Origin of the sequence: Halomicrococcus pelagicus (assembly GCF_051917725.1) — an archaeon.
In the GTDB taxonomy this organism is placed as follows: domain Archaea; phylum Halobacteriota; class Halobacteria; order Halobacteriales; family Haladaptataceae; genus Halomicrococcus.
In genome coordinates this window covers 230,687-288,357 of record NZ_JBQBLX010000007.1, presented here as the reverse complement: position 1 = coordinate 288,357, position 57,671 = coordinate 230,687, and the positions used below count along the sequence as shown (strand labels likewise).

The following is a 57,671-nucleotide window of genomic DNA, read 5'->3' as shown; positions in this document are numbered from 1 at the left end:
GTCGAGGGTGGGGACGACGCCTCGGCGTCGATGCCGGAGCACTCGAGAAACCCCGAACAGTCCTGAGGTCGTCCACCTCGGCAGTCGCTGGCACTCCGGATGTATTACGCCAACGCCGGATGGGTTGTGTTCTGTGGGAGTGGGTCAGGCTCCAATCGCATGAGCGTTCGTTCGGACCCGGCGAACGTTCGGTCAGTTCCCGCCTGCGTTCGACGCATTGTCGTGTCGAAGCCGGTCGTGATACTCGTTCGGACGGAGGAGCCGCACTACCGAGAATCGCTGATAACAGGGACGGTGAGGAATCGGACAAACATGATGAACTAAGTAATCAGAATAGCGAAGGTGAGGCAGGCACGATTCATGACGAACGAAAAATCGTCTCTATCATCTAGTATGATTGCCGAAAATACGGGGTCGAATCTGGCGAACAAGATCGAGTCGCTACTCGCAGAGATGACGCTAGAAGAGAAGGTCGGGCAGTTGAATCAGCTTAACGGCTCGGACCAGACCGGACCAGCAGTCGACGACGTCGATCTTGAAGCTGAAATCAAGTCAGGACGGGTTGGGTCGGTGTTGAACGTTGACGGACTCGAAAATCGTCGCCAGTATCAACGAATCGCTATCGAGGAGTCGAGACTTGGCATACCTCTCCTCTTTGGATTCGACGTCGTCCACGGCTTTCGAACTATCTTCCCGATACCACTCGGGGAAGCTGCCACCTGGAGCCCAGACCTGGTCGAAGATGCGGCCCAAGTCGCCGGTACTGAGACGGCAGCGGCAGGTATCCACTGGACCTTCGCCCCGACAGTCGACGTCACGCGCGATGCACGGTGGGGTCGAGCGATGGAGAGCAGTGGCGAAGACCCCTATCTGGCGAGCGAACTCGCCCGAGCACGAGTGCGTGGACTGCAGGGTGAAGACGTGTCCGCAGAGGATACGGTTCTCTCTTGTGCCAAACACTTCGCCGGATACGGCGGGGTGAAGGCCGGCCGCGAGTACAACACGGTCGACATCTCCGAGAGTACGCTTCGAGACGTACATCTTCCGCCATTCGAGGCAGCGGTCGACGAAGGCGTTGCGACGGTAATGAACGCGTTCACGGCATACGATCGAATACCTGCTGGTGTAGACGAGTCCCTCATTTCTGGGACGCTCAAAGACGACTGGAACTTCGAAGGGTTCGTCGTCTCAGACTGGAACTCCATCCGAGAGCTCATTTATCACGGAGTGGCGGCAGACGAGTCCGAAGCTGCGGAGAAAGCGGTTAAAGCCGGCTCGGACGTGGACATGGTCGGTCACGTCTTCTCGAACTCGCTGACTCGTCTCGTCGAGGATGGTATCGTCGACGAATCGACGGTCGACGACGCGGTGCGGCGCGTCCTCCGCTACAAGTTCAAACTCGGACTCTTCGAGGATCCGTTCCGATACTTTGACGAAGAGCGGAAGGCAGCGACGATGCGGCAAGATTCGCATCGGAGCGTAGCACGGGAGGTGGCGCGCGACTCGCTGGTTCTATTGAAAAATGAACAGGATATCCTGCCGCTCACGGACGACTACGACGAGATTGCGGTCGTTGGCGCACTCGCCGACAGTCCGGACGATATGCTCGGCAACTGGCGTGCCCGTGGTCGGTCCCAGGACGCAGTAACGGTCCTCGACGGAGTGAAGGAGGCAGTCGGCGACGAGACTGAGGTCCGGTACGTTAAGGGGTGTGATCGCTCCGGAGCCGTCTCCGAGGAATCTCAGCAGAAAGCCGTTGACGCCGTTCGTGATGCCGACGTGGCGCTAGTCGCAGTCGGCGAGAACTGGGAACTCTCTGGCGAGTGTCGTAGTCGAACCGCTATTGACCTTCCCGGCGAGCAACAGACACTTCTCGAAGCGCTTGACTCGACAGCGACCAGCGTCGTGAGCATTCTCTTCAATGGTCGTCCACTCGCTATCCCGTGGATGGACGAGCACCTTTCTTCGATTCTCGAGGCGTGGTTCCCTGGGACGCAGGCGGGTCACGCTGTTGCAGACGTCCTGTTCGGTGGTCACGACCCGTCGGGTCGGCTGCCGATGAGTTTTCCGCGGAACGTCGGTCAGTGTCCAGTACATTACGATCATCTGCCGACTGGTCGTCCGGCGGAAACGGCCGAACCTGGTTGGGCGACCTCGTACATGGAAACGCAAAACGATCCCCTGTTTCCGTTCGGTCACGGTCTCAGCTACGCCGAATTCGAGTACGACCAGCTCACGCTCTCGAACGACGTGATCGAGCGGGAGGAATCGCTCGCGGTGGACGTGCGAGTCACGAACACTGGCGACCAGGAAGGGAACGAGGTCGTCCAGCTCTACACGCACGATTTGGTGGGTAGTCGCTCGCGTCCCGTGAAGGAGCTCGCTGGTTTCGAGAGTGTGTCATTGAGCCCGGGCGAGAGCGAGACGGTCACGTTCCGGCTGACTGAAGACGACCTCGCCTTTTGGACTGCAGACGACGAGGTAGCGGCTGAACCTGGCGAGTTCGAGGTGATGGTCGCACGGTCAGCAGCGGATGTCAGAGCAACTGAGAGGTTCGAATTGTGTGAGTGAGCAACAATCGGCCACCGTGGATTGTGCTTTCTGTTCAAAGCAGACGATTCGTTTCCCGGTGATCGGAAAGTGGTTCTTTACGTGATTCGGCTATAATCCCATAAGACGGAACGAGCGCTTTCGAAACACTACTGTCACAGCTGGTACATTTGAATGTATTTTGTAGTACTATCTCAACATAACTCTTTAGTAGGTGGGATAGAGTCCCATAGTCATGCGCGACAAAACAAACGATGATGGAGAATGGAAGTGGAGCCGCCGTCGAACACTAGAAGCAGCAGGCACCGTCGGAATCGCGAGTCTCGCCGGTTGCGCTGGAACGTCGTCCAACGACTCCCAGAATTCGAACGGCAACGGACAGCCGACCGACCCGGAGCTAACCCTCTCGGAGTGGCTCGTGCCGAAAGACGCCCAGTACAACTCGTTCAACTCGAAAAACTGGCCAGGCGACGCATCACGAATGCTCTACGACGCCTTCGTCAGATACAACGCCAAGAAAAATGAGTTCGAGCCGAATCTTCTCACCGACTGGTCGATCGACGGCAAGACCGTCACGCTGAAAACCCGGAAACAGCAGTGGCACGACGGTGATTCCGTGACGGCGGACGATCTGGTGGCACAGCTCCGCCTAGAGAAGTTCATGGGAATGACGAAGTTTCTGGAGTCCGCGGAGGTAACGGGCGACCAGTCCGCGAAGCTCACACTGACGAGTGAAATCAACCCGGACGTCTTCCTCGAAACGTTCCGGAACAAGCGACTCACTGTCAAGAAGAGTCTATTCGAGAAGCATCTTCAGGAGTTCGAGTCTGCATCGAGCGACTCCGAGAAGAGCACAGCGCAATCGAACTTGAGCAGTCGGACGATAGAAGAGCCAATCGGCAACGGACCCTTCGAGTTGAAGACGGCGACGAGCCAGCAGTTCACGCTCACGAAGTTCGAGAAACACCCACAGGCCGGCAACATCAACTTCCCCCGAGTCGTCTACAAGTACTTCCCGTCGAACCAGAAGCGCTGGCAGGCGCTGATGAACAACGAGCTAGACGGACAGGCTCAGATGTTCGTCCCGAAGAACGTCCGCGAGAAGTTCCCGAAAAGCGTCGTTCGGGCGAAGATTCCGACAAACAGCGGTTTCGGAGTGACGTTCCAGCACGACCACAAGCACTTCGGCCAGCGGAACGTCCGGCAGGCCGTCGCTCACGTCATCGACCGCGAGCAGGTCGCACAGAACTCCGGTGGCGACACGAAAGTCCCAGTCGACCTACCCAGTGCTGTCCCCGCAAATACCGACGAGTGGCTCGGCAACAGCGCCGGCAAGTTCAATAAATACCAGACGAGCACACAGAAGGCGGCGTCGTTGCTCAAAGACGCCGGGTTCGAGAGACAGTCTGGAACGTGGGTCGACAGTAACGGTAACACGCTGAAAGCTCCGTTCAAGGTTCCCTCGGGGTACACCGACTGGGTAACGGCATCCGAGACGATCGTGAGTCAGCTCCAGAGCTTCGGTATCGACGCGAAACTGGTCTCTCGAAGCACGTCGACGTTCTGGGGCAAGGACTTTGCCAAGGGTAACTTCGTGCTCGCCGCCGGTGGTTGGTCGGCGCGACTACACTCGCATCCGTACTTCCATCTCAAGTTCCAGTTGGACAGCTCGGCTGCTGACAACGTGTACAACTATCCCGATACGGTCTCCGTGCCCTCGCTCAACGGTTCCGGTGGAGGATCGCAGGAGGTCGACGTCGCGAAGGAAGTCGAAAGCCTCCTCACGGCGAAGCCCGGAAAGAAAACGAAACAACGGGTACAGAAGCTCGCCTGGGTCGTCAACCAGACGCTCCCCGTTCTCCCCATTCAGGAGAAACTCGCGCAGAGCTTCGTCACGAAAGACGACTGGAACGTACCGAGTCAGAACAGCAAGAGCATGTCCGTCTACTGGCCGACGTCGTGGCTGCCCCGGACTGGCGAACTGACTGCCAAGACGAAGTGAGGAAACCTTCCGTCTAGCAATGTCAACTTCGTATATCATCAAGCGTTTCGGCCGGGCCCTGTTTACCGTCTTCGCAGTGACTTCGCTCTCGTTCGGGTTGACGCGGCTCATGCCCGGTGGACCGGTCGACGCGCTACGAGCACAACTCATCAAACGCAACGCGGACATGTCGATGGCCGAAATCAACCAGCGGCTCGCTACTTACACGAACATCCAACCCGACGACCCGCTGTACGTACAGTACCTCAACTACCTCAGTTCGATACTCCAGGGCGACTTCGGTAGATCGATCTGGAGAGACGTTCCCGTCATGGCCATCCTCGGGGACGCGCTCCCATGGACGATTCTCATCATGACACTAGCCCTGCTGCTCATGTTCGGAGTCGGCGTCTCACTCGGCGCCGTTTTAGCGTACCGTGAAGGGTCTACCTTCGACATCAGCGGATCGATCGTCTCGCTGGTGTTGAGTTCGACACCATACTACGTCGCCGCAATCCTGTTCGTCTACACCCTGGGCTACCAACTCGGCTGGTTTCCGACCGGCGGCCGCTACGGGTCGGGAGTCCAGCCCGGGTTTTCCCTCACCTTTCTGAGTAGTGTCCTGTATCACGCCGCATTACCGGTGCTTTCGCTCGCCATCACGGGATTTGGTGGCTGGGCACTCACGATGCGCGGCAACAGCATCAGCATCCTCGGGAAGGACTATCTCCGTGTCGCTCGGTTGCGGGGACTCTCCGAACGGCGGATCGCCTTCCGGTACGTCGGCTGGAATGCACTTCTTCCCATGTACACCGGTTTGATGATCTCGATCGGGATGGCGTTTGGCGGTTCAGTCATCCTCGAACAGATTTTCTCCTATCCCGGTGTCGGCTACTATCTGGTTCGGGCGATCGATCACCGCGACTATCCAGTGATGATGGGTGGATTCTTGCTCATTACGCTTGCAGTTGTCGTCGGGATTTTCATCGCCGACCTGACGTACAGTAAACTAGACCCCCGTATCGAAAGTGGTGGTTCAGATGGAATCTGAGACGAGCACATCCCAGTTCGACGTTACCGAAGCGTCGACCGAGACGAGAGTAGAACGGTTGCACCAGCGGGTCGAACAGTACCTTCTGGTTCCACTCAGAATCGTCTGGACGGACAAGCGTGCTCGTTTCGGCTCGTTTATCATCTTCTTGTACTTCCTGATGGGGACCGTCGGCGTTGCGGTTGTGAGACAACCGAAAGCAAATCAAGGTGAGCGACTCCTTGCCCCGTTCGAGACGATGGCGTTCCCGCTGGGAACCGATGGCCTCGGACGCGGCATCCTGGCTCAGATCGTTCACGCGACGCCGTACATGTTAAAAATGGTGTTCGCAGGCGCTGTATTCACGGTCACCGTAGCGACGATCGTCGGGACGCTCGCCGGCTACAAAGGCGGGACTGTGGACAGTGCTCTCATGACCATCACCGACATCGCGATGACGATTCCAGGGTTACCGCTCGTCATCGTTCTCGCAGTTATTATCGATCCGAAGAGTCCGTTCGTGATCGGTATCGTACTCAGCATCAATGCGTGGGCTGGACTCGCCCGTGCAATTCGTTCAGAGGTGCTCTCGTTACGTCACGAGTCCTACGTAGAAGCTTCCCGCGTACTGGGCCTCTCGACGAGCAACATCCTCAGGCAGGACGTGGTTCCAAACCTCATGCCCTACATCACGATGAACTTCGTTCAGGCGGCCAGGACGGTCATCTTCGGGTCGGTCGGCCTCTACTTCCTCGGAATCCTCACGACGAACGCTCCAAACTGGGGGAAGATGATGAATCTCGCATACCGGACGGCAGGGGCTCTTTACACCTTAGAGACTGCCCACTGGCTCATCATGCCGATGTTGACCATCGTCCTGTTCTCGCTCGGTCTGACGCTGTTTGCACAGGGCGCAGACCGCCTGTTCAATCCCCGTATTCGGGCCCGTCATTCCGACGACACGCCCGACGATTCCTCCGGGGACGGAACCGCGGACGAGACCACTGTCAGTACCAATTCTGGAGGTGCACTCTAAATGTCACAACGATCGACACGACAGCAGTCACAGCGCAGGGACGAAGACGTCGCTATCCGCATCCGCGATGCGTCGGTGACGTTCGAGATGGATCGAGGGGCAGCGACCGTTCTGAACGGCGTCGATCTCGACGTCAAGCGAAACGAGATACTTGGCGTCGTCGGCGAGTCGGGGTCGGGAAAGTCGATGCTAGCGTCGTCGATGCTCAACGCCGTCGAAGAACCGGGACAGCTCGAGGGTGAAATCACCTATTATCCCGAAGAGGGAGAGCCAGTCGACGTTCTCGATCTGAGTGACGACGAACTGAAGCGCCTCCGATGGGAGGAAATCTCGATGGTCTTCCAGGGTGCACTCTCGTCATTTAACCCGACTATGAAGGTCGGGAAACACTTCGAGGAGACGCTCGACGCCCACGACGAGGACCTGAGCACCGGCATGGACCGTGCTCGTGAACTCCTCTCGGACCTCTACCTCGACCCGGATCGAGTGCTGGATTCCTATCCTCACGAACTCTCGGGAGGCATGAGTCAGCGTGCGCTCATCGCATTGTCCCTCGTACTCGACCCAGAAATCCTCGTCATGGACGAACCGACGGCTGCACTGGATCTACTGATGCAGCGGTCGATTCTCTCTCTACTCGACGATCTGCAGACGAAACACGATTTGACTGTCGTCTTCATCACGCACGACCTCCCACTCGTAGCCGGACTCGCAGACCGACTCTGCGTTCTCTACGCGTTCGAGGTCGCAGAACAGGGACCGACAGACGCGGTCGTCGAGGAGGCTCGCCACCCGTACACGCGGTCATTGCTGAAGGCGGTGCCGAATCTCGATGCTCCACTGGAAACGATGAAGCCCATAGAGGGAACTGCTCCAGATCCCGTCAACATCCCCAGTGGATGTACCTACGCACCACGGTGCCCACTTGCCGACGAAACGTGCCACAAAAACGATCCGGAGTTACAGTCCGTCGACCATCCCGACCACGACGCCGCCTGTCACTACTGGGAGGACATAGCCGACGCTACAGCGTTCGATGCAGACGAACTGGAGGGTGAGCTATGAGCTCTGACCCCGTCGTCGAACTTCGAGATCTCGAAGTCCATTTCGAGAAAGACCAGGGGCTACTCGAATCAGTTCTGAACGATCCGGACGTCGTGGGTGCCGTCGACGGCGTCGACCTCACTATCGGCGAGGAGGACGTCGTGGTGCTCGTCGGCGAGTCTGGATGTGGCAAGACGACGCTGGGAAAAACGGCTATCGGCGTCCAGAAACCGACCGGCGGTTCGGTACGCTATCGCGGGCAGGATATCTGGGATGCGAAACGCGGTGACGGCGACGTTCCCTTCGAAGAGATCCGGAAGTCGCTTCAGATCATCCACCAAGACCCCGGGAGTTCGCTCAACCCGAACCAGACGGTAATGAAAACGCTCGAAGCACCGCTCAAGAAGTGGCAGTCCGACCTCACTCAGGCCGACCGGCGGGACCATATCTACGGAATGGTCGAGCGCGTCGGCATGGAACCGGCGACCGATTACGCGCATCGCTATCCCCACCAGCTGTCCGGCGGTGAGAAACAACGAATCGCGCTCGTCAGGGCGTTGCTCATGAATCCGGACCTCATTCTCGCCGACGAGGCAGTGAGCGCGCTCGACGTCTCGCTCCGCATCGAGATGATGGACTTGATGCTCGAATTACAGGCGGAGTTCGGCACCTCCTATCTCTTTATCTCCCACAATCTCTCGAACGCCCGCTATCTCGCCCAGAAGGCCGGCGGCCGAATCGGAATCATGTATCTCGGCGAGGTGGTGGAGATCGGTTCTGCCGAGGAGGTTCTGCAGAATCCGCAGCATCCGTACACGAAGGTTCTCCGATGGGCGACCGCGGATATCGACCCCGAGGACGAGGTCGAAGACCCGCCCGTACGGGCGATCGACATCCCTGACCCCGTCGACCCGCCGAGTGGTTGTCGCTTCCACACCCGCTGTCCAGAGGCGCGTGAAGTCTGTACGTCCTCCTGTCCGAGTCTGGAGATGAGCGAGGGCGACGGACATCACGCTGCGTGCTTCCGGCAGAATCCAGATCACGAATACTGGGAGAGCAAGGAACTCGCATCTGAGGCACCGTCGCTCGCGGACTCCGACTGAGCATGTCCGACCAAGACGGCCTGTCTGAGTCGACGGTCCAGCCCACGGTTGGCAGGAGACCATCATTTCTCGACCGGTGCCAAGCACCTAAGATGCGTGGAAACCGTAGGGACCCGTAACAGATGTGGCTCTGGCGTCTCGTCTTCAGTACGTTCACCATCCTCCTGGTGTTGCTCCTCTTCAGCGCCCCGTACGTCACACCCGGAACTGCCAGTTACTACGTCTCCATCCTCTCGCTCGTCTTGATTCTCGTCGGGTTAGTCGCGAGTGGCTTTCTAGCAGCGATCGACTGGGATCCGTTCTGAACTGGCTGACTGTCACCGCTCGAGGGTCACTCGCTTCGCCTCGAAGTCCTCCATCAGGGATCCCTGACCGCCGACGCTGTAGCGACCGTCGTCAGTATCGAGCGTCAGACTCGCCTCGAGTGGAAATGTGTTCGTCGATGGATTGACTAATCCTTGCCGTATCTCGACGATCTCGCCCGAGATAGTCCGAACGTCGGTCGAGGACTCTCGCGTAAGTGGGGTTACTTCAGCCGTCGCCGATAATTCGTGGCCGCGTCGCTGGTGCAGCGTTGCTTCGAGGACAGCCGAACGGAAGTGACCGTACGTCTCAGGAAGTGGCCCTGGCTTGGCGACGTACACCTCTTCGCCGACCGGCCAGTAGTTGCTCAAGCACGACCCGACGATAGTCCCGACCAGCTGAGGCTGTCTGACCGTTACGATATCCCGGCCACCATCTGCTCCGGTGAACGACCCGGTCGGACCGAGCATGCCCACTTCGACGTCAGCTCCGACCATCAGCGGAAGTGGCGTGTCGAGAACTCGAACGACCGTATGCGGAATATCGAGCTCGTCCAGCGGTGGTGTCGCTCGGTTTTTCTCGACTAGTAGTAAGACGGAGACACCGCGGTTGGCAGCGTTCTCGATCTCGTCGGCGAATCCCGAATATCTGGAACCGGGAATCGAGAGTACGATCTCGTCGGTCGTCTCGTCGATGATTTTCTTGATCTGTCTTCGAGCTGTTTGATCTGACCGGATGACGTCGAACTCGATGTCCGACGGTTCCGGTGCTGTGAACAGCTGTTCGAGCTCGGATTCGACAGTCTCTAACTCGTCCATCAGGTTTCCGATGGCTTTCTCGGGGTCGATCGCACGAATCGTCGTCGGATTCTCGTAGTCGTTGAGGACGACAATGTCTCGGTCCGCCAACTGTTCGGTGATGTCATACACGTACCGCGTCGAGATGTCGACGGCCTCCGTAATTTCCGTGACGGTCGCTTCGCCGTGCTCTAGCACGACGAAGTACACGTCGATCTCTTTGTCCGAAAGTCCCATCTGCGAGAGTAACTCGCGAGCCCGCTGTAACGACATTGTATTGGTGAAAACGTTCCACGAAGATTTGTCTTTCGAGAGGTTTGCTCAATCAGATCGAGAACGTCTCAGTCGAGAGCAGTTCTTCGGGCCTCGAACCGACACTCGTGCCGTGGAAATGGTCACGCAGTACACCGTCCATGAGATAGTTCGCGATGGGCGCCAGAACCATCGCTTGATCGAGTATCAGATACGATTTCGTGACGGCCCCCGAGACGACGTCTACAGAATCGTAAAACCCGAACTGGCTCTCGGCCCCGTACCGTCGGAGGGTCCTGATATTTTCGAGGACGTCACGGTCGTCCGCGTATTCGAGTGCCAGGAACGTTGCGTGCGGCGTGACGATGCCCTCCTCCTCGTACCCACTGATCCCTAATTCATCGACGCCGTACACTCCGTACCCGTCGGGCGTCGCACACGGTGAAAAGCCCCAGGCGTCGTACCCTTGCTCACTCGCGTACTCGACCTGCAGTTGTGCCTGACGATGATTGTTCAACCCGAGCGCAGCGGTTCCCAGTTCCTTTTCCTTGAGAACAAGCGATGGCATCAGCGATTCGAACATACTCCCGCCCCAGCTCGGAACGTACGCTTCGCCCAGGTACTCGTAGTGTCCCTCGTAGACGGACATCTCGCCGAACGATTCCGAACTGTATGTCCGAGTCGTACCAGACGGGTTCTGATTCGTCCAACTGAAATCGTCTCCCGGCGGGAACGTTCGATACATCTGCCACCAGCTTCCAAAGTCGATATCGTCCTTGCCGATGGCGAGATAGTACGCAATACGTGGTTCAGTATTGAAGGAACCATAGTGACCAACGAGTCCATCGTCCGAGTCGTACTTCGCGTGCATGTGCCCCGGTTTCGTCACCGCGCCCTCGAAGAGGTCGTAGATTGTCGGATCGTACAGGGCGGTATAATCGGCGGCTTCGACCAGACGGTATGCGCGGTCACGGAGCGCAGGGAACGCATGGCTGACGACCAGTAATCCGGCAGAGAGCCATCCGTTATCGATCGTCGAAACGTTTCTCGCGCTCGGTGAGGACTCATGTACTTCGCCGGTCTCCACGTCATACCAGCGATAAAACAATCCGTTCCAGGATTCTGCGTGCTCAAGCGTCGAGAGGACGTTCGCTAATCGCTTTCGCGCGCGTCGGTCGTCGAGAAATCCGAGTTCGTTCGCGCTAACGGTGGTTAGGAGTTGCACCCCGATGTTCGCCGGCGATGTCCGTCCCGAACCCTCGTAGCCGCCCGCTGTTTCGTCGACGCGGTCCGGAACGAACCCAGTCCGGCCATGTGTAAACTTCTGTACAAATCTGTACGTTTTCCGTGCGATGTCTCGGAGTTGCCCCGCTAGACGCCTTCCACTCGATTTGCTTTTTCCACCGGCGTCAGAAGCGGCCGAAGCCGTACCCACCGTCGTTCCGGCACCGATTGTAGCAATCGTTCCGAGAACGTTTCGTCGCGGGACTGTCTGTTCATCCTCCTTCGAGCCATGGCCAGGCATACCATGCGTTCCTCGGCTACCACTACTTTAAACTGTTGAACTAGCACAACAATGTTGTTCGCGGAATCGGATCGGTAGCTACGGAAGCCGCGAACACCAGACCGACAGTCACCAGACGGTGATATCCTCCCCGCCGTTCACGGCGGAATTCTCTCCTCGCAGAGAGCTAGGCACGGGGTGAATCGTCCGATACGGGAACAAAGTTCCGGAGGGGATTACCGTTCGCCGGGGTCGTCCTCGACGTTTCGCCAAGACCGGGAGTGGCCCTCCTCCGAAACGATCGGAATCCATCCCAGATCAGCGGAGTCACGTCGTTCCCTCGTCGCGTTCGCTCTCGCATCGTCGCAGGAGTCTGTTCGTCATAACGAACGTGGCCAGTACGTGCAGCGGAGAATCATCAATCGTAGAACAGTAGTTCACTTGGCGGACTCGCGATGATTTTGCGAAGCGGCCGAAGAACGAGACGAAGAGAACGAAAGAATCACTGGATTGTGTGAACAGACGACAGGGTGAAGCGTCTGGCGGGAGTATACCGAGCAGGGGAACGTGGGGGGGGGAAGTCAGTGAGTAGAATCGATACGCCATACCCTGTATCGATTTCGGGCGAACTCACCGACGGCAGTTTCGGTACTATCTCACGAGCGTTCGAGCCCGATACGTTACAACCAACTACAATGAGTAAAGAAAACCCAAAGCAGACGCTAGAAGTTCGAACCATCGACGGAGTCGATACGCTGGTCAACACGGACGCAGGAGAGATTTTTATCGACCTTCCGGCGTCGAATCCTCGTTACATCCGCGTTCAGGAGGGTGACCGTATTCAAGAAGGCGACGTCAGCACGAAGACGACAGCCGAGATGGCCGCGTCAGGGCTCACGAATTGGACCATCGAGTCCATCACGCCCGAGACCGTAACGGGGACAGATATCGACAGTGGTGAAACGCGGGAATGGGATCGAGAACAACTGGTTCAACGACTCGGTGGGGGCGGATTCAGCGCCGAATTGACGACGTTCGATAGGGTAAGCGTAACTGAAATCGAAGAGTGGCGCGGAAGACACTCTGCCGGCGACACCGACGAAGTAAAACCGTACGTGGTCGCAATTGCATACGGAAACAACGGAGAGAAGTTCACCCAACTTTACGCTGCAACTGAGACTGGTAACTGGGATTCGTTGGAGATGGTACAACAGGATGGACACATTCAGAACTTCGGCGACGAGTTACGGCAACGCTTCGACGATGCTGTGCAAAAGACTCTCGAAGTCGAACAGCAGTATCATTAAGATACCGCGCCCCGCTCACCGCCTGCGCCATTCGCTCGAACGAGGTGCGGATTCCACTAACGGAGACTTGCTCGACTATCGCCGTTCGCTTCGAACCGTGGATTTCCGACGACGAATAAGCCTCTCGCGAGTCACGTGTTTCGGGCTTCCCAGAGAGCGGTGACTAGGCGGCCCCCACTTCCATCCGAACTGGAGACGTCCTCCTGGTGCGTCTTTCGCCACTTCCATTAGCATTGACAGAAACGATGCCGTATGGGGCTTGTCGCTGAATTCGAGATCGACTGCGAGGCTCTACCGCTCGCTGGAGTGGCGACGACCGTGCCCGAGCCGACGCTGACTCTTGAATTGCAGTTCAACCACGGTGACCGGCCCCTTTTTCTCGTCACCGTGACCGGCGGCTCACAGACAGCGGTCGAGAACGCCTTCACTGACGCTTACGATGTCGGGGAGTGGACCCTAATCGGCCAGGCCGGCGACACCCGTCGCTATCAGGTGGTACCGGCGCTCAGCCTCGAAGGACAACTCGGTGACCACCTCGACGACCTCGCGGGGCTCGAGGCCCTTGCCACAGCTGACGCTATCATCGAGCGGATCGAGGTCATTCCAGACGGGTGGCGACAGACGGGCTGGTTCGCCGACCGAGATGCGTTCGGCAAGTTTTCGTCGTTCTGGCAGCGTAACGCCGGGTTCCGACTGTACCGTCTCACTCGTGGGGGCGAGCCCGAACCACCGGGTGATGGGCTAACCGACCGCCAGCAAGAGGCGCTTCGGACGGCCTACGAACTGGGCTACTTCGACATCCCGCGTCAGGCCTCTCTAGAAGGGGTCGCCACAGAGCTGGATATCTCTGCATCCTCGGTCTCCGAGCGGCTGCGTCGCGCTCAAACCCAGGTCATCCAGGAGACGGTAGCGACGACGTGGCCGCCGCTCCCCGATTGAGACGCCTCGCTGCGAGCGACCCCGCTTAAATGACAAGCACCTCTTCTTGCCGGTCGGTCAGAGCTGTTACTTGCGACTCTCGGTATGCGTCGTACTCACCGAGGTAGGTAACTGAGACAGTGAGGCCAGACGCGGTCGGAATCGAGTGACGTCCTCTGGAGCCTACCACGGGAGACTGCTTTCGGCGCTGTCAATCGACGATATCGTGGTGAGTCGGCTTCGATTGTAGGATACTACTCGGCAATCATAAGAGTACTTATGAAATAAATATAATTATTATCTAGTAGATTTATGAGGTAGTAACATTTATTATACTATGTATGCCAGACAATCAATCACATGAAGGCAGAGAAGAAACCGGGCAGACGGTAGATCGCCGGCAACTGCTGCAAGCTGTTGGAGCAGGGATCAGCGGCCTCTCACTGGTCGGCATCACTAGCGACACCGTGACCGCCGCAGAATCCGGCTGTGCCAGAGGGCCGTTCACGGCGACCCACGAGGTCGGATCCGTCGATGTCGGCCAGATTCGTGCCGACCAAGCCCGAGGGAAGACCCCGCCAACGATGGGAGCGGCTTCACCGCGAACGACAGCCCGCGACGACTCGGGCCATCCACCGAAACAGAACGCGCACGACCCGCACGCCGAGCAGGCTGGGTCGCTGAGCATTTTGACCGAATACGACGGGGTAAACTCGCTGGAGACACGCGGCGGTGTGCCATCAGACTCTCAGATCGCAGTTGGAAACGGGAAAATCATCCATGCGTTGAATCAGCAGATCGCAATCTACAACAAACAGGCAGGCCAACGTCAGCGACTGTTCCGACTCGAACGGCTCTGGGAACCGGTGATTCCCGAGCCTTCGGGTGGGTTCGCGTACGGGTATCCGTTCGTGTTCGACCCGCGGGCCCGCTACGACCGGAACGCCGACCGGTTCATCCTCTGTGCGACACAGTACGAACCCGGACTCACGACGAGCGGCGAGCTAATCGAGCGCGAAGATCTCGAGAAAGCCGCAATGGAAGGCGAACCGCTGGCCGAGGCAGAAATCAGTCGTCCACCGAGAGGGTGGTTCGTCGTCGCTGCCTCCGCCACCAGTAACCCCAACGGCGAGTGGTACGTGTACCGAATTCCGCCTGTAGACGCCAGTGGTGTCGACAACGCGGGTCTCGTCGACTACCCGACGCTCGGGTTCGATCGGGACGCCGTCTACCTCTCGCAGAACTTCTTCGGCCAGACCAAGTTCGAAGTGACGATGGCGACGCTGGACAAGTCGGCGATGTACGCTGGCGAGGACGTGACCACTCACCACTTCGACGAGATGAACGACCCAGACGGACCGTTCACGTTCACCGTCCAGCCGGCACAACAAGCGTACTCCGGCGGTAGGGACGGTACGTTCTACATGGTCAACGCCGGGTTCGACAGCGACGAACTAACGCTCTGGGAGGTAACGAACCCGACGGACGTTCCCTCGCTGGACTGTTTCACTATCGACGCGAGTCCCTATGCGTCACCGCCGCCGGCTCGCCAGCCTGAATCCTCGTCGCTCATCGACACGCTCGGCACACGGCTCATGAACGCCGACTACAGCGACGGCTCGCTGTGGACCGCCCACTCGACAGCCGTAGACTGGAACGGCAACGGCCGTCCGGTTGCAGCTATCCAGTGGTTCGAGATCGACGCCGCATCTCGGACGGTCGTCCAGAGCGGGCTCTACGGCGAACCCGGGAAGTCGTACTTCATCCCGACGATTCGTACGAACGGCGAAGCCACGGTTATCGCTCACAACGTGAGCGGTCCCGACACGTTCCCGCGGATGGACGTTGCCGGTCGAACAGCTGACTACACGGCCGGTGAACTCGAAGACTCCGTTGTCGTCGAGGAAGGGAAGTCCAAGTACGATGCGCTACCTGGAGACGTTGAACGCTGGGGTGACTACAACGGCGTCTCCATCGACCCGTCGTCCGGCCGTTTCTGGACCGTGAGCCAGTACTCACCAGACATCGACATACCCGTGGACCAGCCGGAGCGAGACCCCTACTTCACCAGAATCGCCGAAGTCTCGTTCGAAGACGTCTCTGGCCACGAGTAGGCCCCGCGTACGTCCTTCCTCGAACCTGCGACAGCTCCACAGCCATTCACCGTCCCCCTTCGACCATGGACGTTACGAGGGAGGTGTTCCCGAACATGCTCGAGCGGTAGTGGGGTCGCATCGTCAGGACGTCGCCAATCTGGTCGCGTCCCTCTGCTCCGAGCAGGCGAACTACGTAACGGGGCAAGTTATTGGCGTCACCGGGGGAGTCGACCTGTTCAGCTTCTGAACCGGCAAGGCCTTCACGTTGGTGCTGGCGGTCACCGCCAGTCAACTGCATTCGGTGAACGCTCGCAGTTTCGCCTCTTCGTAGATGCGGCCGCGTTCGTCGGCCTGAATTAAACCGGGTGAGAGTTGTACACTCATCTAGGATAATAATTTTTATGTGTTGTGGACGAACCGTTCTAAGAGATGGTACGGGGCGACGCTCGAGACGAGCAATCGCAGGGGGAGAAGCGACGGTTCCCCGAAGTTCTCTCGCAACTGAAATCAACTGGCGCAGCATTGCTCGTCGTCGGCGACCTCCCGCATCACTTGCATGCACGAGCATGCCGACAGATGCTCGGCAGTTCTGCACACGCAACGCGTCGCCGTCTGTTCGTTTCGACGACAACTGGCCCGTCGACGGGCGCGTTCGAACATTCGACATTGCCAGATGACGAATCCAAGGCCCAACTCATCCGCTACGAGACGACCCACCGTAGTACGGCAGCCAGCCAGCCTGCAGGCGATAGCTCGCTCCCATCGACCGTGCTTGACGGCAGCCTCGGTGAACTCGGCATTGAAATCTCGCAATCGATCGAGCGCTTCAACGACACGGCGAACGGGTTGGACTCGGCCGAACTCCGACTGTGTTTCGACTCGCTCACACCCCTTCTCGACCGTGACCGGGAGATGCTCTTCCAGTTCCTCCACGTCCTGATCGGACGAGTGAAGTCAGTCAACGGGATGAGTCATTTCCATCTGCCGCGCTCACGAACCACAGAAGCCGTCGCCATGCTTGAGTCGTTGTTCGATGCAATCGTCGAACTCCGACTTCAGGATGGCATACTTCAGCAGCGCTGGCATTTCCCGGACCAGGATTGGACGACGCGGTGGCTGTCTCCCTCTAACCCCTCGTAGTAGTAGCGCAGCTTTCATCGTGTATCTTAGTTATTTATGCCGATACTTTTTTCTTGTAGCGTTGCCACTTCGACAGTACTGTGACTAAATTCGACGCGGACTCCGCATTCACAGACCGGGCGACAGCCGGGTCCCTCGCATTTGTTCCGCTCGAATCCCCTGCCGGACTCGAAATCATCGACCCAATCGAACGCCACCGCTTCTCCCTCTACACCTCAACCAACGGCCCGCCATTGCAAACGGCGTGTGACACCGACCGGTTTCGCTTCCCCGTCGACGCCGCAACCCAAATCCAAACGGCGTCGATTACGCTGCCAATCGGCGTCTGTGTATACGCACACACCGCCACAGACGGCATGGTTGCGAGTATCGAACCCTCCGGTGAGGCCTCATTACCACACGACACATATTATCTCGAAATCGCCGGGCCAGTCAAGACCTATATCAAGGTTGAGGACACTGTCACGATCCGAGCTGATACCGAGACGACGGAGATCACGTTCGGCGACACGACCGACGTGCTTGTCGGCGCTCGGTCGCATCACGAACATCCAGCAACCACAGTCACGACGACGAGCGATCCCGAAGACATGATGGCCGCCGTCTCGACGTTCGGATCAGCACTCAAAACCACCAGCCCCGAACGGTCGTACCCGACGCTCCGTGGCCATCCACCAACAGTCGAACTCGGCGACCAGCTTTCGATTCCAGACCACCTCGAACGACCGGAAACCGGAATCGAACTCGTCCTTCCACCGGAGTACCGATACCTGTACGTCGCAGCGCCACTCGCGTACTACCTCGGCGCCGACATCGTCTCGGGTGACCGCCCGCTCCTCAGAACAACAGACGGGTTCGAATACTCGCTGGAGGACGGACAAGACTTCGACAGGCACGTCGAGCGCATCCTCAAGCACGTGTTCACGCTCGACTGTCTGACCCGGACCGAGGGCTATTATTCGGTGCCGCTCGCCGAATACGAGTCCGTCGAACCACGGGTCGACGTCGATTTCGCACACCTCTACGACCAGCCACTGACAGAACAGCTCCGCCACTACCTGCAGATTCCGTTCGACGTAATCGAGTCGGCAGTGCCGACGTGGCAACTTACGAGTCACGTGACCCTGACTCCAGACAGCATCGAGATGCTCCCGTTCTTGGTGGACGATCTGGCGGTTGTCCAGGCTCCTCGGGCCGACGACATTCCGCAGTCTGCGGTGCAGACGGAAGCTGTGGAGGACTATTTCCGCACCGACGAGTTCACACGTAGTACCTCCTCCCGGTCATCGGAGAACGTTGAGTCGTACGTGCAACCGGATACAGCGGATTCACTGTATCAGGCATGGGTCGGTGAGGATACGCCGGTCGGCGCGAACAAACTCCTTGCGTCGGCCTTCGAGAATCGCCTTGATCGGGAACCGACCACAGGAGATATCGATATCACCGTCGTCTGTAATGACGCCGATATGGCGGACGAACAGAACGCTATCGATACGATCTATGGATCTCGTGACGATCTTCCATTCACGATCCAAACATTCCATAGCCTTTCAAGGTCTGAACTCACGTCAGTGCTGTCGAGAGAGACGGACTTCTTCCATTATATTGGACATATTGACGAGGGAGGATTCCAATGTACGGACGGCCTGCTTGACGCTGGTTCGATTGATTCAGTGGCTGTCGATGCGTTCTTCCTGAATGCATGCCAGTCATATACACAAGGCTGTCACCTTATCGAAGCAGGAGCAATTGGCGGTGTCGTCACGCTAAGCGACGTTATCAATAGTGGCGCAGTTCGCATTGGGCGAACGATGGCTCGCCTGCTCAACAGTGGGTTTCCTCTAGAAGCGGCTCTGGATATCGCACAGGATGAAAGCATCGTTGGTGGACAGTATCTCGTTGTCGGTGACGGTAGCCTTCCTGTGACACAATCAGGGGGTTCCGTTCCCAACGTAGTGACGATAGAATCAGCTGACGACCCGATTAATTTCCATTTAAAAACATACCCAACTGATCGTCATGAACTAGGTAGCGTTGTCATACCTAAAATTGACTCTATTGAGACGTACGCGCTCAGCTCCAGTACGATTGAAGATATAGACGCTACCCGTAGCGAACTAAGGTCATTTCTTGAGCTGACTGACGTTCCAGTTCGATTCAACAGTGAGCTTCGATGGAGTAGCGATGTTGTGACAGAATTCAATTAGGGGCCAGAATGAGCGGCTACATTGCCGGCGACGTTGCCGGCCTGCGCGAGTAGCAGGCACATCGTGAAGATGACGCCCATTTTTCGCGGATTCGATGCAACGTAGTCGACTAGTGCTTTATCGGACATGACGATTATAGTTCCAGCCCTTAGTAATATAAAAATATTTTAATATATATTTCATAAATACAGTGTGTTTTTATCAGTTAGTATAATATAACAAGGCCAACACTACCGTTGTGAATTAATGAGTATTTCTCCTGTCCCAAGAGAGGGCATGGCTCACGGGAGAACGAGCATGTAGCATACTCGTACTGAGCAACTACTACGGTGCAGTTTCCCCGACAAAGAGACGATTGATCGATTAACTATAAGGTAGTTCAAATAAATATAACTACCAGATGAGTGCTCGTGCGCAGGGACGTGAGGATGGTAGCACGAACGTTCTCGTTCATACGCCGGCGATAGCCGCTGACGGCGACGCCAATGTATTAGAGTTCCTCATGGCTACACCCCCAGATAAGACGAATATCCTCATCATTTCGTACGTCCGGTCTCCCGACGAATGGACGCAATCGTGGCTCGATCACGCCGGTGAGCACCCCGCTAACCTCGGCATTATCCAGGTTGGCGAAACAACGCGATCGATGGCGAGCACACAGGCGTCTTCGGCGACAGCACCGACACCCGACGTGCTTGCGACCGTGGGGAACCCCAGTAACCTCACGGAACTCGGCATCACGATTAGCGAGTATCTCACCGACTGGGACGAGAATCCACACGAGACGGCAGTCTGCTTCGACTCACTGACAGCCCTCCTCCAGTACACCGACAGCGTCCAGACCGCATTCCGATTTCTGCACACGCTCGTCGGCCGTGTCCAGACCGCAAACGCCCGTGCCTGCTACAAGATCACGCCCGGGGCACACGACCGGCAAACGGTAGCAACGCTCAGGGGCCTCTTCGATACGGTCATCGAATACGAAGAGTAGATTACCTACCCTGCTCGCTGACGGGTCCGCCACTCACGACGGCGGGAGAAGCTTTCAGGTCAACTTCTATTTTGGCCGACCGTATTTCATCATCGTACTCCTCTCCAAGGTGGTATCGGCGGCCCGGCGAGATAGGCAATACTTAAATCATCACAGTTTCATTGAACCGTTGTGCCGAATTACGACCGTATGGAATCGACGGCGAGAAGACGAAATCGGCGTTAACAAACCATGTCGGACGAGCAACGCGACGTTATCACCGGGATGCCCGTGGACAGGGAGTACGATTTCGAGGAGTACCACCAGACGGACGTTCCGAGGTACGTCCAGAACGAGGACGAACTCGACCGCATGCTGGCCGACATCCGCATGCGGAGGAAAACCGGGAAACTACCCCGATTCCTGCTCGGTGGACCGACGGGATGTGGGAAGACGCACTGCGCGCGCTACTTGGCCTCTCACTTGGACGTCCCCCTCATCACCATCCAGGGGAAGTACAGCCTCCACGAGGCCGATTTGCTCGGTTCGCCGGTCCTCGTCGACGATCGGACGATGTGGAACGACGGACCGCTCACCAGGGCGTTGCTCGCGAGCCGAGAGGGACCGGTCGTTCTCCTGCTCGACGAGGTGAACCGCGTCCGGCCCGAGGCCAAAGGGGTTCTGTTCAGCGCTCTCGACGACCGGGGGCGCGTAGAACTCGACGGTCGCGGCGGAGAAATCGTCCAGGGAGACCCGCAGAACCTGATCGTGATCGCGACGGTCAACCAGGGACCGGAATACGTCACGGAGCGTCTCGACAGGGCCGAGCGCCGGCGCTTCGGTAACAAGTTCTCGATCACCTATCTCGGGCTGGTCGACGTCGAGAAGGAGGCGCGACTGGTTTCCGATCAGACCCCCGTATCGTTGCCGCTGGCCACCGAAATCGTGAAGACGGCGAACGACATCCGTACGCAAGCCCACGACGAGAACGGGTCGGCGATAAACGCCGGCGTCCCCACCGCGATGGTTCTCTCCTGGGCGCGCACCGCCTTCGCGTACCAGGACGCGGGTCTCGACGATCCGGCGGTCGAAGCGGCACGCGACGCCGTTCTCCACCCGTTTTACGACGAGAACCGCGCCGCGCGGGAACAGGCCGTGGAGATAGTGAAGAACCGACTCTCCGGAATACCCGTGGGAAGAGACGCGGTCGAAGACTGGCTCGCCGACGAGCGAAGGGCGGTGAAGGGGAACGGGAGCGCGTAACTTCCGTCCGGATACGAACTCGAGACGACCACAATGGTGTTACGAGAAAGCGACGCGCTCCGAAATCTCCTCGAAACGCTCTCGAGCGTCCACACCGACGGCGAACGCCTCGACGTGGTGTTCGCCGACCGTTCGTTCGTCGTCGACGAGGACACGGTCGCCGTTTCGACCGACATCGACGCCGACGTGGAACTGTCCGAGGCTAACGAACTGCGGTTCGTCGTCGACGCGTTGAGTCACCACGCCTGGCGCATACGTACAGGAGCACGCGACGAGTTCGAGGGGTTCGTCCGCGACTATCCGACGGCACCGCACGTGGCCGGAGTCGTACGGAGTCTGGTCGAGAACGTGTACGTCGACGAGCAGCGGACGAACGAGTTCAAGGGACTGCGACGAACCGTCGCGTTCAAAGCCGACGTCGTCATGGCCGACGACGACCGACGTCCGCCGCTGGACGCGCTTCCCCGGGAGGCGGCGCTGGTCGAGGGGGTCTGTCAGCTCGCCCTGGCGGGGCACGCGAAGGGAATCGCGTCGGTAGACGACGGCGTTCGCGCGTTCCTCGGCCGAGCCCGCCGCCACCTCGTCGAAGCCAGACGCGAACACGACGCGTCGCGACGACGGGAGCGGGCGCGTCGCGTGACCGACGCGCTCCTGTCACGTATCGCCGTCCCGCAAATCGCCGACGAGTACGCGAGGGACGCGACGTTTCCCACTGACTCCACTTCCGACGTTCGCCGCGTCCCGGGGGACGCGTTCGAACCGATAACCGCGCGTGCAGTTCTGGGCGACGCGCTGAGAGACGTCTCATCGACCCTTGTCGCCGTCACCGTCCTGTTCGCCAGCGGCCTTCTCGGCGCGATACGCCGGCTACTCGGGAAGCTCCGCATACTCGCTCTCCTGCGGTGGGCGGCCGAAAAGTCCGGAGTGCTCGGGGCGTGGCGCTGGCTACTCCGCACGTTCACCCCCGGACTCGCCGGTCGTGCCAGCGAAGAGGAACAACGCGAGGCGACCGCGGCCGCGCTGTACCGTCGGCTCGCCGCAGCGGGACACTCCGCGGAGGGTTTCCTGACCGCCGACGGAACGTTACCGCACGACGTCGACCCCGAGACGGTTCGGCCGGAACGCATCGACGTCGACGCGCTCCGCACGGTTTCGCCGGAGGCCCTCGGGACGCTAGACCACTCCGACCTCTCCGAACTGGACTCACCCTCCTCGGACGGGGACGAACTCGAGTTGGGCGACGGCGCGGAGCGGGAGACCGCGACGACCGTGGACGCGGCGACGGACGTGGCGGACGAGGGCACGGCCGCCGACTGGTACCGGTGTAGCGACCGTTCGTACGGACGGCCGGACGCGAACACCGCGCATCGGTGGCACGACCTGCAGCGGACGGAACGACTCCCGGCGAACGACGTCACGGCGCGGAAAGCGGCCCGTGACGCGCGGACGTCGGCGCACGGCGACGCGGCGGACGTCAGGGCCGAACTCGACAGACGGGGACTCGCCCGGGAGATAGAGGCGGCGTTCTCCGCGTTCGGGACGCGCACCGCCGAGCGGAGGGGACGGCGTGGCGAGCGTCTCGACGTTGGAGCGGCCGTGCGTCAACGCGCTGGCGCATCGCACCGACAGGACGTGTTCCGTCACCGGCGGCGAACCGACGCCAGCGACCGAACGGTCGGCGTCGCGATCGACCTGAGCAGGAGCATGGACGTCTTCGAGGCGAAGGTCGCCCTGGGCGCGCTCTCCAGGGCGGCCTCAATCGTCGGCGACGACGTCGTCGCCAGCGGGTTCGGAACCGACGGGGAGAACGGGAACCGAATCGAAACACCGCTCGTAACGGGCCCCAACGAGAAGTTCCAGTGGCACCACCTGAACGCTATCAGCGAGATGGACGACACGCCGACTGCCGCGGGAATCGAGGACGTTCGCGGTCTCCTCGAGACCGACGGCAGCAGAGAGCGAGTGCTCATCGTGATAACGGACGGGAAACCGAACATTCCGCTCGGCGGAACGACACCCGATCCGGAAGCGGCGGTGGCGGACGCGAGAGAACAGGTTCGGCGGACACGTCGCGATCACGACGCCGCGGTCATCGGCATCGGAGTCGGCGACGAAATAGACGAGGGGACCCTGCAGGAAATCTTCGGGGAGTGGGGATACGCGCTGGCCGGCCGGTCGAACCTCACCGAGCGACTCGTCGACGTGTATCGCGGTCAGGTCGATGGCGCTCGCCGCAGTGACGACGTCTGACGTCTCTCGGAACGCTTGTTTTCGGCTGAATCACCGTGGAGCGATAGATATGGAGGTTCCGAGCGTACGGAAGGCCTGTGCTCGATTATGGGGAATTTATGCTCGTCATCCTCGGGGTATCGGAACAGCAGATGCTGGCGTGGAGAACGGGACGATAGAGCGGGAAGGCGACCCCGAAGCGCTCCGTGGAGACGAGTACGTCCGAACGGCCTACCTCGGCGGGCGAGCGACGGATTCCACGAGGGGCCAGGGAGATTGAGGCGGGAAATGCTGTCACGGATTCGCCCTCCGCACGGATTCCTGGTGGACCGTCGACGAGCTTCAGCGGCGGTATGCCGAGCCGCTCCACGCCCGGAACGTATCCGGTTGCTCTCACTTCGGGGGAGCTACGCCGTGAACGAACTGAATCTTCTCGTCGAGGGTGAGGTCGTCGACGAGGGACTCGATACGATCCTGTATTATCAACCCTGCCACTCCGAATCCTCACACGCGGGCTTGTCTTTTTTCCAGCTCTGTCGTCGGTCCGGATACACGTCGGACTTCTCGAGAGATGTCATCTAGCAGGTTTCACTTCCGTGTACTACCCACGGAACCATCAGAACTATGTGTACCGTTGCTCACATGTCGTGTGAAGCGCTCTATGACTTGCCGGCTCGCGTGTCGTCCGGTGTTTGATCCGCTCGCGCTCCCCGCCGCGCGACGGGCCCGATAGCCGCAGCACTCGGGTTCGTTTCGCTACGTCCTGTAGCCGCAGTGTACCGGTCAAACACACACGCCTATGCCGATATCCGCTGAGTCGCCGGCGCACAGCCGGGGCTCGCCCGACCTCGCATCGCCTCTCGAACAGCAGACGTATCGCTCGCGGTCGCAGCGACCGCTCGAACCACGGCCGACGACCGCCGGAGGTGGTCGCCGATGACCACAGCTGACGCAGATGTGGAAGAGCCATCGCTGTGGCACAACTCCGACTTCCGCCGATTCTTCGCCGGACAGTTCGTGACGAACGCCGGGGACAGCCTCTACACCGTCGCCGTCCTCTGGCTCGTGTTCGAACTCAGCGGCTCGACCGTCCTCACGGGAATCGCGAACACGCTGTTGTTGCTCCCGTGGCTCTTGCAGATCCTCGCCGGGCCGATCGTGGACCGACTCCCACTCAAGCCCGTGCTCGTGGGATCACAGGTTCTGCAGGGTATCGTGGTTCTCGCGCTCCCACTCGTCGCAGCGACGGGACGGCTGAGCGTCGGGGTCCTGCTCGCAGTGGTCCCGGTGCTGACGCTGGCGACGCTGCTGATGGCACCGATGCAGACGGCGCTCGTTCCTCGCATCGTGGCCGACACACGGTTGTCGCGAGCTAATTCCGCGCTCGCAACCGTCACGCTCGGACTTGACATGGTGTTCGACGCGCTCGGCGGCGTGTTCATCGCCGTCTTCGGCGCAACGACGCTGTTCCTGTTCGACTCGGTCACGTTCGCCGTTGCCGGCCTGCTGTTCGCCGGTATCGCCGTACCGACGTCCAATGCTGCGGACGGAGATCGGGAGCGAACTGGCGAGTCGGTGCTCGGCTCATACGTCGCCGACCTACGGGCCGGGGTCGACGTGCTCCGTGGGACCGTCTTCGTCGAACTGGTGTTCATGACGGCGGTTGCCAACTTTGCGACCGGCGTGACGCTCGCAATCCTACCGTCGTTCGGCGACGCGCTCGGCGGCCCCGCCGTCTACGGCCTGTTGCTCGGCGCGCTCGGTATCGGCCGACTCGTCGGCTCGCTCGTTGCGCCCTATCTCGAAAACGTTGGGTACGGACGGCTGAAGCTCGTCGGCCACTCGTTGGCCGCGTGCTGCTGGCTCGCCGCAGTGTACACGCCGTCGACGGCACTCACTGTCGTCCTGTTCGGACTCGCTTGGGTGCCTGCAGGCATCAGCGGTGTACTCACGTCGACGCTGAACCAGACCGTGTTTCCGGCCGACCTCCTCGGTCGCGTGTCGTCCATCAAGGGCACTGCCTCGGGGGCCACGCTGCCGCTCGGATCACTAGTCGGCGGCATCGTCGCCGAGATGCTGGGGACGACGACGACGATGGGGCTGGCCGCGTTCGGATTCGGGTTCACGGGGCTGTACATCCTCGTGCGCCCGCGACTCCGGCAACTCCCCTCGGTCGGAGACGCCGACCCGGCGGCGTTCGACGTGACAACGTCATCCGGCCGCAACGGGGAATAACACGACTCGGCACCCCTACTCACGACGTTCCGAAGGGGTGGCAATCCGGAATCGAACTTTCAGAGGAAGGCCCATACAGAAAGCGTGATCGAAGAAGAACACCGAGTGTCCTCTGCGTACTGTGGGGGGTTCAGACGTCCATTCCATCGGCAGCCACAGCGGTTACTCTGGGTCACCACCAGTGATATCGATCAGTAACTGTACGTCTCGACTCGAGTTCCTGCATCGTCAAAGACGTACACTGTATCGCCGGAGTTGTTCCAGATCGGCGACCCGCTCCCCCAGTACAGATCGCTGGCGGTATCCGTTCCACTCCCCGTATGTAGCGTCACTGTCGCACCAGCATCGAGTGAGAACCCATCGGGGAACGCGTACGTGTGGCCCGCTGCGTCCTCGACGGTGTAGCCAGTGCAATCGAGCGTCGCACTGCCCGTGTTCTCGAAGACGACGTACTCGTCGTTCAAGTTGCTCGAGTCACTGCCCGCAGCGTCAGCGTGGACGCTCTGGACATCGATTGCACCACTTCCCGACGAGGATGGATACGACTGCTCCGTGACGAGCGACCCCGTATCGTCGTAGACCGAGCACGTGTCGCTGTCGTTGTTCCAGACTGACGACCCGTAATTCCAGTAGAGGTCACTGTCGGTGTCCGTTCCACTCCCCGTATGCAACGTAACGGATGCCCCCGGCGTCAGCGTATACCCGCTCGGGAACTCGTAGGTATGACCCACCGCGTCCTCGACCGACCATCCAGTCAGGTCGAGATCACCAGTCCCCGTATTCTCGAAGACGACGTATTCGTCGTTCAGGTTGTCTGCGTCCGTCCCGGCAGCGTCCTCGTGGATTTCAGCAATAGAGAGCGCACCGGCCCCACCGACCGACGGATACGCCGAGAATATAGGATAGCTGGTGTCGAACACGGTCGTCGTCGGGAGCGAGGAGTCGGCGTTGACGTTGTTCGTCGAGTCGGTGACAGCATCATCGTTGAGACGCAGGTGCGTGCCGAGCGATGACGCGATCTCGTTCAAATTCGTCACGGCGGAATCGGGCGCGTTGCTCGCCCCCATCAGAACGACCGCCCCACCATCGTCGACGAACCCCTGGACAGCGTCGAGTTCGGTGCTGGTGAACGACTGTGGCGGCGTGGTCACGACGAGAACGCGGCCACGAGAGAGGTTTGCCGTCGTCAGTTCGTTCACCTGCTCGAACGCGATATCGAATCCCTCGAGATGACGTTGATAGTACGCTGCATCCTCACTGGAGAGCGCGAAATCGTCGCCGAACTGGTTGTGTCCTCCATCGACGAGCACCTGACCATCGCGATGAGAGAGGTAGTCGATGAGGTTCGTCAGGACGACGAAGTTCTCGTAGGATGCGGTATCGACCGCAAAGCCTTCTTCCTTCTCGTAAGTCTCGTCGATGAGCAACCCGCCGACCACTGCGACGCCAGCCGTCTCGTCGACGCCGACCAGCGGCAGGTCGCTACTCCCGTAATCGTACCCACCGGTCACTGACTGAGTGGCCGACGACTCAGCGACGACTGCGACGTCACTGTCTGGAACGGCGCCGTCGGTGGTTTTGACCGTCGTCGCTTGCGGGAAAAAGAGGTCGTCTGCGTCGCGGTTCCGATACTCTGAGGAGTCAGCCGGGTCGCTATCAGTCCAGACACGGCGGGCGTTCGCCTGCGCATCAGCCTCGGCGTCGTAGAACGACTCGTGGTTCGTGAACGACGAACTGTAGAGGCGGGCATACCCCTTCCGGACCATCTCGTAGTTGTAGAACGTATTCCGAACGCCATCACCCGACGCATCGTAGTGGATGTAGCCGAGCAGTCGGTCGTAGGCATCGAAGATGCCCGCCTCGCCGTCGTCGAAGGACAGGTCGATGCGAGTACTACTCAACTCCTGGCTGGCGTACTCGGACGCGTTCGCCCCCCACGTCGCGAGATAGTCGAGACTCTCGATGCCTTCCCATTCCTCTTCGCGCTCGTACCGTTGGTACGCCGCTTTCTCGGGCGTGTCGATGCCGAGAATCCGAATCGTCTCTTCGCGGCCACTATCGAAGCGCACGTCGACAGTGTCACCGTCGTTGACGTCGATAACCGCGACGTCGTGCGTTACATCCGGGTCGATCTCCATCCCTGGCCGATCAGTGAAGTACTCGAAAGCGGTGTTGTACTGGTCGGTCGTAGGTTTGTAGTACGCGCCACCGTTGTTCGTGTCGTCGGTCACCTGGTCGTCGTTGAACCGGAAGGCCAGTGATAGATCGCTGGCGATGTCGTTGAAGTTCGCGGTCTCGTCGTGGTTCGAGTAGTCCGCTCGGTCGTGACAGAACAGTACTCCGCCATCGGCGACGAAGCCGGCGAGCGATTGCTTTTCGGAGGATGTGAACGCCGTCGCAGGGCCAGTGATCCATGCAGCATCAGCCGACGAGAGGTCCGACGCAAGCGTCGACGTAGCTTGGACCGTATAGCCGTTCTCCTCGGCGTAGTTCGCCATGTTCGAGAAGTCAGCGAGCGAGTGATACTGGTCGTGACCCTCGTCGTAGAGGACAGTTCCACTCCCGCCAAGATGCGTGTCCCAGACGTTCAGCACGAACTCCTCGTTCCCACTCCTGAAGTTCGCATCGTTCGAGACGAGCGTCGCACCGAATCCGACGACATCGCCATCGACAGCGACGACCGGGATAGCCGTCGAATCACTGTAGCGTGTCGCATCACCATTCCCATCCGCGTCTTCGTTCGACGCCGTGCTCTCAGCCCACACTGCAACCTCTGTCTCGTCGGTCAGCTCACCGCCGCTTCCATCGAGGAGACTAGCTGTCGAGTCGAACTCGAGAGAGTCGATTGTCGTCGTCGCTGCTCGTGCACCATCGAGTAGTTCACGTGACGTTGTACTCCCTGCAACTGCGAGACCGAACGTGCTGAGAAACTGCCGTCGTCGCATGATAGAAACCTGGAGTAATTCACCATAAATACCGGGGTTAGTAGTATAAATTCAAACCTTTCTTTCATGTGCCGGGATTTTTGGCAGTTTCCATACAGTTCCCACGAAGGAGTTGCAGACGAGCGATCCAGTCCTGTCCGCACACCGTGTTCGTTGAGCAACCGGTGAACGATCCAGGGCGGTAAGAAGAGTTGTCTGTGGCTCCCCCGGATGACTCGTAGACGATGTTTCCTCGTCGCGATGGATGCTACGTCGTACTTTTCCGAGACGGGGGCACACCTCCGATGGCCACTTGGTTGCGATTTAGCTCCCCGTTCTCTCTTTCTGCTTCGTCGTCTCGTTCAGTAGGTCGGCAATCGCCCGACGTTTGAGGAGTATAAATCCAGTGAAGACGACAAAGAAACCGGCGATTGTAAGGGGTGTAATGGACTCTCCCAGGGCGATAACTCCCACTATCGTGGCGACGACCGGGATAAGATAGGAAACCAGTGACGTTTCGAGTGCGCCCCGGACCTCCAGGAGAGTGAAGTAGATGAAAAAGGCGATAGCGGTGGCAAAGATGCCGAGATATGCGACAGCAACACCGGCCTCGAAAGACGTCGGAAGTGAGAACGACTCGCCAAGACTGACGCTGACGGCATGGAGGAGAAGCCCCCCAAAGAACATCGACCAGCCCGAGAGAGCAGCCTTGTCGAGCGTTGGACCTACCCGTTGAATGAGAACGCCTCCCAGCGCCACGCCTGCAACTTGGACAAAAACCAAGAGTCGGCCGACGATCTCGCTTCCGAGCAGGTGAGCGGGATCCGGGCGCACGATCAACCCGACACCGAGAAATCCCAACACGATACCGACAGCGCCAATCATCGAGACGCGTTCCTCTGGTAGGAAACCCAGCGCCCACAGTGACGTCATGATCGGGAGTAGACTCTGCAGGATAGCCGCCATTCCGGTAGACACGGTCTGCTGGCCGATAAAGAGGAATGCATTCGACCCGACGAGGAACACTGCGCCGGCGAGAACGGCACTAACGTTCGCACGATCGGTCGGTCGCCAGGTAGTGTTAGCGACGGTCGCATAGCCAAGCAGGAGGACGGCGGCGACGTCGTATCGGAAGGCAGCGAGAAGCACCGGTTCGAGCGATTCGAGTCCGACGGAAATCGCGAGAAACGAAAGCCCCCACAAGATGGCCAGACTCCCGAACAGTCCGACAGTAGCAAAACGATTGTTCACACCCCATCGGATGGCCGCTGTACTGTTATTCTTCCTGATTCTGTTCTACTCGAAAACGTACTCCAGTCCCTTACGCCACCTCGTTTGGCGAAGCAACGTGCGTACGCTACGATAACTCAAAGTACCGTCTACTCGCCGATTCACGATGGTCCCACTCCCGGTACCACCGAAACGTACTTATCGTAAGGGTAGAAATAGTGGTTACAAGTTACATCTCTACAATCAGTTTCGCTGACGTAGTAGGTGAGAACGAGTCGAAGACGGAGTGTTGGTTTAAACATATGGATAGCTACCATCCATTCCCGTGGAGGAAACAGCTGGTCTGGATTTTTGAGCGGGTGCGGATCATTCCACCTACAACTATTATATAGGATAGCAACTAACCTCTCTTCGATGCCCGTCCAACGTTCTGATAGTGAAGCGGAAAGCCAGGATCGGTTTGAGGACCTATCAATGCGGGTGGCGATGGGTAGTTACAAGCCTCTGACGGACGATCTACTGCAATTGATGAAGCAGCTAGGCGTTGAGGACGTACTGCTCACTCCGCACCGTCATTCCGGATTCGATTCGGCAATGCCAATGGGGCGAGCCTGGACGTACGATGAAATCACATCTGTACAGGACCGTATCGAATCACACGGACTTCGTCTGTTTGCATTCGAGAAGATGCCGATTCCCTTGTACGAGATTCTGCTCGGAGACGAGAACCGTGAGGAGAAAACTGAGGCAATCAAGACGACGATTCGGAATCTGGGTCGGGCCGGTGTTCCTGTTCTAGGATATAGTGGCCATCCACCAGACGGGGCCGTCCGTACCTCTCGAACAGTAGAGATACGCGGTGGTGCCGAAGCATCCTCATTCTCGGACGAGGATATCGATGACGAGACGTTGCTCTACGACCGAGAGTACGACGAAGAAGAGATTTGGTCGGCGTACGAAGAGTACCTCTCAGAGATACTCCCTGTCGCTGAGGAGGCAGGGGTTACACTCGGTGTCCACCCCAGTGATCCTCCTGTGGAGGAACTAGGCGGTGTTCCTCTTCTGTTCCGGAATTTCGAGAACTTTAAACGCGCGATGAATCTGGTTCCGAGTGACAACCATGGCCTCAAGTTTTGCCTCGGATGTTGGTCGGAGATGGGCGAAGAAATCCCAGACGTCCTTCGACACTTCGGCGGCGAAAATATCGTGTACGTCCACTTCCGTGACGTTGTCGGTACTGTCCCGGAGTTCCACGAAACGTTTCTCGACGACGAGGCCAGTAACTTCGACGAGTTCGAAGTCATGGAAACCCTCCAGGACATCGGCTTTTCGGGCGTGATGACGCCCGATCACGTCCCGGCTATGGAAGGAGACACCGACTGGGAGTTCGGGAGCGTCACAGGCCGTACGTACACTGTCGGCTACCTCAAGGGTCTCTTGAAAGGCGTCCAGGCACAACAGCGGTAGTCCCCAGAGAGCCTGGAACCGACGACCCGGTTCGTGCACCCAATATTTATTATCCGTCTGGAGAATGTGTTACAGGATGTCTAAGAGCGTCTATTTCGCAGCTCCGTTATTCACGGAAGCAGAGTTAGAGTTCAACGAACGCGTGTGCGGCATGCTCGAAGCGGAAGGACACGACGTCTTCCTTCCTCAGCGGGACGGTCTCGAGAGCAACGTCCTCGTTGAGGATAAGAGTGAAGAAGAGGCGATGCAGGAGATCTTCGAACTTGATCGGCAGAACGTGCTGGACGCGGATATCGTTACGGCCACGCTCGACGGCCGTGTCCCTTCCGAGGGCGTCTGCGTCGAAATGGCGTTCGCCTACGACCACGACATTCCCGTTATCGCGCTCAAGACTGACCGACGCACCTTCGGTCGGCAAGAAGAGTACAATGCCATGCTGCATGGGTTGTTCCAGCAGCGGGTCGATACCCCTGAGGCACTTGTTGAAGCGGTCAACAAACACGACGCTGGGCAGTCGGGCCAGTAGCGGACAAGAGACCGTTTCTCAAGCCCTCTGTAGCGCTGTCAGAGAGGTAGTTTCGTCCAGAGAATTCGTCGCTCTACCCTCGACAGTGCACACCTAACATTTGGCAGAGTATAGCATCATTTTAAGTAGTGGGTGGACGTGATTGCTACACATGGACGTATACTTCGCGGGTCCATTGTTCAACCAGGCGGAACGAGATTTCAACGAACGAGTGTGTGGAATGCTCGAAGCAGAAGGCTACGACGTCTTCCTTCCGCAGAGAGACGTCGGCGATATTGGCGAACTGGAGGTGATGAACGATGAAAACGCTACGACCGAGGATGTACTCCAGGAGATCTTCGAAATCGACCGCAATGGCGTCCTCGAGGCAGACGTCGTGACAGCAACCCTCGACGGTCGCGTCCCATCCGAAGGGACAGTTATCGAGGCAGCTATCGCGTACGAACACGATATCCCCGTCATCGGCCTGAAAACGGATCGACGTGTTTTCGCCAGGGACGAACCATACAATGCGATGGTCTACGGTGTTCTCGACGAGATCGTCGAAGAGCCAGAGGACCTGGTTGCTACAGTCAACGAGTATGCCAACCGCTCTGCAGAATTTACCGAGTAGCAACTACTCCGTGCGGGCCGGCTATCGATATTTGTGTGAATAGGAGTTGCACGGTGTCTCTCCTCAGTTGGATACTACGATTCTAAATTCAGTATCGTTCTCGACCCTCACTGTAGGCAAGCATGGAATTATCGGTGAGTGTCTGTCGTTGACGTACATGCCTGCGAGTTTCTTTCTCTCCCGTTGTTCTCGACTCTGACCAGTAATTTTAATAGTTAAAGAGGGAAACCACCTGTGTGGTAGTCAATGGCAGACAGTACCAGTGATACGACTAGCAGGTTCGGATCGCTTAAATCGCAGATCGGCTCCGATTTCTCATCAACGACGACGTGGGTCCTGATTCCAGTCGGCATCGGATTGAACGCCGCAGGTGGTTTCATCGCTAACACGCTGAAACTCCCGCTGTTCCTCGACAATATCGGGACCATCTTGTTGGCCATCCTGGTCGGACCGTGGGCAGCTGCACTGACCGGCGGACTGAGTAACGTCGTCAGCGGAATGATCGGAAATCCGATACAGATGGCGTTCGTAATGTCACCCATCGCCATGGGACTCGTGGCCGGTTTCCTCGCTCGCCGAGGCTTGTTCGAAAACGCAAGAAAAGTCGTCATCGCCGGAGTGCTGGTCGGGCTCACGTCAGTGGTCTTTTCAGTCCCGGTCGTCGTCGTCGTCTTCGGCGGCGTAACGAGTGCCGGCATGAGCGTCGTTACGAGTCTCTTCGTCGCATCTGGCCTCAATATCGCGGTAAGCGCCTTGCTCTCTCAGTTGATCGTCGACATCGTCGACAAAACTATCATGGCGTATGCAGCCTATCTGATCGCGGAAGCAGTCCCGCAGCGCTACCTCCCGATGCAGGGCCAACAGGCGCTCTCCTGAAACCCCGCCAGAAACGGATTATTTTCAGCCGGAACCCAGCAGCCGTGGAAAGGGTTCTACTAGAAATATCGCGGGTAACGACGATTAGGTGGAAATAGTCGGAGAAAGATTTGGTTTACCTCGACGAGCTGCCGTGCGAATGCGGGAAGTTACTCCCCGAACGAACGCAGCGATTCGAGGACGGTCTGGGCGTACCGCTCACCGTCGACGCCAAGTGCGACCTCACAGTTCGGCGACTGCTCGTAGACGCCGTGCTCGTCGTAGATCGTCGCACCGTTCGAGGGACCGCCCGTCGTGTCGATCTCGACGTACGCCTCCTCGAACTCCAGCGCATCGTTGACGATGTCGGCGAGCACGACAGCATCGCTCGCGAGACCACCGTCGTGACCGAACTTCGAACGCACCTCTTCGATACTGAACTCGAGGATAGACGCCATGGTGGAGAGGGGTGCAGGCTCCTCGGCGAGGGCACGGATATCTTCGGTGTCGACGTACACGTGCTCGGTCACGTCGAGTCCGACGACCTTCGGCCGGCCGTCCTGGACGACGCGAGCAGCGGCCGGGGCGTCAGCATAGAAGTTGAACGACGCTTGCGGTGTCACGTTCCCCGTCGTCTTCAGGGCTCCGCCCATCTGGTAGATGTCGCCCACCATCTCCGGAAGAGCCGGCTCTTTCGCGAGTGCGAGCGCGAGATTCGTCTGAGGGCCGACGGCTGCGATCGTCAGGTCGTCGCCGTGCTCGCGAGCCTGCTCGATGATGAAATCGACAGCGTGGGTATCGATTGGGGTCGTACTACATTCGGGGAGATCTGCTCTGACTTCTTCGGGAAGACCGCCGGGCCCGTGAACGTGCTCTGCAGTTTCGAGTTCGTCTGCAAGTGGACGCGAGGCCCCTCGTGCGACTGGCACGTCGGTGCGGTCGACGTACTGGAGGAGTGTGAGAGCGTTTTCGGTCGTGTTCTCGATCGTCGTGTTCCCCATCACGGTCGTAACGCCGACGAGGTCGACCTCGTCGGAGCCGAGCGCGATGAACAGAGCGATTGCGTCGTCGTTACCTGGATCGACATCTAGCAGTAGTTTCTGGCTCATAGTGGATCTCGTTGTGGTTGTGGTAATTATCTTCTGGTTCGTAGTTATTTTGCTTCGATCGCGTCGAACAATTCGTCTACGGACATAACAGGTCCCACGCCGAGCTTCAAGCCGAATTGGGTTACGGTCGGTGGATGGACGTTCGAGCGAGCAAGGGTTTCGGGGTCGCCGAGCACCGTTTGCGTGTCCCCGTCAGCGATCGCTGACCCCTGCGAGAGCAGGATTGTCCGGTCAGCGTGTTCGCGAACGAAGTCGATGTCGTGCGTGATGACGACGACGAGCTTGCCTCGATCGACGAGCGTCTCGACGGCGTTGCCGAGACACTGCCGACCCGGGGCGTCCTGTCCACTCGTTGGCTCGTCGAGGACTATCACGGGCGTGTCCATCGCGACGATGGACGCCGCAGCGACTCGTTTGCGCCACGGCTCCCCGAAGTCGTAGGGGTTCTCTTCCCGTCGCTCGGTGAGTTCGAACAGTTCGAGCGCACGTTCGGTCTGCTTCTCGACCTCGTCTTCGTCGTAGTCCAGATTTCTGGGACCGTACTCTACTTCCTCCTCGACTGAATTGTGGAATAGCTGGTCGTCGGGATTTTGGAAGCTTAGACCGACATCGTGTGCGAGTTCCGCGACCGTCGCATCGCGGGTATCCGTGCCTCGCACGTACACTGCACCCTCGGTCGGACTGAGGAGGCCATTCAAGTGCTTCACCAGCGTCGACTTCCCCGCGCCGTTTTGTCCGATCAGACAGACACACCCATCCTCGAGCGAGAACGAGACGCCGCTAAGCGCCTCGACGCCGCTTTCGTACGTGTGGTGGAGATCGTCAAGGACGACTGGCTCGTCGCGATCGCTCCTGTTCGAGGACGACGGTCGGTTGATCGTGCTCCCGTCACTCCGTGTTTCTACTGCGGCATCCCCGCTAGGCGACGCTGGTGCCGGGACGAGGCGTTGGAGTTCGGTGAGACATTCCGTTTCCGTCAGCGGCACTGGTTCGTCCTCCGGAATAGCTCCAGCCGTGCGGAGACGATGACCGATTTCGATAGTCGTCGGGACCGGGATAGGGAGGTCCGTTTCGACAGCACGGGTAAGGATCGCTCGTGGCGAGTCGTCGAGGCGGATCTGTCCGTCCTCCATGTACAGCAGTCGATCCAGATGTGGGGCGAGCTGTTCGAGCTCTTGACTGACGATGATGACCGTGTACTCCTCGTCGTTCATGTCGCTGACGATATCGAACACTTCCTCGGTGCCTTCGGGGTCGAGCTGCGCTGTGGGCTGCTGAAGGACGAGAATCTCGGGTTGCATCGCAATGACCGACGCGATGGCAACCCGTTGGCACTGGCCACCGGACAACTGCTGGGGGTCGCGGTCCATGAGGTCTTCGACGCCAATGACGGCGAGCGCTTCCTTCGCGCGCTCTCGCATCTCCCGGCTGGTGAGGCCACGGCTTTCGAGTCCGAACGCAACCTCTTCGAGCACCGTCGACGTCGCGCCAGTCATCTGGTCGTACGGGTTCTCGAAGACGAATCCGATTTTCTTCGAGAGTTCACCGATAGACTGCTCACTCGTTGGCGTCCCGTCGACCGTTGCTGTCCCGGAAAGGTCTCCGTTGTAGAAGTGCGGAATCTGTCCGGAGAGAAGCCGGCAGATCGTCGCTTTGCCTGCTTCACTTGGTCCGGTGATTCCGACGAAGCTCCCCTTTTCGATGGCGAGTGAGGTGTCGGTAACTGCATACTCGTCGTCCGGTTGCGTCTGGTACTGGAACGTAACGTCTGATAGTTCGAGTTGGCTCATGCGACAATCCTCCATGCAAGTGTGGCGATGACGGCACCACCGGCTATGTAACGTAACGCCTGTTCACCTGTCGAGTCGGGAATGTCGTAGAGGAACGTCCGCTGCCCCGTTGCTTCGAATCCCCTTGCATTGAGTGCGAGTGCGCGTGTGTTCGCGACGATAAGGGTGCTGATGAGCAGTGGGGCCATCAATGCCGTTATCGATTGAAGTCTCGTTCGGAGGTTCGCTTTCGTGTCGAGTCCGCGCGCCTGCTGGGCCTCCGTGATCGATTGTGCTCGGTCGCGCATCTCCGGGATTATCTGGAGCGACGCCACGAACACGTACGCCAGTTTGTTCGGAACACCTTTCTCGATGAGAGCGATACGGATGCGCTGTGGTTGTGCCGTAGTGGCGAGAAGGAGAAACGCCAGGATTAGCACCGAGATACGGAGGAAGATGAGTCTAGCCGATACGAACCCCTGCTCCCAGATGGTAACGGGACCAATCGAGAGGAGTGGCGTGACTTTCTTCCCTGGTGCCAAGATACCCTGAACGAGGAGCAGGAAGAAAGCGAACGGTAGGGCAACGACGCCATAGAGTCGTAGCACTAGGTTATGGACTCTGGCGATGAAGACGAACCCAAACAGGGCGACGGCCAGTACCAGTGCGACTCGGTAATCGGGGGCGATGAAGACGATGAGCGAGAGACAAACAGCGAGGATGATTTCTGTGACGGGGTTTAGCCGGTGGAGAACGCTCTCGCCGGGTTGGTATATTGATGTGTCCTTCTCAGCCATGGTTTAGTGTTCGGGTGAAAGTATGCTGGTTGTGGGCAGTGCTCCGTCGTGCCATACCATATCGTGTCTCAACTACGAATATATATCTTGCCCCTGTGGTGGGAGGAAACGGGTGGGTACGGACTTCCCGATGAAGTATGCGACGAACGTCGAGCCGCCCTTGTCGACGAACTCAACCGCCAGTTGGGCCGAGGCCGCACTTTCGATGAGGCTCCGGCCGCTCGCGACGAGCGTCGCGGTGACGAGGCTAGTCCCGGAACTGGTGACACCGCCGAAGACGAGAACGACGATGGGCGTCGCAATGATCCAGGCAACGAACGTCAAGACGACAGCCGGAACGACTGCTTTCTTGACGCTGTCGAACCAGCCGCGACGAGCCAACACGCCCGTTACGAAGCCAATTACGATTGGGACTGGCATGAATGCAAGTTGGACGGGATTCCCGAGCATCGCCTGAACGATGTTGGCTAACGCTCCCGTTACAACCGCCGCCCAAGGCCCGGCAAGGATACCGATGAGCATCGTCCCGATGTTATCGAGGAACAACGGGAGTTTCAGCGTGCTAGCGATGAATCCGCCGATGGCGTTGATACCGATACCGATCGGGATCAGGACCCACGTCGTCGTTGTGAAATCTGCTGATACGCTTTCTTGGAGCCGTTCGATACGGCTGTTCGAGTCGGCTGTGGCGCTCATAGTTGATACGCTGTACCATAACAATGTATAACGACAACAATTAAATATTGGGGTTAGTCTCAGTTGCCAATTCGCTCCAAAAAGAAAAGGATATTACAGCTCGTTGACCGTACGAACCGTCACGAAACCATCGAAGCCGAGAATGATCGACTGCGCCATCTCACCGAACAGTGCCTTCCCCGCCGGCGACCGGCTCCTATTCGCGACGTACACGTGATCACAGCCATGATTCTCTGCCACGTCGATCACCTTCGCCGAAGGTCGCGTATCCTCGACGGAATCACCGACGGATGTGTACGTCACCTGCAGGGAATCGAGAACATCGGCCCCAGCCGACGCCGCAAAGTGAGCGGCCACGTCAGCCGGGGTCTCTCCCGGTCCACTGCTGGCGTCCCGGTCAACCCACGACTGCATCCGATCGACCGACGCATAGTCACTGCCGTCGATGACGAGCGAGAGGATGACGACCTCTACATCAGCCGTGGCAGCGATAGCTCCAGCCTCTTCGAGGAGTTCGAAGTCCGTTTCCGACGGTCCGACGATTGCGAGTATCTTGTCCATGTATTCTTTGAGAGATTCGTCAGAGCAGCGCCTCCAAATTCGACAGCACGATCTCACGACAGCGCTCGACGTCGACATCCAGCGCGACCTCACAGTTCGGTGACTGCTCGTAGACGCCGTGCTCGTCGTAGATCGTCGCACCGTTCGAGGGACCGCCCGTCGTGTCGATCTCGACGTACGCCTCCTCGAACGTCACTGGATCCCCGAGGATACTGGCAAGTACGACTGCGTCGCTGGTGATGGAACCACCCTCGGCGACCACACCGTCAGGGCCCTGTGCTTTGTATTCCAGGATGTCTGCGACAACGTCGCCAAACGCTCCTTGATTACGGAAGTCCTCTCGCGCCGCCGGCAGAAGATACGCCGGTTCGGTCACGTCGAGTCCGACGACCTTTGGCCGGCCGTCCTGGACGACGCGGGCGGCGGCCGCGGCGTCAACATAGAAGTTGAACGACGCTTGCGGTGTCACGTTCCCCGTCGTCTTCAGCGCCCCACCCATCTGGTAGATGTCGCCCACCATCTCCGGGAGTTCGGGTTCAAGTGCCATCGCGAGGGCAATATTCGTCTGGGGGCCGACGGCAGCGATCGTCAGGTCGTCGCCGTGTTCGTGAGCCTGTTCGATGATGAAATCGACGGCGTTAGTGTCGACGGTGTCGGTCGACGGGTCAGGGAGTGCTGCTCGGACGTTCTCGGGAACACCGCCAGGGCCGTGGATGTACTCGGCCATCACGAGGTCGTCCGCGAGTGGACGTGACGCCCCCTGCGCGACTGGCACGTCGGTGCGGTCGACGAACTCCAACAGCGCGAGGGCATTTTCCGTCGTGTTCTCGATCGTCGTGTTCCCCATCACCGTGGAAAGCCCGACGACCTCGACATCGTCGTTCCCAAGCGCCATCAGAACTGCGAGTGCATCGTCGATGCCGGGATCGACGTCCAGAAGTAACTTGTCCGTCATGGAGTCACCGATCCTCCGGCGGAGCGTCCCACTCCTCGCCGTTGTCTCGTGGTTCGTAGCCGATAACCTCGCGAGCGTGGTCGATATCGAACCAGCGGCGGTCGTTGTCGCTGACGCCATAGAAGACGTCGAATTCGACGTCGTCGTCCTGTAGACAGCACTCGACCTGATGGGCCAGATCCCGCCGAGACTGCCACATCGCCTTCATCCGGGCGACCTTCTCCTCGTACTGGTCACTGCCACGTTCCCAGTCACCGTCGTCAACGCCGTGTTCGGCATCGCCATACGGATGGTCGTACTCTTCGTGACGCACCGAGCAGATTCGTAGCGCGTAGAACTGCTCCGGAGCATCGTAGTTCTCGACGTAGTACCGTCCGAGGTCCTCGTCGAAGGATTTCGACGAGCCATAGTAGGAGTCCGGACGCCGGGGAGACGTGTGATCGACGGTGAGATCGAAGTCTTGCTCGTAAATCTCGGGACTGAACTCGACCTCGTACATCCCGACGACGTGGTTCGTCGACCCGAAGACGAACTTCGGCACGCCGGCGTCCTTCGCCGCTTCCAGCGTGTTGTACATTCCGATGATGTTGTTCTCGAGTGTTTCTTTCCACGTCCCGTCAGTTTCAGGGTAGCCCGCGAGGTGGATGACGGCGTCTTGATCGTCGAACGCGGGCCGTATCTCGTCGTAGTTCGATACGTCAGCGACGACGGTGTCGAAGCCATCACGGTCCGAACGATTGAGGTACGTGAACTCGTACTCGTCGCGGTCCGCCAGGTGATCGATAATCGCAGTTCCTACCCGGCCGAACGGTCCAGTGAGGAGGACGTTGGTCGTCATAGCTTACGTGCTATCGTTTCTCACCCCTGCGTCAAAAAGGTTCAGGTGCCAGCGGCAAAATAGTATTATAGCCCGCGTCCACATTCGTGAACGATGCCGTCGGAAACCGAACTCGAATACTACGGCCTGTCGTCGTTCAGCATCGAACACGAAAGCACACATCTACTCGTTGATCCATGGCTTACCGAACCGGAGTGGGTCGACGTGGAGATCTCCGACTTCGCCGACGTCGAGTGTATCTTCGTCACACACGGGGCCTACGACCATCTCGGAGACACCGCTGCTATCGCAGAAACGTCCGGCGCCCGGGTGTTCACCGAACCTGCCGTCGCAGACCATCTCGTCGACGAAGGGCTACCGTCCGAACAGGTGGAGCGAGTGATCTGGGGTAACGAGTTCGATATCGACGGTATCGGCGTCCGCATCCTCGAGACTCGTCACCTCTCGTATTTCGAATCGGCGAACCAGCGATTGTCGGGGATGCCCATCGGATTCCACTTCGAATTCTCGGACAGCAGCCTCTACTACGTGGGGGACACGTCGCTGTTCAGCGACCTCGAACTGTTCGTCGAACAGAACGATCCTGACGTAGTGATGCTTCCCGTGGGTGGCGCTCCGGGGGACCGAGCCCCGCTTCCCCCGCGTGATGCGGCGACAGCTGCATCGTGGTTCGACGTCGAGCGTATCGTACCGGTACACTACGTCCCCGGCAGCGATGAAGTAGACGAGTTCGAGACCGAGCTGGCCGCTCGCACTGACGGTGAGTTACCATCCGTCACCGAGTTAGACGTGAACGAGCGACTCGAACTCTGATTCGAGAACGGTCCGGAACCGTCGCTTAGATGCGGAACTCCTCGAGTGCGTCTCGTTTGAGTTCCACACCGTGGCCGCTACGGTCCGGCAGCTGGATCATCCCGTCCTCAGGTTCGATCGGATATTCGAGGACGTCGTCGAACGCCTTGACGTCCGAGTCCCTGTAGAAGTACTCGATCCAGAGTCCGTTCTCGATGGCCGCGAGGAGCTGGATGTGAAGATCCCAGTTGTAGTGGGGTGCAACGGGAATGTCGTGACACGCGGCCATGTTGGCGACGCGCATCCACTCGGTGATTCCACCGACGACCGTTACGTCGGGCTGAATGACTTCGACGGCATCTTCCCGGAGCAGGTCGGCAAAGCCGTACCGACTGAACTCGAGTTCTCCACCGGCGACGGCGTAATCGAGCGATTCGTTGACCTCGCTGTAGAGGTCGAGACTATCGGGCATAACCGGCTCCTCGATGAAGTACGGGTCGTACTCATCGAACGCCCGGCACGAACGTACCGCCTCCTGTTTGTTCTTCCACTTCCCGTTCGCGTCCATGAGAAGGGTGCGATTCGGCCCGATCGCCTCACGAGCGACCCGAACCCGCTCGACCTCCTCTTCCAGCGGTTGCCGGCCGACCTTCATCTTTACCACGTCGTGGCCACGGTCGACGTAGCGTTCCATCTCCTCGCGAAGCCCTTCGAGCCCCTTGTCCTCGCGGTAGTACCCGCCACTAGCGTATGCGGGAACCTCTTCGGCGTGACCACCGAGGAGTTTGTAGAGCGGCATATCCGCGGCCTTCGCCTTGATATCCCAGAGAGCGATGTCGATACAGGAGATCGCGCGCAGCATCACGCCTTTACGACCGATCTGTACCGTCCCATCGAACATCTCTCGCCAGAGGCGTGACGTGTCGCGCGGATCTTCACCCTCTATCATCGGGGCGAGGACGTCTTCGACAGCCTTGGCAACGACGTCCGCACCGCCGTAGCCGAGCGTGTATCCCACGCCTTCGGTGCCGTCTTCTGTTCGCACGTAGACGACCGCGTGATCTCGCTGTTCGACGACGCGAGTTGCGAACGCGACGGGCTCGTCGAGCGGAATCGATACGGCAAAGCTTTCGACTTCTGTGACTTTCATGGTTGGATTCTCTGTTTCGATCGTTTGGGTCGATTGTTCGTCGGTGTTTGCTTAGACAACATCAGCTACAACGCTACCAACACCGTCGACTTCGGCGCGAACCTCGTCGTCCGGTGTTATGTGAACTGCTCCTGGTGTCCCGGTGGAGATAACGTCGCCTGGCTCGAGCGTCATCACCTTGGAATGGAACGAAACCAGTTCTCGTGGCGGCGTCATCATGTTCCGCACGCCGTTCTCGGCGACAACTTCGTCGTTGTGTATCGTCCGAACCGTAAGATCGTCGAGCAAGCCGACCTCGTCGGACGTAAGCAGCGATGGTCCGAACACGAGGAAGGTGTCGAAGCTTTTCGCCCGGGTCAGGAACCGCGGGTTCCGGTTCAGTATGTCTTCCGCCGTCATGTCGATGACGGGAAGATACCCTGCGATGACGTCGTCCACTTCGTTCTCGGCGAGATTCGAGCACGTCCGCCCGATGACGACCGCGAGTTCAGCTTCGGCGGTCACGTGGTCGGTGATGTCCGTCGGCGGCAGCCGGATCGGACCGTCTGGACCCGTCACGGACGACGCGGGTTTCATGAAACTCGCCGGTTCAGTGGGACGGTCCTCGTCCAAGTCCGCAGCGTGGTCTGCATAGTTCAGCCCGATTCCCCAGAGCTTGCCAGGGCGTTCCAGCGGTGCTGCGATCGACAACTCCGCTGCCGACGTGCGCTGTGCAACAGCGTCATCCGGCGTCGGTAGGTCGCCAGAGGCCGCTCGTGGAAGCGCGTCTTTGACGGAGGTGAGCGATGGGTCTGCAGACGAGAGGGGGACGAACCCCTCTTCGTCACCGAGTAACGGCGTACCGTCTGTCGTGCGTGCTAATCGAGGCATACGCTCGTTAGAGGTTTGAAGCTCCCTGTCCACCGTCGACAGGAATCGCAGTTCCGTTAACGAAACTCGACTGTTCGGAGCTGAGGAATGCGACTACCTCGCCCAGTTCCATCGGATCCCCGATACGCCCGAGTGGGTTTCCTTCTCCTTTCGCAGCCAGTCCTTCCTCGTAGGAATCGTATTCGCCGCGTTCGACGGCGTCCTCGATGAGTTCCTGTTGGCGTGCAGTCTCGTGAGGTGCAGGCAGAACGGCGTTTGCCCGCACCTCCGGTGCCAGTTCTTTCGATAGTGTCTTTTCGAGACCGACGACACTCATGCGAACGGAGTTCGAGAGCACGAGTGAACCGATCGCTTCCTTGACGCTACGGGAGGTGATGGTGACGATCGTACCGCCGTTGCCTTCACGAAGAGGGTCCGCAGCTTCGCGAACGAGGCGGACGACGCTCATCACGAGCAGATCGTAGGCGTCGTACCAGTCTTCGTCGGTCATTTCGAGAAACGGACCGCTCGGTGGTCCACCCGAGTTCGTTACGAGGTGGTCGAGTCCTCCGAACGTATCGACGGTGCGGTCGACGAGCCGTTCGATGTCGTCTGGGTCCGTGAGATCCGCTCGTACTCCAACGACTTCGCCGTCGGCGACGTCTCGAACGTCTTCGACGGCGTCTTCGAGTCGGTCTTCGTCACGACCGTTGATGACGACGTTTGCACCTTCGCTTGCGAGTGCTTTCGCTGCAGCTTTTCCGAGGCCGCTACTGGATGCCGCAACCAGAGCGGTATGCCCATCTATTCCATAGTCCATCGTTAGCAGTGGGGACATCGGACACCGACGGGATAAAAATTTCCCCTACGAAATGGTGATTAGGCGATTTAGCGATGCTTACAGGAGGCTTCGAGAGCCCGGGTTTTCGAGTTCAGATATTGTGTGTGGTTTATACCGAAATGCTGAGCTGGGAAGACTGTTTAGCGAAGCTAAATAATCTTTATGTGGGTGAATGCCAATCGGGCAAATATGAAACAAGCAAAGAACCCCGTGATGGCCGTGGAAACTACTACCCGTATACTGAATCTAATACACGAACGTAACGGAGCCAGGATAAGCGAAATCGCGGAACAGCTCGATACGACCAGAGCCACGGTACACAATCACCTTTCGACCCTCGAACAGGCTGAACTGGTCGTAAAAGAGGGAAACGAGTATCAGCTCGGTCTCCGATTCTTCACCTTCGGTGAGCACGTCAAAAACCAGCAGACGATCCTCAACGTTGGCGCTGCAGAAGTGGACAAACTCGCCGAAGAGACGGGTGAGCTCGGCAATCTTCTCGTCGAAGAACATGGCCGAGGAATATATTTGCACCGTGCGAAAGGAGAGAACGCACTTTCTCTGGATACTGGCGTGGGCGCTCGCGTCTACCTCCATCAAACAGGCCTGGGCAAAGCAATTCTAGCGCATCTCCCGGAGGAGTACGTGACCGAGATCGTTAACCAACACGGCCTTGCACCGAGTACCGAAAATACGGTCAGTAATCGCGAAGAGCTTTTCGAGACGCTCGAAGACGTTCGAGAGCGAGGATACGCGTACGACATGGAAGAGAGAGCAAAAGGCATTCGCTGCGTGGCTGCACCAGTCATCACTAACGATGACCGGGTCCAGGGTGCTGTCAGCGTAGCAGGCCCGGCGAGTCGTATGGAGGGGGACCGTCTTCACGATACTGTCCCCGAACTCGTAACTCGCGCTGCGAACGTTATCGGAATCAATCTCTCCTATTCCTGACCCATTTAGTAGAGCTAAATTGGATCCGATTCTAAAGAGCAATGACGCGACGATTGGAGTCACCCCACACGTGGACGGAACCGTGTACCGGGCGAACTCCCTGACCACCTGCGCCTCGATCCAGTCGACGCCATCCGGAAGTGGGGGAAACTCCTCGTGAACGTTCTCTCAGTGCTTCCCAACGTCGTCGCGGGCCGCCGGTTCGTCTTCAACCTCGGCGATTTCACTTTCGCCATTGTTGGGCTAGTTCGCTTCCTGTATGAGGTCGGCGACGTGACTGGAACTGTCCTGTTCGGCGTTCGTGTATCGCCGGCGAATTCGTGGCGGGTCGTCCGGAACTCTTCGAAACGCGTCTCGGTCGTCGCCCTCGGATTTCTGGTGCTCAAGGCTGCACTTGACCCGCTTCGGTTATATTACATTCCCAGCGTTGTAATAGGAGTTTGCAGCGTTCGGAGACAGACACAGCCGCCATCTTCGAAGAGCTCGTCGACTGGGTACGATCGCTCGCACGGGTCGTAAGTCCTCGTCGTCACCCGCCGAGGGCACTTCGAGTTGCTCGCCCCTCCTCGTCAGTTCGTACGTTCGTTCTATCCGTCGAACGGTGCGGGGAACTGGGGCAGCCTCGAAACGCCGTTCTGTCAAACATTACAGCACTAGCTTTGTAAAGGCCAACGGGTCGCTTGTCGCTGAGAGAGGGAACGCAACTATCGATGGTGGACCGTTTCGTAAGTCCCGAAACAGCCTCAGTCGTCTGCTACACCGCAGTGAAGCATTGATGGCGGTGACAACCGAGAGCGACGGTGGCCGGTCGTGTCGACCTGTCTGTTCATGAGTATTTCAGATTCAACTCGAGTTCGTTCGCCGTTCCGAGTAACAGGTTCGGAATGTCCCGGTTGAACCATTCACCTTTCATCCGGTGACTCGGTCCGGAGACGCTCAGTGCCCCGACCATTCTGCCGGAACTGTCCTTGATTGGAACGCCGACCGCTCGAAGTCCCTCCGTACTCTCCTCCCTGTTAACCGCGAACCCCTGCTCGCGGATGGTGTCCAGTTCGTCGAAAAGAGTAGCCCTGTCCGTGATGGTATTGTCCGTCAGGGCAGGCAGTCCCCACTGGTCGAGAATCTGGTTGGTCTGTTCCTCGGGGAGGTTCGCAAGCACCACCTTTCCAGCGGCGGTCGCGTGGAGATGGATCCGCTTACCGAGGCCGGAGTCGGTCCAGACCGCTCTACTACCGGTTTCCCTGTGGAGGTAGACGCCGCGGCCGTGTTCCTCGACGATGAACTGACATCGCTCCTCCGTTTCCTCGGCTAGTTCTCTCACCTTGGGTTCGATAAGGTCGAACGCCTCCTTGCGTTCCTTCGCAGCCTCGCCCAGTTTGAGAAAGCGCGAGGCGAGTTGGTACTCGTCACCTTCCTGCACCACGTAGCCCATCTCGTACAGCGTTGCGAGGTGGCTATGTGTCGTACTGTTGGCGAGTTCCAGGTGCTCGGCCAGCTGCGTCACTCGCGCTCCGTCGAGTTCCTCGAGTCCTTCGATGATAGCGAATGCAGTTTCGGTCGCCTTGACCGTTCGGCCGCCCGTGTCACTTCTTGGCATGCCTGTCTCCTGGTTCTACATCCAACTACTTATAGTTCGGCCCTCGTGAACCGATATTCGCGCCGATACGGGGGGTTTCACCGTACTGTTCCCGGGGTAGCGCAGCGAAACTGCCGAGCGAGCTTCGAAAGGCAGGATATCGACCCACGTACGCCTCGATTCGGCAACGGCGAAACGATACTGGCCTCGTTCCGACTGCGCGTTCTACGATACTCCGGCGAGGCGGCCAGACGAACCGGAAAAGACCATTCTTCTACTGGCGTTCGGGGCGGTAGCGTGTGCCGTTCGACTCGGCGATGGCGAACGAGGCTTCTCAGTCGAGGTCTTCGGGCTGAGTCCCGACCCCTTCGATCCACCCTGGAGGCGTGGCGGCACTCGGTTGGGCGTGTTCGCGTTTCAGTACCATCGGCGTTCGTTCGAGCGACAGTACCAGTTCGTCGTGCTGATTGTACGCTCGCAACTCGGTCGTCACGATGCCGACGTGGTCTCGGGACTCGCTCTCCCGCTTGTCCACGACTTCGCTTTCCGCGAAGATAGTATCGCCGTGAAACACCGGCGCGTGATGTCGAATATCGTCGTAACCGAGGTTCGCGGTCGCGTTCTGGGAGACGTCGATGACGCTCATGCCGACGGCCAGCGCGATGACGTACGTTCCGTCGACGAGCCGCTCGCCGAACTCGGTCTCCGCGGCGTACGCCTCGTTGAAGTGCATCGGATTGAGGTTCATGCTGACGTTCGTGAACCAGACGTTGTCGGTTTCGGTCACGGTCCGCCCGTAAGGGTGTTTGTAGATATCCCCGACATCGAAGTCCTCATAATAGCGTCCTTGCCACCCCGAGACGAGCTGTCGGGAGTTCGCATCGTCCTGGACGGAAGCGTCCTCGTCGTCGGCGTCGGAGCTGTCGGTATCCACCATCGTACCGATTACATAGCTAACTGAGGCGGTACTAAAACTTTCGCGGGGGACGTTAGTACGAGCGAGGCAGTCCGAGCACCTTCTCCCCGACGTAGTTCAGCACGAACTGCTGGGTTATCGGAACTAACCGCGTGAGTCGCGCCTCACGGAAGTACCGCTCGACGTCGTATTCGGTCGCGACCCCGAACCCGCCGTGGGTCTAGACCACGGCGTCGGCGGCCTCGAAAAACGCCTCCGCCGCGAGGTACTTGGACATGTTGGCCCGCGCGCCGAGTTCGTCGCTCGACTCTGCGGTCGCATCGGCGGCGTCGTACGTCATCTGTTTGGCGGTCCAGTGCAGGAGGGCGTCCGGAGTTCGGTCGACCTCCGATCTCACGGCTCCCACCACGAGCGACGCGTCCCGTCCGTCGCAAGCACCGGCGCGACCCGCGAGTACAACGTCGAAGCGTTTCCGAGTCTCGACTGAGTTGGGCCGGGAGAGTCGGGGCCGGCCGACTAGATGTCGAACACGTCGAGGCCGGTCCGCTCGTCCAGTCGATGCGTGAGCGACGTCTCGCCGAGAGTCACGAGCACTTCGAACGTCCCCGAGACTCTGGCCCCCGAGCAGTGGCCACCGAGCGACTCGAACGCGTCGTTCGCCACTTGAATGTGGGTGTGTATCTTGTCCGGTCCGATATTTCCGAGGAAGCTCGTCACCTCGAACTGGCCCGTGAACTCCTCCTCGCTGTACTCCTGGGCGTCGACGTCGTAGTGGCCCAGCGTGACCCGGTCGACGGCCCCGATGCCGGTCAGAAAGCCGTTCTCGATGTCGTACTCGTCGCGCAGCGTCTCGAGCGAGTCGAGGACTTCCTCGCCGGGGTCGAGGCGAACGACGATTCGGTCGTCTTCGCGTACGTGATCCATTGTTCCGTTCGCCATGATGGTCACCTCCCACTTCGTAGTACCGCTTGCGAGTCGGCCCGCCGTCGTCAGTGGCGAACGCGAAGAACGGTCTCGAAGCTCAGCCGAGGTCGGGCCTGGAGCGTTCCGTCTCCTTGGCGGTGATGAACTCCAGCAGGACGGGCGTCCCCTCCCTGGTCTTCTCGACGCCACGCTCGATGGCGGCGGCGATTTCGGCGGGGTCTCGATGCGTTCACTGTAAGCGCCGAGTCCTTCAGCTACCGTTCCGAAATCGCCGCCGAACGGCGTCTCGTAGCCCGCCATCTCGAAGTTGTTCAGCAGGATGGAGAGGACGGGGATGTCGTAGCGAGCGTCGGTTTCGAGGTCGAGTCCGGTCATGCCGATGGCACCGTCGCCCCAGACGTTGACGCAGAGCTTGTCCAGGCGTTCTCCGTGCCGGGGCCGTGCTGGCAGGCGAACACGCCGACTTCGTCGCCCGGGGTAACCCGGCTCACGGCGTCAGCCATGTGCACGCCCGTCCGCTCCTGGCGGACGATTGTCGTCTCGATGCCGGCGTCCTCGACGGCTCCGGTGTCGAACAGCGGGTTCGACGGCAATCCGAAGAGGTAGTCGACGCCCTCGGCGACGAGTACGACGAAGACGTTCCCCACCCCGTAGAGAAGTTGGCGGCAGCGCTCGATTGACGACAGTCGTCACCGCACCAGCGCTCGGTGGGACGGCTCTCCGGTGATACGCCAGGGTCACTTCGCGGACAGTCCCGCGAATTCGGGTAACGTGCACGCGAATCTATCGAATAGCGGGTCGACAGTACCACCGCAGACGTCGACAGAGAAAAACGGACGCGAGTTCGTGCGCTCCTTTTTCACGTAACCGACCGCCGTCCGCGAGAGAGACGACACCGCCGAGATGCTGCGGAAGGCCGCGCAATTCCGTGAAATGCAGGCCCCCGACGTCTGAGTGCCCGACACCGAGGACGACGGCCATCTTCATTGCGGAGTCGGTCCAATCAACGAACGATGCTCCAGACAGCCGACGCGTTCGAATACGAGCACCGCGGCTGCGACCTGATCTACGGCCGCGGATGCGTGGACCGACTGGGTGGCTACCTCGCGGAGCGCGACCTCGACCGCGCCATGGTCGTCTGTGGGTCGAACGTCGGGTCCAACGAGGACCTGATGAACCCGGTCGAAGAAGGACTCGGCGAACGTCTTGCCGGCGTCTTCGACCGGACGACATCGGAGAAACGGGCCGAGACTGCCTTCGAGGTCATCGACGAGATGCGCGAGCGAGACGTAGACGTCCTCGTCGGCGTTGGAGGCGGCAGTAGTCTCGACATAGCCCGGCAGGCTAGCGTTTTCGCTCGGGACGGTCGTTCGCTCGCAGACCTCCGTGCTGGGGCGCGCAAAGGGGAACTCCGTTCGCCCGATTCGGACGACGAGCGTCCGCCGGTAGTCGTCGTCCCGACGACGTTCGCGGGCGCGGACGTGTCGAGTGGCGGGTCGGTCGAGGTCCTCTCGGCGGTGGAGTCACCGACGGACCAACCGGTGAGCGTCAGCGGATCCGCGATGCCGGTCGCTGACTTCGCCGACCCGTCCCTGTTCGAGACGACGCCCGCGAGCGCGCTGGCCGGTTCGGCGATGAACGGTTTCGACAAGGGGCTCGAGACGCCGTACGCCCGGGACGCGAACCCCATTAGCGACGCAACGGCAGTACACGGGATGCGGCTACTGAGCGACGCACTCCCGCGGGTCGCCGGTGACAAAGGGCCCGCCGACGCCGGGACGATCGACCGGGCGGTGGCCGGCTCGCTACTCGTCCAACTCGACCGGAAGATCTCGATCGTTCACGCTTTCGGACACGGGTTCGCCCGTCGGTACGCTGTCCAACAGGGAGCGGTGCACGCGGTTGTCGTCCCGCACGTTCTCCGGTACCTCTTCGCGGAGGTGGATGCGAACCGTGCCGCGCTGGCGAACGGGTTCGGAATCGACTCGGCCGACCGCTCCGATGCCGAGTTGGCCGACGCGGTCATCGACGCGGTCACCGAGTTGCGAGATGCACTCGCCGTGCCGACGCGTCTCCGGGAACTCCCCGAAACGCGGCGGGAGGACGTACCGGCGATTGCCGAGTTCATCGTCGACGATTCGCCGATGAATCGTGTGCCGGCGGGACTGGACCCGAACGTCGAGGACATCGAGGCAGTGCTCCGTGATGCCTGGTAATCGTAGACTGGCCAGCGAAAGTCCGGAACGACGCTGGCGCCGAATACACTCGGTCGAATCGGATCGGAGGTTACTGCACACGGTCACCGGTGAGATACGACGTTCGTGCGTCGTCCCCGTCTCGTAGAGGTCCGGCCGAATCGTCGACGAACAGGAACACCGAGGCCGGAAAGTATAACAGGAGCGTCGAAGTCAGGTTAACGCAATCCACCATCGAATGGTATCTGCCAGCACTGTCCAGCCGAAAGGACACGTCGAACACACGGTCGGTTCACTGCGCGGTGATGGCCGCGGGTGGGCACTCGTCGCCATCGCACTCGGATGGCTGTTGATTCTGGGAACGCGCATCACGATTCCAGTACTGTTGCCCGGGATAAAGACGACGTTCGCTATCGACAACGCAACCGCCGGATTTACCATCACCGTCATCTGGACGGTGTACGGCCTGTCGCAGTTCCCGGCCGGTCTTCCGAGCAATCGCATCGGCGACCGGAAGGTGCTCATCGCCAGCCTGGTCGTCATGACGGTGAGTGTCGGCGCGCTCGCCGTGGTGTCCTGTGTTCGTTGTATTTTGGAGCGCTAGCTCCGTTGCCCTCTGCTGGTGACCGTGACCGAGTGAGGAGGACCGCACGACCTTCGGCGGCGACCACCCTGCAAAGGTTACAGTATTTTCGTCGTTCTCCGTACCTGGGTATTCGCTCAAGTTTGTGTATGGTCGACAGGTTTCATAGTCACTTATACGTATCGTCCGCCAAGCATCCGTATGCCTCCCGTACACGTGCTCGTCCCACTGGACGGATCGCCGCTGGCGGACGAGGCGTTGACGCACGCTCTCACAGTCTTTGACTGTCGAGTAACTGTGCTAAACATCGTCACTCCGTTGGACGCCACGATGAGCGAGGGCGGCATACTGGAACCGGACGAAAGGCGACGGACGACCGCACGGAAACGAGCCGACCGGCTGATCGAGCGCGCCGAAGATCGGGCAGCGACTGAAGACCGGACCGTAGAAACGGTCGTCGAGACGGGTGATCCCGCAGAGACGATTCTGGAGTACGTCGAGAATCGTGACGTCGATCACGTCGTTATGGGCGGGCACGGCGGCGAGCGCGGAGACGCTACCCGGCGGCTGTTGGGAACCGTCGCCACGGCCGTCGTCCGCGAGTCGCCCGTCACCGTCACCGTCGTCCGATAGCTCGGAAGCGTTAGCGGGTATCTCTAAAAGCGCCTTCCTCGCTGTTAGTATACTGCACTAACTCGATACCGCCTGGTCGATTCTACCCTCTCCGCGGTACGGAATTTCGGCCAGCAACCGGCCGTTCGCTGGTGGAACCCCATTTCGTGCTTCCCCGAGGGCGTCGGTTCGGTCGAATCCACTTCCGTTTATGGATATAACCGGAAGTAGGTCGCACACCACCACTTCCGATGAAGCGGGCCACAACAGGATTCCTACCCCTCGAAAACGGCCATCTCGATTTTTATAAATCTTATATAGCGATATCAAATCGCCGGTACCGCAGGTGAGAACGTGGAGGAGAGAGCCAGAACGAACGGAGGGAGGCCTTTGAGCCGGTCGACGAGCAGCCGAGTAGTACGCGGGTGGCCGCTACTCATAATTATCCAGAGGTTGGAACGACGACGTCACATGGCCGACCAGCCTGTCGACGGGGAAACGACGGGGAGGAACGTCGCCGGTGAGGCACCTGCCGAAGAGCCGGAAGCAGTGACGGACGACGTTACGGTCTACGACGACGTCGAACTCGAGCGGACGATCGGCCTCGTCGGCGGGTTGGCGATTGGAATCGGCACCATGATCGGCGCGGGCATCTTCGTCTTCCCGGGCCTGGCGGCAAACAATGCCGGTCTCGCGGCCACTCTCTCGTTCGCGATCGGCGGCGTCATCGCGTTACTGGTGGCCCTCCCGGCATCGGAACTCGCCACGGCGATGCCTCGAAGCGGTGGCGGCTACTACTTCATCTCGCGAGGGATGGGGACGCCCTATGGTGCGATCGTCGGCCTCGGCCTGTGGCTGGGTCTGGTGTTCGCCTCCGCGTTCTATCTCGTCGGGATGGGGCACTACTCGACTGCCATCCTCGCCGAAATCGGCGTCGGACTCTCGTTCGACCCGGTTGTCGCGACCGGACTGCTGTTCGGTGCAGGATTGACGGTGTTGAGCATCGGCGGAACGGAGAACACCGCAAAACTCCAGAACGGCGTGGTGGGTGTTCTCCTCGTGGTTCTGACTGGCTTCCTCACGTACGGTACCCTCGACGCTGTCGGCGTGTTCGGTGGCGAAACCATCTCGGAGGCGTTCTTCTCACAGGGCTACTTCCCGGTGTTGACGACCGCTGCACTGGTCTTTACCTCGTATCTGGGCTTCGCTCAGGTCGCAACCGTCGCTGGGGAGATCGAACAGCCGGGTCGGAATCTCCCGCTGGCGATGGTCGGCTCGGTACTCGTCGTCACCGTGTTCTACGTCGTGACGATTTTCGTCGCGACGAGCGTGTTCGGCGCGGACCGTCTGGGTAGATTCGGGGAAACGGCCATGGTCGAGGTTGCTCGTGACCTGCTCGGGTTCCCCGGCGCGGTAGCGATCCTGTGTGCCGGCCTGTTGGCGACGTTTTCGAGCGCGAATGCCTCGATTCTCAGCGCCTCCCGGGCCGTGTACGCGCTGAGCCGCGACGCCTTGCTCCCGCGAACGGCGAGCACGATCAACCTCCGGTACGGTACGCCGCACGTCGCGTTGCTCGCAGCGGGCGGTCCCATTCTCGTCCTCGTCGCTACTGGCCAGGTCGAGTTGCTCGCGGAGGTAGCTTCGTTCCTCCACCTGGTCATGTACGGACTGATTTGCGTCGCGATGATCGTGTTGCGACGGCGGAATCCGGGTTGGTACACCCCCAGTTACCGAATGCCGGGCTATCCACTGTTACCGACCCTCGGTGCGCTCGCCAGCTTCGGCTTGATCGCGTTCATGCAACTCGCGTCCATCGGTATCGGAATCGCAGTCATGATCGTGTCGTACCTCTGGTACCGCTATTACGCTGGGGACGTTACACTCAGAGGAGACGTCTGACCATGAGAGACCGACCGTCGATACTCGTCCCGATTCGCGTGCTCGAAGGAGAAGCGATTCCGGAGGGCGTCCCCGAACTTCTCGCGAACGCCCACGTCGTGTTGCTCGGGTATCACGTCATTCCGGAACAGACCGCTCCAGGACAGGCTCGAATGCAGTTCGAGGAACGCGCCATCCACAGGCTCGACGAATACGAAACGATATTCGAAGAGGCGGGGGCGACGACCGAGCGACGACTCGTGTTTACCCACGACGAGCAGAAAACGCTCGACCGAACGATTGCCGAGTACGACTGTCTGGCCGTCCTCATCCCGAACGCGACCGCACCGCCAGAGGAGGTGCTCGTCGCCGTTCGCGGTGCCGTCGGGGCGGACCGTCTCGCCCGGGTCGTCGCTGGCCTGTTCGGTGACACGGATATCTCCGTGACGTTGTATCACGTAGCGGGTGCGGACGAAACCGACGATGACGTCCAGACGGTCCTGGACGAGGTAGCGGACCGGTCGACGGCTCTCGGGATGGACAAGTCGGCGATCGAGACGCGAATCGAACGCGACCGAGACGTCCTCGACGCGATCGTCGACGCCGCTGCGGCGTTCGACGCCGTCGTCATGGGCGAATCGGATCCGTCCCTGGTGACGTTCGTGTTCGGGATGCCAGTCGACCAGGTCGCCGAGCGGTTCCTCGGTCCGGTACTGGTGGTTCAGCACGAATCCGCCACGGATGACGGCAGCGGGTAGGGAGATGGTTCCGCTCGTCGGGTGTAGTTCCCGACTGGCTGGGTCGACGGCCTCGACTCGGCGGGGAGCGCGTTTTTCGTCGCTTTCGTCGTCTGCAGTGGCGCGCCGTAGGACAGTGGTTCAGCGCGGATGGGTGACCAACGAGTCCCGCGCGTACCGACCGCTGTCACGTTTGGCCGTACTCCGAGGTGGCGACGCGGTGTTCGTGGTCTTCCTCCCGAGCAATACGTTGCCCCGTCTCCGGGTCGAATCCGTGGACGAGTTCGTCCCGAATACCGAGCCAGATAGGCTCGTTGCGGGTAGCCTCCACGGTACTCGGTGCTTTCACCGTCAGTTCGATTGCCGCGTCGGACTCGTCACCGACGACGACGTCGATGATCTGTTCGTCGCCGAGCGGTTCGGTCACTTCGACCGTCCCTTCGATGGTGTTGTCGCCCGGCGTAGACCGGGCAGTGAAATACTGCGGCCGAACCCCGAGTTCGACGTGGTCGTAATCGGCGTAGCGTGCGGCGACGTCCGACTCGAATCGGTACTCGAACGCGTCGACGTTTTGCGTCCGGACGAGTCCGTCCTCGGAGACCTCCACGTCGATGAAGTTCATGCTCGGCGAGCCGATGAATCCCGCGACGAACCGATTCGTCGGCTCGTGATACACTTCGTCGGGGGTGCCGACTTGCTGGATGTGCCCCTGGTCCATCACGATCAGTTTGTCCCCCATCGTCATCGCCTCCTCCTGGTCGTGGGTCACGTACAGCGTCGTGATGCCGAGTTCCTTCTGGAGAACTTTGATTCGGCCTCGCATACTGATCTTCAGCTTCGCGTCGAGGTTCGCCAGCGGCTCGTCCATCAGGAACACGGACGGGCGACGGATGATAGCGCGACCGAGAGCAACCCGTTGCCGTTGCCCGCCGCTGAGATGGCCGACGTCCCTGTCCAGAAGCTCCGGAATTTCGAGCATCTCCGCGACCTCGTCGACGCGCTCCTGGCGGGTCGCCTTGTCCACTCCGGCAACCTTCAGCGGGTAGGCGATGTTTTTCCGCACGTTCATGTGCGGATACAGCGCGAAGTTCTGGAACACCATCGCCGTGTTTCGGTTCTTCGGATGGACGTCGGTCACGTCGTAGTCGTCGAGGTACACCCGCCCCGACGTCGGTTCGGTCAGTCCCGAGAGACATCGGAGGGTCGTCGTCTTCCCGCAGCCACTGGGGCCGAGGAGCACGGCGAACTCGCCGTCCTCGACCGTGATGTCGATGTCCTCCACCGCGAGCGTATCACCGAAACGCTTCTCGACGGACTCGTATTTGACGCGCACCATCGACGTTCACCTTGATACGTGGTAACAGCGTGCGAGTACTTGTAGTTTCCTCAGCGAAGACGCGTTCGGTCGGTTCATTTCTCGACCGCCCCCATGCTGAACCCTCGCACGAGTTGATCGCGTGCGACGAACGCGAACACGAGCACGGGAACCAGCGCGATGGTTCCCGCCACGGTCATGTTCACCCATTCGACGGAGTACTTCGTGATGAACGACGCGAGGCCGACCGGGAGCGTCATCGCCGACTCGTCGAACGTGAGGATGATGGCGAACAGGAGCTCGTTCCAGGTGATTATCATCGTGAAGATGGCGGCCGCGATGAGGCCCGGTTTGACGAGCGGCAGGACGATCTTGAAGAACGCCCCGGCGTGTGTATGCCCGTCGAGGATCGCCGACTCGATGATACTCCGGGGAATCTCGTCGAAGAATCCCTTCATCATCCAGACCGCGAACGGAACGTTGAACATCACGTACACGAGAATGAGCCCCTGAAGCGTGTTCACGAGCTGGAAATCGCGGAGGATGACGAACAGCGGGATGATGGTCACAATCGGCGGCATGAACCGCGTCGAGAGGATGTAGAACGGGAGGTGGAAATCGAGGTTGTACGGGAAGTCGAACGCGACGAATCCGTAGGCGGCACACGCGCCGATGAGCGTCGCCACGATGGTCGTCACGATGGTGACCGTGACGCTGTTGACGATGAACTGGGTGAACTCCGGGCGCTGGGCGAACAGATGCAGATAGTTGCCGAACTCCATCTCGTAGGGAAGCCAGTGCGGCGGGAACGACAGGAGCGTCTTCCGGGTCTTCAGCGATCCACTGATCATCCAGTAGACGGGGAACAGGGTCCAGACGAGATAGACCCCGAGTCCGAGGTACGTCAACCCTCTCGCGACCCCGGTTTCGACGAGTCGGTCGTACAGGCGTTCGCTCCGGGTCGGCATCGTGAACGGGAGTTGTCGTTCGTCTGGTTCTGTAGCCATGGTTCTGTTAGAATTCGACGTTTGCCGTTTTGACGAAGGTGATCGCGGTCACGAGGACGATGACGAGCAGCGAAATCGCCATCGCGGACGCCTCCCCCCAGTTGTTGAACCGGAAGGCGACGCGGTACATCTCCATGCTGATCACGTTGGTCGTACTCGCCGGACCGCCGCGGGTCAGGATGAAGACCTTGGCGAACACTCTGAGCGCGTCGACGACGCGAATGATGAGCACGAGTACGATGAGCGACTTGAGGTACGGAAGAGTGATGTCGATGAACCGCTGGCGGCGCGACGCGCCGTCCATGATGGCCGCTTCGCGCACGTGGTTCGGAATCGACTGCAGGCCGGCGAGCATCACCAGCACGACGAGCGGCGTCCACTGCCAGACGTCGGCGAGGATGACCGAGTAGAGCGCGACGTTCGGTTCGCTGATCCAGCCGACGTTGTGACCGATGATCGGTTGTGCGAGGAAATCGAGCAGTCCGTTCGGGGCGTACAGCAACCGCCAGATGAGTCCGATGACGGTCGGCGACAGGATCATCGGAATGAGGATGAGCGTCTGCAGGAGCCCCCGCTGCTTGAGATTCCTGTTGAGCACTACCGCGATAGCGAACCCGAGCAGGAACTCGGCGCTCACGGCGATGCCGATGAACTTCGCGGTCACCCAGAGCGAATGGAGGAACGCCTCGTTGCTGGCGAGGTCCACGTAGTTCTCCAATCCCACGTAGGACCGTCCCACGGGGAGGAACCGGTGCAACGACATCTCCGCCGCACGGACCAGCGGATAGAACGTGAGCGCGAACAGGATCACCACTGCAGGGAGCGTCAGCAACCACTGAAGATGGTCGTCGACCCACAGCAGGATCCGCTCTCGCCAGTCGTGCTGCGTTTCGATGATTTCTTCGAGGTCGCGCGTCGCCGACTCGTCGGCGGTGTCGATGGCCATAGTGCCGTCCGATTTACTCGTAGTATTCCGCCTGCTCCAGTATGCTCTCTACCTCGTCGTTCATCTGGGTGATCGCCTGCTGTGGCGATATCTG

52 protein-coding genes and 2 pseudogenes (2 of these 54 running past the window's edge) are annotated in these 57,671 nt (G+C 59.5%); 30 read left to right on the top strand and 24 right to left on the bottom strand.

What is annotated here, in order from left to right:
• The 8 genes from ACTF4R_RS19230 to ACTF4R_RS19195 all read left to right on the top strand — a co-directional run.
• A protein-coding gene (locus ACTF4R_RS19230) for a DMT family transporter (protein WP_440009884.1) crosses the window boundary here: on the top strand, positions 1 to 66 show its end. It extends 912 nt beyond the left edge of the window; 66 of the gene's 978 nt are visible here — the last part of the coding sequence; its start codon lies beyond the left edge, outside the window; the stop codon is at positions 64 to 66.
• A gap of 294 nt (positions 67 to 360) precedes the next feature.
• The gene (gene bglX, locus ACTF4R_RS19225; protein WP_440009882.1) at positions 361 to 2,571 is read left to right on the top strand and encodes a beta-glucosidase BglX; all 2,211 of its coding nucleotides are present in this window, start codon (positions 361 to 363) and stop codon (positions 2,569 to 2,571) included.
• 214 nt (positions 2,572 to 2,785) lie between these two features.
• Positions 2,786 to 4,552, top strand: a complete 1,767-nt coding sequence (locus tag ACTF4R_RS19220; RefSeq protein ID WP_440009879.1) for an ABC transporter substrate-binding protein — start codon at positions 2,786 to 2,788, stop codon at positions 4,550 to 4,552.
• Between the two features lie 19 nt (positions 4,553 to 4,571).
• Positions 4,572 to 5,582 (top strand): ABC transporter permease, encoded by a 1,011-nt coding sequence (locus tag ACTF4R_RS19215; RefSeq protein ID WP_440009877.1) that lies wholly within the window; start codon positions 4,572 to 4,574, stop codon positions 5,580 to 5,582.
• The gene (locus tag ACTF4R_RS19210) at positions 5,572 to 6,597 is read left to right on the top strand and encodes an ABC transporter permease (protein WP_440009874.1); all 1,026 of its coding nucleotides are present in this window, start codon (positions 5,572 to 5,574) and stop codon (positions 6,595 to 6,597) included. Before ACTF4R_RS19215 ends, ACTF4R_RS19210 begins: the two co-directional genes overlap by 11 nt.
• Positions 6,598 to 7,662 (top strand): ABC transporter ATP-binding protein, encoded by a 1,065-nt coding sequence (locus ACTF4R_RS19205; protein ID WP_440009871.1) that lies wholly within the window; start codon positions 6,598 to 6,600, stop codon positions 7,660 to 7,662. It abuts the gene before it with no gap.
• Complete coding sequence (locus ACTF4R_RS19200) at positions 7,659 to 8,744, top strand: oligopeptide/dipeptide ABC transporter ATP-binding protein (RefSeq protein WP_440009869.1); 1,086 nt, start codon at positions 7,659 to 7,661, stop codon at positions 8,742 to 8,744. Before ACTF4R_RS19205 ends, ACTF4R_RS19200 begins: the two co-directional genes overlap by 4 nt.
• 122 nt (positions 8,745 to 8,866) lie before the next feature.
• Positions 8,867 to 9,049, top strand: a complete 183-nt coding sequence (locus tag ACTF4R_RS19195) for a hypothetical protein (RefSeq protein ID WP_440009867.1) — start codon at positions 8,867 to 8,869, stop codon at positions 9,047 to 9,049.
• Positions 9,050 to 9,061: 12 nt separating this feature from the next.
• On the opposite strand, the gene ACTF4R_RS19190 is transcribed toward ACTF4R_RS19195, so the two are convergent.
• Together ACTF4R_RS19190 and ACTF4R_RS19185 are read right to left on the bottom strand one after the other, a co-directional pair.
• Complete coding sequence (locus tag ACTF4R_RS19190) at positions 9,062 to 10,081, bottom strand: TrmB family transcriptional regulator sugar-binding domain-containing protein (protein ID WP_440009864.1); 1,020 nt, start codon at positions 10,079 to 10,081, stop codon at positions 9,062 to 9,064.
• Positions 10,082 to 10,169: 88 nt separating this feature from the next.
• Positions 10,170 to 11,621: a glucoamylase family protein gene (locus ACTF4R_RS19185; RefSeq protein ID WP_440009861.1), complete on the bottom strand. Its 1,452-nt coding sequence runs from the start codon at positions 11,619 to 11,621 to the stop codon at positions 10,170 to 10,172.
• 674 nt (positions 11,622 to 12,295) lie between these two features.
• Between ACTF4R_RS19185 and ACTF4R_RS19180 the strand changes: the two genes are divergently transcribed.
• From ACTF4R_RS19180 to ACTF4R_RS19155, 6 genes and pseudogenes are all read left to right on the top strand, one after another.
• Positions 12,296 to 12,907, top strand: coding sequence for a hypothetical protein (locus ACTF4R_RS19180; RefSeq protein WP_440009858.1), 612 nt, complete (start codon positions 12,296 to 12,298; stop codon positions 12,905 to 12,907).
• A gap of 252 nt (positions 12,908 to 13,159) precedes the next feature.
• A complete protein-coding gene (locus ACTF4R_RS19175) occupies positions 13,160 to 13,846 on the top strand; it encodes a helix-turn-helix domain-containing protein (RefSeq protein ID WP_440009852.1) in 687 nt (228 codons plus the stop codon).
• A gap of 320 nt (positions 13,847 to 14,166) precedes the next feature.
• Complete coding sequence (locus tag ACTF4R_RS19170) at positions 14,167 to 15,939, top strand: hypothetical protein (protein ID WP_440009850.1); 1,773 nt, start codon at positions 14,167 to 14,169, stop codon at positions 15,937 to 15,939.
• 124 nt (positions 15,940 to 16,063) lie between these two features.
• Positions 16,064 to 16,168 (top strand): annotated as a pseudogene (locus tag ACTF4R_RS19165) (SDR family oxidoreductase); the annotation flags it as partial.
• Between the two features lie 182 nt (positions 16,169 to 16,350).
• Positions 16,351 to 17,061 (top strand): DUF7504 family protein, encoded by a 711-nt coding sequence (locus ACTF4R_RS19160; protein WP_440009848.1) that lies wholly within the window; start codon positions 16,351 to 16,353, stop codon positions 17,059 to 17,061.
• An 80-nt stretch (positions 17,062 to 17,141) separates the two neighbouring features.
• On the top strand, positions 17,142 to 19,268 hold the full coding sequence (locus tag ACTF4R_RS19155) for a hypothetical protein (RefSeq protein ID WP_440009845.1): 2,127 nt from the start codon (positions 17,142 to 17,144) through the stop codon (positions 19,266 to 19,268).
• Here ACTF4R_RS19155 and ACTF4R_RS19150 read toward each other — a convergent pair.
• Positions 19,265 to 19,396 carry a DUF7503 family protein gene (locus tag ACTF4R_RS19150; protein ID WP_440009843.1) on the bottom strand — a complete coding sequence of 44 codons (132 nt, stop codon included), beginning with the start codon at positions 19,394 to 19,396 and terminating at the stop codon, positions 19,265 to 19,267. The genes ACTF4R_RS19155 and ACTF4R_RS19150 overlap by 4 nt on opposite strands.
• Before the next feature lie 272 nt (positions 19,397 to 19,668).
• On the opposite strand from ACTF4R_RS19150, the gene ACTF4R_RS19145 reads away from it, so the two are divergent.
• From ACTF4R_RS19145 to ACTF4R_RS19130, 4 genes are all read left to right on the top strand, one after another.
• Positions 19,669 to 20,259 carry a DUF7504 family protein gene (locus tag ACTF4R_RS19145; RefSeq protein ID WP_440009840.1) on the top strand — a complete coding sequence of 197 codons (591 nt, stop codon included), beginning with the start codon at positions 19,669 to 19,671 and terminating at the stop codon, positions 20,257 to 20,259.
• Positions 20,260 to 20,610: 351 nt separating this feature from the next.
• Positions 20,611 to 21,501: an AAA family ATPase gene (locus ACTF4R_RS19140; protein ID WP_440009838.1), complete on the top strand. Its 891-nt coding sequence runs from the start codon at positions 20,611 to 20,613 to the stop codon at positions 21,499 to 21,501.
• A 33-nt stretch (positions 21,502 to 21,534) separates the two neighbouring features.
• Positions 21,535 to 23,751 (top strand): hypothetical protein, encoded by a 2,217-nt coding sequence (locus ACTF4R_RS19135; protein WP_440009837.1) that lies wholly within the window; start codon positions 21,535 to 21,537, stop codon positions 23,749 to 23,751.
• A 915-nt stretch (positions 23,752 to 24,666) separates the two neighbouring features.
• The gene (locus tag ACTF4R_RS19130) at positions 24,667 to 25,965 is read left to right on the top strand and encodes an MFS transporter (RefSeq protein WP_440009835.1); all 1,299 of its coding nucleotides are present in this window, start codon (positions 24,667 to 24,669) and stop codon (positions 25,963 to 25,965) included.
• 191 nt (positions 25,966 to 26,156) lie between these two features.
• On the opposite strand, the gene ACTF4R_RS19125 is transcribed toward ACTF4R_RS19130, so the two are convergent.
• Positions 26,157 to 28,730, bottom strand: a complete 2,574-nt coding sequence (locus tag ACTF4R_RS19125) for a lamin tail domain-containing protein (protein ID WP_440009833.1) — start codon at positions 28,728 to 28,730, stop codon at positions 26,157 to 26,159.
• A 483-nt stretch (positions 28,731 to 29,213) separates the two neighbouring features.
• Positions 29,214 to 30,140, bottom strand: a complete 927-nt coding sequence (locus ACTF4R_RS19120; RefSeq protein ID WP_440009830.1) for a DMT family transporter — start codon at positions 30,138 to 30,140, stop codon at positions 29,214 to 29,216.
• A 393-nt stretch (positions 30,141 to 30,533) separates the two neighbouring features.
• Here ACTF4R_RS19120 and ACTF4R_RS19115 point away from each other — a divergent pair, with 393 nt between their 5' ends.
• The 4 genes from ACTF4R_RS19115 to ACTF4R_RS19100 all read left to right on the top strand — a co-directional run bounded on the left by ACTF4R_RS19115 (position 30,534) and on the right by ACTF4R_RS19100 (position 33,601).
• Positions 30,534 to 31,586, top strand: a complete 1,053-nt coding sequence (locus tag ACTF4R_RS19115) for a mannonate dehydratase (RefSeq protein WP_440009828.1) — start codon at positions 30,534 to 30,536, stop codon at positions 31,584 to 31,586.
• 76 nt (positions 31,587 to 31,662) lie between these two features.
• Positions 31,663 to 32,112 (top strand): nucleoside 2-deoxyribosyltransferase, encoded by a 450-nt coding sequence (locus tag ACTF4R_RS19110; protein ID WP_440009826.1) that lies wholly within the window; start codon positions 31,663 to 31,665, stop codon positions 32,110 to 32,112.
• A gap of 151 nt (positions 32,113 to 32,263) precedes the next feature.
• Positions 32,264 to 32,725 (top strand): nucleoside 2-deoxyribosyltransferase, encoded by a 462-nt coding sequence (locus tag ACTF4R_RS19105; RefSeq protein ID WP_440009823.1) that lies wholly within the window; start codon positions 32,264 to 32,266, stop codon positions 32,723 to 32,725.
• Positions 32,726 to 32,971: 246 nt separating this feature from the next.
• Positions 32,972 to 33,601, top strand: a complete 630-nt coding sequence (locus ACTF4R_RS19100; RefSeq protein ID WP_440009822.1) for an ECF transporter S component — start codon at positions 32,972 to 32,974, stop codon at positions 33,599 to 33,601.
• A 149-nt stretch (positions 33,602 to 33,750) separates the two neighbouring features.
• Here the strand turns inward: ACTF4R_RS19100 and ACTF4R_RS19095 are convergent, their stop codons facing one another.
• From ACTF4R_RS19095 to ACTF4R_RS19065, 7 genes are all read right to left on the bottom strand, one after another.
• Positions 33,751 to 34,689 (bottom strand): nucleoside hydrolase, encoded by a 939-nt coding sequence (locus ACTF4R_RS19095; RefSeq protein WP_440009819.1) that lies wholly within the window; start codon positions 34,687 to 34,689, stop codon positions 33,751 to 33,753.
• A 44-nt stretch (positions 34,690 to 34,733) separates the two neighbouring features.
• Complete coding sequence (locus ACTF4R_RS19090; protein ID WP_440009817.1) at positions 34,734 to 36,479, bottom strand: ABC transporter ATP-binding protein; 1,746 nt, start codon at positions 36,477 to 36,479, stop codon at positions 34,734 to 34,736.
• A complete protein-coding gene (locus ACTF4R_RS19085; RefSeq protein ID WP_440009816.1) occupies positions 36,476 to 37,255 on the bottom strand; it encodes an energy-coupling factor transporter transmembrane component T family protein in 780 nt (259 codons plus the stop codon). The genes ACTF4R_RS19090 and ACTF4R_RS19085 overlap by 4 nt, the downstream gene beginning before the upstream one ends.
• 72 nt (positions 37,256 to 37,327) lie before the next feature.
• The gene (locus ACTF4R_RS19080) at positions 37,328 to 37,951 is read right to left on the bottom strand and encodes an ECF transporter S component (RefSeq protein ID WP_440009813.1); all 624 of its coding nucleotides are present in this window, start codon (positions 37,949 to 37,951) and stop codon (positions 37,328 to 37,330) included.
• Positions 37,952 to 38,044: 93 nt separating this feature from the next.
• Complete coding sequence (locus ACTF4R_RS19075; RefSeq protein WP_440009810.1) at positions 38,045 to 38,512, bottom strand: universal stress protein; 468 nt, start codon at positions 38,510 to 38,512, stop codon at positions 38,045 to 38,047.
• A gap of 19 nt (positions 38,513 to 38,531) precedes the next feature.
• The gene (locus ACTF4R_RS19070) at positions 38,532 to 39,587 is read right to left on the bottom strand and encodes a nucleoside hydrolase (protein ID WP_440009809.1); all 1,056 of its coding nucleotides are present in this window, start codon (positions 39,585 to 39,587) and stop codon (positions 38,532 to 38,534) included.
• Entirely contained in the window at positions 39,472 to 40,305 is an 834-nt protein-coding gene (locus ACTF4R_RS19065; RefSeq protein ID WP_440009806.1) for an NAD-dependent epimerase/dehydratase family protein, read from the bottom strand. The genes ACTF4R_RS19070 and ACTF4R_RS19065 overlap by 116 nt, the downstream gene beginning before the upstream one ends.
• Before the next feature lie 93 nt (positions 40,306 to 40,398).
• Here ACTF4R_RS19065 and ACTF4R_RS19060 point away from each other — a divergent pair, with 93 nt between their 5' ends.
• Positions 40,399 to 41,118, top strand: coding sequence for a metal-dependent hydrolase (locus tag ACTF4R_RS19060; protein WP_440009804.1), 720 nt, complete (start codon positions 40,399 to 40,401; stop codon positions 41,116 to 41,118).
• Positions 41,119 to 41,143: 25 nt separating this feature from the next.
• On the opposite strand, the gene ACTF4R_RS19055 is transcribed toward ACTF4R_RS19060, so the two are convergent.
• The 3 genes from ACTF4R_RS19055 to ACTF4R_RS19045 are packed head-to-tail and all read right to left on the bottom strand — an operon-like array spanning position 41,144 to position 43,916.
• A complete protein-coding gene (locus tag ACTF4R_RS19055; RefSeq protein WP_440009801.1) occupies positions 41,144 to 42,247 on the bottom strand; it encodes a mandelate racemase/muconate lactonizing enzyme family protein in 1,104 nt (367 codons plus the stop codon).
• A gap of 51 nt (positions 42,248 to 42,298) precedes the next feature.
• Positions 42,299 to 43,117 (bottom strand): fumarylacetoacetate hydrolase family protein, encoded by an 819-nt coding sequence (locus ACTF4R_RS19050; RefSeq protein WP_440009939.1) that lies wholly within the window; start codon positions 43,115 to 43,117, stop codon positions 42,299 to 42,301.
• Between the two features lie 7 nt (positions 43,118 to 43,124).
• Positions 43,125 to 43,916, bottom strand: coding sequence for an SDR family oxidoreductase (locus ACTF4R_RS19045; RefSeq protein ID WP_440009937.1), 792 nt, complete (start codon positions 43,914 to 43,916; stop codon positions 43,125 to 43,127).
• Positions 43,917 to 44,126: 210 nt separating this feature from the next.
• Here ACTF4R_RS19045 and ACTF4R_RS19040 point away from each other — a divergent pair, with 210 nt between their 5' ends.
• Positions 44,127 to 44,888 (top strand): IclR family transcriptional regulator, encoded by a 762-nt coding sequence (locus ACTF4R_RS19040; RefSeq protein WP_440009798.1) that lies wholly within the window; start codon positions 44,127 to 44,129, stop codon positions 44,886 to 44,888.
• Positions 44,889 to 45,044: 156 nt separating this feature from the next.
• Entirely contained in the window at positions 45,045 to 45,407 is a 363-nt protein-coding gene (locus ACTF4R_RS19035; protein ID WP_440009795.1) for a hypothetical protein, read from the top strand.
• A gap of 307 nt (positions 45,408 to 45,714) precedes the next feature.
• Here ACTF4R_RS19035 and ACTF4R_RS19030 read toward each other — a convergent pair whose 3' ends face one another.
• From ACTF4R_RS19030 to ACTF4R_RS19010, 5 genes and pseudogenes are all read right to left on the bottom strand, one after another.
• Positions 45,715 to 46,485, bottom strand: coding sequence for an IclR family transcriptional regulator (locus tag ACTF4R_RS19030; protein WP_440009794.1), 771 nt, complete (start codon positions 46,483 to 46,485; stop codon positions 45,715 to 45,717).
• Positions 46,486 to 46,798: 313 nt separating this feature from the next.
• Positions 46,799 to 47,401: a MaoC family dehydratase gene (locus tag ACTF4R_RS19025; protein WP_440009791.1), complete on the bottom strand. Its 603-nt coding sequence runs from the start codon at positions 47,399 to 47,401 to the stop codon at positions 46,799 to 46,801.
• 52 nt (positions 47,402 to 47,453) lie between these two features.
• Positions 47,454 to 47,729, bottom strand: a pseudogene (locus ACTF4R_RS19020) (acyl-CoA dehydrogenase family protein); the annotation flags it as partial.
• Between the two features lie 167 nt (positions 47,730 to 47,896).
• Complete coding sequence (locus ACTF4R_RS19015) at positions 47,897 to 48,304, bottom strand: PPC domain-containing DNA-binding protein (protein WP_433627783.1); 408 nt, start codon at positions 48,302 to 48,304, stop codon at positions 47,897 to 47,899.
• A 371-nt stretch (positions 48,305 to 48,675) separates the two neighbouring features.
• Positions 48,676 to 48,951: a thiamine pyrophosphate-binding protein gene (locus tag ACTF4R_RS19010; RefSeq protein WP_440009789.1), complete on the bottom strand. Its 276-nt coding sequence runs from the start codon at positions 48,949 to 48,951 to the stop codon at positions 48,676 to 48,678.
• Between the two features lie 366 nt (positions 48,952 to 49,317).
• On the opposite strand from ACTF4R_RS19010, the gene ACTF4R_RS19005 reads away from it, so the two are divergent.
• The 5 genes from ACTF4R_RS19005 (at position 49,318) to ACTF4R_RS18985 (ending at position 54,330) form a co-directional block, all read left to right on the top strand.
• Positions 49,318 to 50,520, top strand: coding sequence for an iron-containing alcohol dehydrogenase family protein (locus ACTF4R_RS19005; protein WP_440009786.1), 1,203 nt, complete (start codon positions 49,318 to 49,320; stop codon positions 50,518 to 50,520).
• A 217-nt stretch (positions 50,521 to 50,737) separates the two neighbouring features.
• Entirely contained in the window at positions 50,738 to 51,103 is a 366-nt protein-coding gene (locus ACTF4R_RS19000) for an MFS transporter (RefSeq protein WP_440009785.1), read from the top strand.
• Positions 51,104 to 51,283: 180 nt separating this feature from the next.
• Positions 51,284 to 51,715 (top strand): universal stress protein, encoded by a 432-nt coding sequence (locus ACTF4R_RS18995; RefSeq protein WP_440009783.1) that lies wholly within the window; start codon positions 51,284 to 51,286, stop codon positions 51,713 to 51,715.
• A 450-nt stretch (positions 51,716 to 52,165) separates the two neighbouring features.
• Positions 52,166 to 53,593, top strand: a complete 1,428-nt coding sequence (locus ACTF4R_RS18990) for an APC family permease (RefSeq protein WP_440009933.1) — start codon at positions 52,166 to 52,168, stop codon at positions 53,591 to 53,593.
• A gap of 2 nt (positions 53,594 to 53,595) precedes the next feature.
• Positions 53,596 to 54,330 (top strand): universal stress protein, encoded by a 735-nt coding sequence (locus ACTF4R_RS18985; RefSeq protein WP_440009780.1) that lies wholly within the window; start codon positions 53,596 to 53,598, stop codon positions 54,328 to 54,330.
• A gap of 166 nt (positions 54,331 to 54,496) precedes the next feature.
• On the opposite strand, the gene ACTF4R_RS18980 is transcribed toward ACTF4R_RS18985, so the two are convergent.
• From ACTF4R_RS18980 to ACTF4R_RS18965, 4 genes are all read right to left on the bottom strand, one after another.
• Complete coding sequence (locus ACTF4R_RS18980; protein ID WP_440009778.1) at positions 54,497 to 55,645, bottom strand: ABC transporter ATP-binding protein; 1,149 nt, start codon at positions 55,643 to 55,645, stop codon at positions 54,497 to 54,499.
• Between the two features lie 74 nt (positions 55,646 to 55,719).
• Positions 55,720 to 56,631, bottom strand: a complete 912-nt coding sequence (locus tag ACTF4R_RS18975) for a carbohydrate ABC transporter permease (RefSeq protein ID WP_440009776.1) — start codon at positions 56,629 to 56,631, stop codon at positions 55,720 to 55,722.
• A gap of 7 nt (positions 56,632 to 56,638) precedes the next feature.
• Positions 56,639 to 57,577: a carbohydrate ABC transporter permease gene (locus ACTF4R_RS18970; protein WP_440009773.1), complete on the bottom strand. Its 939-nt coding sequence runs from the start codon at positions 57,575 to 57,577 to the stop codon at positions 56,639 to 56,641.
• Positions 57,578 to 57,590: 13 nt separating this feature from the next.
• On the bottom strand, positions 57,591 to 57,671 hold the final stretch of the coding sequence (locus tag ACTF4R_RS18965) for an extracellular solute-binding protein (RefSeq protein ID WP_440009770.1). The gene runs 1,173 nt beyond the window's last position; only the last 81 of its 1,254 coding nucleotides appear in the window; its start codon lies beyond the right edge, outside the window — the gene reads right to left on this strand; its stop codon occupies positions 57,591 to 57,593.

Coding starts and splice junctions, on each gene's coding strand:
- ACTF4R_RS19080 (WP_440009813.1), bottom strand. CDS start 37,951: ATGAGCGCCACAGCCGACTCGAACAGCCGTATCGAACGGCTCCAAGAA.
- ACTF4R_RS19215 (WP_440009877.1), top strand. CDS start 4,572: ATGTCAACTTCGTATATCATCAAGCGTTTCGGCCGGGCCCTGTTTACC.
- ACTF4R_RS19170 (WP_440009850.1), top strand. CDS start 14,167: ATGCCAGACAATCAATCACATGAAGGCAGAGAAGAAACCGGGCAGACG.
- ACTF4R_RS19060 (WP_440009804.1), top strand. CDS start 40,399: ATGCCGTCGGAAACCGAACTCGAATACTACGGCCTGTCGTCGTTCAGC.
- ACTF4R_RS19030 (WP_440009794.1), bottom strand. CDS start 46,485: ATGCCAAGAAGTGACACGGGCGGCCGAACGGTCAAGGCGACCGAAACT.
- ACTF4R_RS19130 (WP_440009835.1), top strand. CDS start 24,667: ATGACCACAGCTGACGCAGATGTGGAAGAGCCATCGCTGTGGCACAAC.
- ACTF4R_RS19185 (WP_440009861.1), bottom strand. CDS start 11,621: ATGCCTGGCCATGGCTCGAAGGAGGATGAACAGACAGTCCCGCGACGA.
- ACTF4R_RS18970 (WP_440009773.1), bottom strand. CDS start 57,577: ATGGCCATCGACACCGCCGACGAGTCGGCGACGCGCGACCTCGAAGAA.
- ACTF4R_RS19110 (WP_440009826.1), top strand. CDS start 31,663: ATGTCTAAGAGCGTCTATTTCGCAGCTCCGTTATTCACGGAAGCAGAG.
- ACTF4R_RS18990 (WP_440009933.1), top strand. CDS start 52,166: ATGGCCGACCAGCCTGTCGACGGGGAAACGACGGGGAGGAACGTCGCC.
- ACTF4R_RS18980 (WP_440009778.1), bottom strand. CDS start 55,645: ATGGTGCGCGTCAAATACGAGTCCGTCGAGAAGCGTTTCGGTGATACG.
- ACTF4R_RS19040 (WP_440009798.1), top strand. CDS start 44,127: ATGAAACAAGCAAAGAACCCCGTGATGGCCGTGGAAACTACTACCCGT.
- ACTF4R_RS18985 (WP_440009780.1), top strand. CDS start 53,596: ATGAGAGACCGACCGTCGATACTCGTCCCGATTCGCGTGCTCGAAGGA.
- ACTF4R_RS19175 (WP_440009852.1), top strand. CDS start 13,160: ATGGGGCTTGTCGCTGAATTCGAGATCGACTGCGAGGCTCTACCGCTC.
- ACTF4R_RS19065 (WP_440009806.1), bottom strand. CDS start 40,305: ATGACGACCAACGTCCTCCTCACTGGACCGTTCGGCCGGGTAGGAACT.
- ACTF4R_RS19090 (WP_440009817.1), bottom strand. CDS start 36,479: ATGAGCCAACTCGAACTATCAGACGTTACGTTCCAGTACCAGACGCAA.
- ACTF4R_RS19100 (WP_440009822.1), top strand. CDS start 32,972: ATGGCAGACAGTACCAGTGATACGACTAGCAGGTTCGGATCGCTTAAA.
- ACTF4R_RS19150 (WP_440009843.1), bottom strand. CDS start 19,396: ATGTCCGATAAAGCACTAGTCGACTACGTTGCATCGAATCCGCGAAAA.
- ACTF4R_RS19000 (WP_440009785.1), top strand. CDS start 50,738: ATGGTATCTGCCAGCACTGTCCAGCCGAAAGGACACGTCGAACACACG.
- ACTF4R_RS19140 (WP_440009838.1), top strand. CDS start 20,611: ATGCTGGCCGACATCCGCATGCGGAGGAAAACCGGGAAACTACCCCGA.
- ACTF4R_RS19195 (WP_440009867.1), top strand. CDS start 8,867: ATGTGGCTCTGGCGTCTCGTCTTCAGTACGTTCACCATCCTCCTGGTG.
- ACTF4R_RS19205 (WP_440009871.1), top strand. CDS start 6,598: ATGTCACAACGATCGACACGACAGCAGTCACAGCGCAGGGACGAAGAC.
- ACTF4R_RS19220 (WP_440009879.1), top strand. CDS start 2,786: ATGCGCGACAAAACAAACGATGATGGAGAATGGAAGTGGAGCCGCCGT.
- ACTF4R_RS19075 (WP_440009810.1), bottom strand. CDS start 38,512: ATGGACAAGATACTCGCAATCGTCGGACCGTCGGAAACGGACTTCGAA.
- ACTF4R_RS19085 (WP_440009816.1), bottom strand. CDS start 37,255: ATGGCTGAGAAGGACACATCAATATACCAACCCGGCGAGAGCGTTCTC.
- ACTF4R_RS19005 (WP_440009786.1), top strand. CDS start 49,318: ATGCTCCAGACAGCCGACGCGTTCGAATACGAGCACCGCGGCTGCGAC.
- ACTF4R_RS18975 (WP_440009776.1), bottom strand. CDS start 56,631: ATGGCTACAGAACCAGACGAACGACAACTCCCGTTCACGATGCCGACC.
- ACTF4R_RS19025 (WP_440009791.1), bottom strand. CDS start 47,401: ATGGTGGATACCGACAGCTCCGACGCCGACGACGAGGACGCTTCCGTC.
- ACTF4R_RS19050 (WP_440009939.1), bottom strand. CDS start 43,117: ATGCCTCGATTAGCACGCACGACAGACGGTACGCCGTTACTCGGTGAC.
- ACTF4R_RS19200 (WP_440009869.1), top strand. CDS start 7,659: ATGAGCTCTGACCCCGTCGTCGAACTTCGAGATCTCGAAGTCCATTTC.
- ACTF4R_RS19015 (WP_433627783.1), bottom strand. CDS start 48,304: ATGGATCACGTACGCGAAGACGACCGAATCGTCGTTCGCCTCGACCCC.
- ACTF4R_RS19070 (WP_440009809.1), bottom strand. CDS start 39,587: ATGGCGTCAGCGACAACGACCGCCGCTGGTTCGATATCGACCACGCTC.
- ACTF4R_RS18995 (WP_440009783.1), top strand. CDS start 51,284: ATGCCTCCCGTACACGTGCTCGTCCCACTGGACGGATCGCCGCTGGCG.
- ACTF4R_RS19145 (WP_440009840.1), top strand. CDS start 19,669: ATGAGTGCTCGTGCGCAGGGACGTGAGGATGGTAGCACGAACGTTCTC.
- ACTF4R_RS19105 (WP_440009823.1), top strand. CDS start 32,264: ATGGACGTATACTTCGCGGGTCCATTGTTCAACCAGGCGGAACGAGAT.
- ACTF4R_RS19210 (WP_440009874.1), top strand. CDS start 5,572: ATGGAATCTGAGACGAGCACATCCCAGTTCGACGTTACCGAAGCGTCG.
- ACTF4R_RS19055 (WP_440009801.1), bottom strand. CDS start 42,247: ATGAAAGTCACAGAAGTCGAAAGCTTTGCCGTATCGATTCCGCTCGAC.
- ACTF4R_RS19135 (WP_440009837.1), top strand. CDS start 21,535: ATGGTGTTACGAGAAAGCGACGCGCTCCGAAATCTCCTCGAAACGCTC.
- ACTF4R_RS19095 (WP_440009819.1), bottom strand. CDS start 34,689: ATGAGCCAGAAACTACTGCTAGATGTCGATCCAGGTAACGACGACGCA.
- ACTF4R_RS19180 (WP_440009858.1), top strand. CDS start 12,296: ATGAGTAAAGAAAACCCAAAGCAGACGCTAGAAGTTCGAACCATCGAC.
- bglX (WP_440009882.1), top strand. CDS start 361: ATGACGAACGAAAAATCGTCTCTATCATCTAGTATGATTGCCGAAAAT.
- ACTF4R_RS19160 (WP_440009848.1), top strand. CDS start 16,351: ATGGTACGGGGCGACGCTCGAGACGAGCAATCGCAGGGGGAGAAGCGA.
- ACTF4R_RS19190 (WP_440009864.1), bottom strand. CDS start 10,081: ATGGGACTTTCGGACAAAGAGATCGACGTGTACTTCGTCGTGCTAGAG.
- ACTF4R_RS19115 (WP_440009828.1), top strand. CDS start 30,534: ATGCCCGTCCAACGTTCTGATAGTGAAGCGGAAAGCCAGGATCGGTTT.
- ACTF4R_RS19045 (WP_440009937.1), bottom strand. CDS start 43,916: ATGGACTATGGAATAGATGGGCATACCGCTCTGGTTGCGGCATCCAGT.